This is a genomic window from Pseudomonas sp. G5001, assembly GCF_013385475.1.
Lineage (GTDB): Bacteria > Pseudomonadota > Gammaproteobacteria > Pseudomonadales > Pseudomonadaceae > Aquipseudomonas.
Genome location: NZ_JACAPZ010000032.1, coordinates 1 through 49,448, shown reverse-complemented (window position 1 = coordinate 49,448; position 49,448 = coordinate 1). Strand labels below are relative to the sequence as shown.

At 62.0% G+C, this 49,448-nt stretch carries 45 protein-coding genes and 2 riboswitches; of the genes, 22 read left to right on the top strand and 23 right to left on the bottom strand.

Annotated elements, in window-relative coordinates:
• Positions 1-120: 120 nt before the first annotated feature.
• Complete coding sequence (locus tag HX805_RS24445) at positions 121-1,047, bottom strand: carbon-nitrogen hydrolase family protein (RefSeq protein WP_008432044.1); 927 nt, start codon at positions 1,045-1,047, stop codon at positions 121-123.
• A gap of 92 nt (positions 1,048-1,139) precedes the next feature.
• On the opposite strand from HX805_RS24445, the gene HX805_RS24440 reads away from it, so the two are divergent.
• Positions 1,140-2,057, top strand: a complete 918-nt coding sequence (locus tag HX805_RS24440) for a LysR substrate-binding domain-containing protein (RefSeq protein ID WP_008432042.1) — start codon at positions 1,140-1,142, stop codon at positions 2,055-2,057.
• Here the strand turns inward: HX805_RS24440 and HX805_RS24435 are convergent.
• Complete coding sequence (locus tag HX805_RS24435; RefSeq protein WP_003217960.1) at positions 2,032-2,283, bottom strand: hypothetical protein; 252 nt, start codon at positions 2,281-2,283, stop codon at positions 2,032-2,034. The two genes, HX805_RS24440 and HX805_RS24435, sit on opposite strands and share 26 nt — an antisense overlap.
• 175 nt (positions 2,284-2,458) lie before the next feature.
• Between HX805_RS24435 and HX805_RS24430 the strand changes: the two genes are divergently transcribed.
• The gene (locus HX805_RS24430; RefSeq protein ID WP_003217958.1) at positions 2,459-2,779 is read left to right on the top strand and encodes a YqjD family protein; all 321 of its coding nucleotides are present in this window, start codon (positions 2,459-2,461) and stop codon (positions 2,777-2,779) included.
• A 40-nt stretch (positions 2,780-2,819) separates the two neighbouring features.
• On the opposite strand, the gene HX805_RS24425 is transcribed toward HX805_RS24430, so the two are convergent.
• Positions 2,820-3,857: an Ldh family oxidoreductase gene (locus HX805_RS24425; RefSeq protein WP_177009794.1), complete on the bottom strand. Its 1,038-nt coding sequence runs from the start codon at positions 3,855-3,857 to the stop codon at positions 2,820-2,822.
• Positions 3,858-4,027: 170 nt separating this feature from the next.
• Here HX805_RS24425 and HX805_RS24420 point away from each other — a divergent pair, with 170 nt between their 5' ends.
• Complete coding sequence (locus HX805_RS24420) at positions 4,028-9,142, top strand: dermonecrotic toxin domain-containing protein (RefSeq protein WP_177117357.1); 5,115 nt, start codon at positions 4,028-4,030, stop codon at positions 9,140-9,142.
• Positions 9,143-9,183: 41 nt separating this feature from the next.
• On the opposite strand, the gene HX805_RS24415 is transcribed toward HX805_RS24420, so the two are convergent.
• Positions 9,184-9,453 carry a PepSY domain-containing protein gene (locus HX805_RS24415; protein WP_003217951.1) on the bottom strand — a complete coding sequence of 90 codons (270 nt, stop codon included), beginning with the start codon at positions 9,451-9,453 and terminating at the stop codon, positions 9,184-9,186.
• A gap of 152 nt (positions 9,454-9,605) precedes the next feature.
• On the opposite strand from HX805_RS24415, the gene HX805_RS24410 reads away from it, so the two are divergent.
• The 7 genes from HX805_RS24410 (at position 9,606) to HX805_RS24380 (ending at position 15,591) form a co-directional block, all read left to right on the top strand.
• Complete coding sequence (locus HX805_RS24410; RefSeq protein ID WP_177117356.1) at positions 9,606-10,601, top strand: FecR family protein; 996 nt, start codon at positions 9,606-9,608, stop codon at positions 10,599-10,601.
• 317 nt (positions 10,602-10,918) lie between these two features.
• Positions 10,919-11,365: a hypothetical protein gene (locus HX805_RS24405; protein ID WP_003217947.1), complete on the top strand. Its 447-nt coding sequence runs from the start codon at positions 10,919-10,921 to the stop codon at positions 11,363-11,365.
• A 1-nt stretch (position 11,366) separates the two neighbouring features.
• Positions 11,367-11,924 carry a hypothetical protein gene (locus HX805_RS24400; RefSeq protein WP_003217945.1) on the top strand — a complete coding sequence of 186 codons (558 nt, stop codon included), beginning with the start codon at positions 11,367-11,369 and terminating at the stop codon, positions 11,922-11,924.
• 79 nt (positions 11,925-12,003) lie between these two features.
• Positions 12,004-12,699 (top strand): hypothetical protein, encoded by a 696-nt coding sequence (locus tag HX805_RS24395; protein ID WP_008432027.1) that lies wholly within the window; start codon positions 12,004-12,006, stop codon positions 12,697-12,699.
• A gap of 61 nt (positions 12,700-12,760) precedes the next feature.
• Positions 12,761-13,441, top strand: a complete 681-nt coding sequence (locus HX805_RS24390; RefSeq protein WP_003217941.1) for a C39 family peptidase — start codon at positions 12,761-12,763, stop codon at positions 13,439-13,441.
• A gap of 37 nt (positions 13,442-13,478) precedes the next feature.
• A complete protein-coding gene (locus tag HX805_RS24385; protein WP_177117355.1) occupies positions 13,479-14,228 on the top strand; it encodes a hypothetical protein in 750 nt (249 codons plus the stop codon).
• A gap of 49 nt (positions 14,229-14,277) precedes the next feature.
• Complete coding sequence (locus HX805_RS24380) at positions 14,278-15,591, top strand: autotransporter domain-containing protein (protein ID WP_043224814.1); 1,314 nt, start codon at positions 14,278-14,280, stop codon at positions 15,589-15,591.
• Between the two features lie 65 nt (positions 15,592-15,656).
• Here the strand turns inward: HX805_RS24380 and HX805_RS24375 are convergent, their stop codons facing one another.
• Positions 15,657-16,985, bottom strand: a complete 1,329-nt coding sequence (locus tag HX805_RS24375; protein WP_003217935.1) for a sigma-54 dependent transcriptional regulator — start codon at positions 16,983-16,985, stop codon at positions 15,657-15,659.
• Between the two features lie 342 nt (positions 16,986-17,327).
• On the opposite strand from HX805_RS24375, the gene HX805_RS24370 reads away from it, so the two are divergent.
• Positions 17,328-17,588 (top strand): hypothetical protein, encoded by a 261-nt coding sequence (locus HX805_RS24370; protein ID WP_088423840.1) that lies wholly within the window; start codon positions 17,328-17,330, stop codon positions 17,586-17,588.
• A 137-nt stretch (positions 17,589-17,725) separates the two neighbouring features.
• Here the strand turns inward: HX805_RS24370 and HX805_RS24365 are convergent, their stop codons facing one another.
• From HX805_RS24365 to gnd, 3 genes are read right to left on the bottom strand one after another with little or no spacing between them, the layout of a single operon-like run.
• Positions 17,726-18,550 carry an HAD family hydrolase gene (locus HX805_RS24365; RefSeq protein ID WP_177117354.1) on the bottom strand — a complete coding sequence of 275 codons (825 nt, stop codon included), beginning with the start codon at positions 18,548-18,550 and terminating at the stop codon, positions 17,726-17,728.
• Positions 18,547-20,070, bottom strand: a complete 1,524-nt coding sequence (gene zwf, locus HX805_RS24360; RefSeq protein ID WP_003217928.1) for a glucose-6-phosphate dehydrogenase — start codon at positions 20,068-20,070, stop codon at positions 18,547-18,549. The genes HX805_RS24365 and zwf overlap by 4 nt, the downstream gene beginning before the upstream one ends.
• Complete coding sequence (gene gnd, locus HX805_RS24355) at positions 20,067-21,074, bottom strand: phosphogluconate dehydrogenase (NAD(+)-dependent, decarboxylating) (RefSeq protein ID WP_256579633.1); 1,008 nt, start codon at positions 21,072-21,074, stop codon at positions 20,067-20,069. Before gnd ends, zwf begins: the two co-directional genes overlap by 4 nt.
• 244 nt (positions 21,075-21,318) lie before the next feature.
• Here gnd and HX805_RS24350 point away from each other — a divergent pair, with 244 nt between their 5' ends.
• The 4 genes from HX805_RS24350 to HX805_RS24335 all read left to right on the top strand — a co-directional run bounded on the left by HX805_RS24350 (position 21,319) and on the right by HX805_RS24335 (position 26,160).
• Positions 21,319-21,495, top strand: coding sequence for a DUF6026 family protein (locus tag HX805_RS24350; RefSeq protein ID WP_023658901.1), 177 nt, complete (start codon positions 21,319-21,321; stop codon positions 21,493-21,495).
• 154 nt (positions 21,496-21,649) lie between these two features.
• Entirely contained in the window at positions 21,650-23,389 is a 1,740-nt protein-coding gene (locus HX805_RS24345; RefSeq protein WP_177117353.1) for a phosphoethanolamine transferase CptA, read from the top strand.
• 155 nt (positions 23,390-23,544) lie between these two features.
• Complete coding sequence (locus HX805_RS24340; protein WP_177117352.1) at positions 23,545-25,794, top strand: TonB-dependent siderophore receptor; 2,250 nt, start codon at positions 23,545-23,547, stop codon at positions 25,792-25,794.
• A 150-nt stretch (positions 25,795-25,944) separates the two neighbouring features.
• On the top strand, positions 25,945-26,160 hold the full coding sequence (locus HX805_RS24335) for a hypothetical protein (RefSeq protein WP_003217916.1): 216 nt from the start codon (positions 25,945-25,947) through the stop codon (positions 26,158-26,160).
• Between the two features lie 99 nt (positions 26,161-26,259).
• On the opposite strand, the gene HX805_RS24330 is transcribed toward HX805_RS24335, so the two are convergent.
• The 4 genes from HX805_RS24330 to HX805_RS24315 form a co-directional block, all read right to left on the bottom strand.
• Entirely contained in the window at positions 26,260-26,751 is a 492-nt protein-coding gene (locus tag HX805_RS24330; RefSeq protein ID WP_008432012.1) for a GNAT family N-acetyltransferase, read from the bottom strand.
• 91 nt (positions 26,752-26,842) lie between these two features.
• A complete protein-coding gene (zapE, locus tag HX805_RS24325; protein WP_177117351.1) occupies positions 26,843-27,976 on the bottom strand; it encodes a cell division protein ZapE in 1,134 nt (377 codons plus the stop codon).
• Positions 27,977-27,998: 22 nt separating this feature from the next.
• The gene (locus HX805_RS24320) at positions 27,999-28,340 is read right to left on the bottom strand and encodes a nuclear transport factor 2 family protein (protein ID WP_008432007.1); all 342 of its coding nucleotides are present in this window, start codon (positions 28,338-28,340) and stop codon (positions 27,999-28,001) included.
• Between the two features lie 52 nt (positions 28,341-28,392).
• The gene (locus HX805_RS24315) at positions 28,393-29,109 is read right to left on the bottom strand and encodes a YafY family protein (protein ID WP_032898885.1); all 717 of its coding nucleotides are present in this window, start codon (positions 29,107-29,109) and stop codon (positions 28,393-28,395) included.
• A 182-nt stretch (positions 29,110-29,291) separates the two neighbouring features.
• On the opposite strand from HX805_RS24315, the gene HX805_RS24310 reads away from it, so the two are divergent.
• A complete protein-coding gene (locus HX805_RS24310; RefSeq protein WP_102369259.1) occupies positions 29,292-30,347 on the top strand; it encodes an aldo/keto reductase in 1,056 nt (351 codons plus the stop codon).
• 121 nt (positions 30,348-30,468) lie between these two features.
• On the opposite strand, the gene pepN is transcribed toward HX805_RS24310, so the two are convergent.
• The 6 genes from pepN to HX805_RS24280 are packed head-to-tail and all read right to left on the bottom strand — an operon-like array spanning position 30,469 to position 36,976.
• Positions 30,469-33,126, bottom strand: a complete 2,658-nt coding sequence (pepN, locus tag HX805_RS24305; RefSeq protein ID WP_177117350.1) for an aminopeptidase N — start codon at positions 33,124-33,126, stop codon at positions 30,469-30,471.
• Positions 33,127-33,139: 13 nt separating this feature from the next.
• Complete coding sequence (locus HX805_RS24300) at positions 33,140-33,970, bottom strand: DUF2797 domain-containing protein (RefSeq protein WP_003217902.1); 831 nt, start codon at positions 33,968-33,970, stop codon at positions 33,140-33,142.
• Positions 33,967-34,227, bottom strand: coding sequence for a YeaC family protein (locus HX805_RS24295; RefSeq protein ID WP_003217900.1), 261 nt, complete (start codon positions 34,225-34,227; stop codon positions 33,967-33,969). The genes HX805_RS24300 and HX805_RS24295 overlap by 4 nt, the downstream gene beginning before the upstream one ends.
• A 15-nt stretch (positions 34,228-34,242) precedes the next feature.
• Positions 34,243-35,118: a rhomboid family intramembrane serine protease gene (locus tag HX805_RS24290; protein ID WP_008431996.1), complete on the bottom strand. Its 876-nt coding sequence runs from the start codon at positions 35,116-35,118 to the stop codon at positions 34,243-34,245.
• Positions 35,115-36,089 (bottom strand): metallophosphoesterase, encoded by a 975-nt coding sequence (locus HX805_RS24285; protein ID WP_161635726.1) that lies wholly within the window; start codon positions 36,087-36,089, stop codon positions 35,115-35,117. Before HX805_RS24285 ends, HX805_RS24290 begins: the two co-directional genes overlap by 4 nt.
• Positions 36,086-36,976 carry an NAD(+) kinase gene (locus tag HX805_RS24280; RefSeq protein WP_003217892.1) on the bottom strand — a complete coding sequence of 297 codons (891 nt, stop codon included), beginning with the start codon at positions 36,974-36,976 and terminating at the stop codon, positions 36,086-36,088. Before HX805_RS24280 ends, HX805_RS24285 begins: the two co-directional genes overlap by 4 nt.
• A 143-nt stretch (positions 36,977-37,119) precedes the next feature.
• Here HX805_RS24280 and HX805_RS24275 point away from each other — a divergent pair, with 143 nt between their 5' ends.
• Positions 37,120-38,106, top strand: coding sequence for a DUF1853 family protein (locus HX805_RS24275; protein ID WP_177117349.1), 987 nt, complete (start codon positions 37,120-37,122; stop codon positions 38,104-38,106).
• On the opposite strand, the gene HX805_RS24270 is transcribed toward HX805_RS24275, so the two are convergent.
• The 5 genes from HX805_RS24270 to HX805_RS24250 form a co-directional block, all read right to left on the bottom strand.
• Entirely contained in the window at positions 38,063-38,665 is a 603-nt protein-coding gene (locus tag HX805_RS24270; protein WP_032898884.1) for a VWA domain-containing protein, read from the bottom strand. The two genes, HX805_RS24275 and HX805_RS24270, sit on opposite strands and share 44 nt — an antisense overlap.
• Positions 38,666-38,718: 53 nt before the next feature.
• Complete coding sequence (locus HX805_RS24265; RefSeq protein ID WP_177117348.1) at positions 38,719-39,717, bottom strand: ATP-binding protein; 999 nt, start codon at positions 39,715-39,717, stop codon at positions 38,719-38,721.
• Entirely contained in the window at positions 39,717-43,490 is a 3,774-nt protein-coding gene (cobN, locus tag HX805_RS24260) for a cobaltochelatase subunit CobN (RefSeq protein ID WP_134326792.1), read from the bottom strand. The genes HX805_RS24265 and cobN overlap by 1 nt, the downstream gene beginning before the upstream one ends.
• Before the next feature lie 3 nt (positions 43,491-43,493).
• Positions 43,494-44,555: a cobalamin biosynthesis protein CobW gene (gene cobW / locus HX805_RS24255; RefSeq protein WP_003217887.1), complete on the bottom strand. Its 1,062-nt coding sequence runs from the start codon at positions 44,553-44,555 to the stop codon at positions 43,494-43,496.
• Positions 44,556-44,647: 92 nt separating this feature from the next.
• Positions 44,648-44,850, bottom strand: a riboswitch (cobalamin riboswitch).
• Positions 44,847-45,365: a helix-turn-helix domain-containing protein gene (locus HX805_RS24250; protein ID WP_177029458.1), complete on the bottom strand. Its 519-nt coding sequence runs from the start codon at positions 45,363-45,365 to the stop codon at positions 44,847-44,849. (Overlaps the previous riboswitch by 4 nt.)
• Positions 45,366-45,478: 113 nt before the next feature.
• On the opposite strand from HX805_RS24250, the gene fabF reads away from it, so the two are divergent.
• From fabF to cobM, 5 genes are all read left to right on the top strand, one after another.
• Positions 45,479-46,747 carry a beta-ketoacyl-ACP synthase II gene (gene fabF / locus HX805_RS24245; RefSeq protein ID WP_177117347.1) on the top strand — a complete coding sequence of 423 codons (1,269 nt, stop codon included), beginning with the start codon at positions 45,479-45,481 and terminating at the stop codon, positions 46,745-46,747.
• A gap of 36 nt (positions 46,748-46,783) precedes the next feature.
• Positions 46,784-47,000: riboswitch (cobalamin riboswitch) on the top strand.
• A gap of 96 nt (positions 47,001-47,096) precedes the next feature.
• Complete coding sequence (locus HX805_RS24240) at positions 47,097-47,285, top strand: CbtB-domain containing protein (RefSeq protein ID WP_003217883.1); 189 nt, start codon at positions 47,097-47,099, stop codon at positions 47,283-47,285.
• Between the two features lie 11 nt (positions 47,286-47,296).
• Positions 47,297-47,995, top strand: a complete 699-nt coding sequence (locus HX805_RS24235) for a CbtA family protein (RefSeq protein WP_008431977.1) — start codon at positions 47,297-47,299, stop codon at positions 47,993-47,995.
• A complete protein-coding gene (locus HX805_RS24230; protein WP_003217881.1) occupies positions 47,992-48,384 on the top strand; it encodes a cobalamin biosynthesis protein in 393 nt (130 codons plus the stop codon). The genes HX805_RS24235 and HX805_RS24230 overlap by 4 nt, the downstream gene beginning before the upstream one ends.
• Before the next feature lie 83 nt (positions 48,385-48,467).
• On the top strand, positions 48,468-49,214 hold the full coding sequence (gene cobM / locus HX805_RS24225; protein WP_008431975.1) for a precorrin-4 C(11)-methyltransferase: 747 nt from the start codon (positions 48,468-48,470) through the stop codon (positions 49,212-49,214).
• Positions 49,215-49,448: the final 234 nt, after the last annotated feature.

The window sequence follows — 49,448 nt, the reverse complement described above, 5'->3', positions numbered from 1 at the left end:
GCGAGGCACCGAGTGGTGGGGCAAAGCGTTTTTTGGTTACTTTTTTAGGCGTTTGTAAAAAAGTGACCCGCTGTAAGAGCGGAACCATAAGCCGCCGTTACCGAAGAAACGGATATGTACTCAGTCAACAATAAACCGCACCCCCGCCCTAACCCGCTCATCCACGGTCAATTCGAAAATATCCGGCCGGGCATAATGCCCAACCACATCATAGTCATACCGCGCCCGCACCAAATCATCCGTATCAATCCGCGCCACCAGCAACCCCGCCCCACCGAGCAATGGCCCGGCAAGAACGTCCCCCATGGGCCCGACAATCACACTGCCCCCCGCGATCAGAGGCCGATCCACCGGCCAGTTCGCCACCTCCACACCCAACGCCTGGGGTGACGCCTGCACCTGACACGCACTCACCACAAAACACCGCCCCTCATGGGCAATATGCCGCATGCTCACCTGCCACATTTCCCGCTCATCCACCGTCGGCGCGCACCACACTTCCACACCCTTGGCGTACATCGCGGTGCGCAACAACGGCATCATGTTCTCCCAGCACACGGCGCCACCGATGCGCCCTACCGCGGCATCAACCACCGGCAACGTCGAACCATCACCCTTGCCCCAGATCAGCCGCTCAGTGCCGGTAGGCATCAATTTGCGATGCCTGGCCACCAACCCGCCCACCGGCTCGAAATACAGCACAGTGCAATACAACGTGCTGCCACTGCGCTCGATCACGCCCAACACCAGGCTCGCCCCGGTGCGCGCCGACAAGCCGGCCAGCGCTTCGGTCTCCACACCCGGCACATCAATCGCATTGGCAAAATACCGCGCAAAGGCCTCGCGCCCTTCAGGCAGGCGATACCCCAGCTGGGTGCCGAAGCCTTCACCTTTGGGATAACCCCCGAGCAACGCTTCCGGCATCACCACCAGTTGCGCACCGCTGCGCAGGATTTCGTCCTCGTAGGACAGGATCTGTTCCAGGGTCTCAGCCTTGCCACCCGGCAAGGAACCGATTTGCAGCGCAGCCACGGTAGAAACAGGCATCACGATCACTCCGTATCAATGGGGGTTGCCCATTCTCCGGCCAGCGGCAATCATGAATAAAGCCCGCTTCGCTGCTAACTGATATGAGCCATATGAATATCGCCAACGTCGATCTCAACCTGCTGAAAACCTTCGAGGCCCTGCACGACGAATCCAGTGCCAGCCGTGCCGCCCTGCGCCTTGGCGTCACGCAGTCGGCGATCAGTGCAGCCCTGCGCCGCTTGCGCGATGTGTACGGCGATCAGTTGTTCGTGCGTACCGGCCGGGGCCTGGCGCCCACCTTGCGGGCCAATCAGTTGAAGCCGGTGATCAGCGAAGCCCTGGATCGCTGCCGCCAGAGCCTGGCGATGGTGGATCCCCAGGGCAATCACTATCAGGGCCGTTCGGTGGTGGTGGGGTTATCGGATGATTTCGAAATCGCCTACGGCCGGCGGCTGATTGAAGAGATTGCCCGGCGTGCGCCAAAGCTGCGGTTGATGTTCCGCCAGACCCACAGCCAGATCGTTGCCGACGCCCTGCTCGACCGCAGCCTGGACCTGGCAATCACCGCCGGCGGGTTTGCCGAGCGCCGGTTGAGCCGGCAGGTATTGGGGGAAGGCCATTACGCGTGCCTGGTGGACCCCGACAGCCTGGCGCCGGGACAACAGGCCATCGACCTCGACGAGTTCGTCAGGCGCGAGCATGTGCTGGTGTCATCCGGCGGGTTTATCGGGATCACCGACGAGGGCCTGGCCGCGCAGGGGCTGAGCCGCCACGTAGGTGCCTCGACCACGCACTTCGCGGCGCTGCCGTTCCTGCTCAAGGGCAGCCAGGCGGTGGCGACCATCCCCGGCCATGCGGCCCAGGCCATCGCGCAGATGACCGGACTGAGGGAGCTGCCTTGCCCGCTGGCGCTGCCGCGTTACCCGGTGGAGCTGGGCTGGCGCACCCAGGCGCAACTGGATCCGTTGCTGCTCAAGGTGCGCGAGGCAATCGAGGCTTGTTTTACTTCGCCGCCATCAGGCGATTGACTTCACTGCGCACCATGTTCGAGAACTCCGGCGGTGACATGCCGTCCAGTTCTGCACGCACCCATTCGGCCCATTTGCCCTTGCGCTTGGCGCGTTCGCCAAACAGGCGGGCGGCCTCACCCTTGGCCTTGCCCAGGTTGCTTTGCCAGAGGTCGTAGAGACGGGACTTTTCATCTTCCAGCGCGGCGCGCTCGGCGAGGGGCTTGTTGGCCAGATTGAAGCTCATGTTGAATTACCTGCTGCACAAATAGGTGACATCTTACACTGTAGGTTGAAATTTCCTGGCCTGGATTTCTCCTAAGCTGACCACAGGAAAAAAACTGCAACTTTTGCCCGCTTCAAACACTCCATTCTTCATCAAGCGCATTCATTGCCACATTCACCCGCAAGGAGTTAACCCAATGGCTCGCAAATCTGCCGCCCAAGCCGTCGAAGACCAAATCAAGGACCAAGCCTTCAGTGAACTGACCGCACTGATCGAAGAATCGGACAAGCTGCTCAAAAGCAGCGCGTCACTGGTGGGGGAAGAAGGTGAAACCCTGCGTGAACAGGTCGCCATCAAGCTCAAGCAGGCGCTGGACTCGGTGTCCAATGTGCGCGAGCGCAGCAAGCCGGTGGTGGATGCCACCGAAACCTATATCGGTGGCCACCCATGGCAGACCGTGGCGATTTCCGCCGGGTTTGGCCTGGTAGTCGGCCTGTTGCTGGGCCGCCGCAACTGATCTGATGCAACGGCTGCGCCCTCCCCGGGCGCAGCTCGCTTCACGCCTGTGCCAACACCCGCAACCGACTCAATTCCTGCGTTTCGATCTCGATCCCGCCTGATAGCGACTTCGCCCGTGTGCGATGGCGCCGATCCCCCGGCAAACGCCGCAACCCTGCCGCATGCATCTGTCGCACCAATTCCTGGCTGCGCTCGGCGAAGCTCTGCCCGGCGGTCTTGCTCGGGTCGATCACGATCAGCAGTTGGCCGGTCCATGGGGTGCGAGCGCCGGGGTGATCGGACCAGTTGAACTCAAACGAGAAGTTACCGCCCGTGAGGGCCGCGGCCAGCAGCTCGACCATCATCGACAGGGCCGACCCCTTGTGCCCGCCAAACGGCAGCAGTGCGCCGCCTTCGAGGATCGCCTTGGGGTCCTGGGTCGGCTGGCCGAGGCTGTCCACGCCCATACCGGGTGGCAGGCGTTCGCCCTTGCGCGCGGCAATCTGCACGTCGCCATGGGCGATAGCGCTGGTGGCCAGGTCAAACACGATCGGCAGGCCATCGGCGCGGGGCGCGGCGAAGGCAATGGGGTTGGTGCCGAACAGCGGGCGGTCGGCGCCGTGGGGCACCACGCAGGTCATGCTGTTGACCACGCTCAAGGCCACCAGGCCTTCTTCGGCGAAGGGCTCGACATCCGGCCAAAGCGCCGCGAAGTGGTGGGAGTTATGGATCGCCAGCAAGGCAATCCCGGCACTGCGGGCCTTTTCCACCAACAACGGGCGGGCGGCTTGCAGTGCGGGCTGGGCGAAGCCGTTGCCGGCATCCACCCGCACAAATCCGCTGGCCACATCCTCGACCACCGGCACCGCCTTGCCGTTGACCCAGCCACTGGCCAGGGTCGAGACGTAACCGGGGATACGGAATACACCGTGGCTGTGGGCACCGTCGCGCTCGGCGCTGGCGCAGTTCTCGGCCAGCACCTGGGCCACATCGGCCGACGTACCGTGGCGGACAAACACCTGGCGCAGCAGGTCGGTCAATTGCGCATAACTGAGTCGCTCTGATGAAGACTCGACATCCAAAGGCGATGCAGACATCTGAAGCTCCCGTTTATTTATTGGAATGGGCAACAGCGTACAAGAATCGGTCCGTCGATTAGACAGGGTTTGCCCCATGGCTGTCGACAGGGAGCGCCAGACATATCTAGCCCCTCGTGGCGCCAGGCCTGGATAGGTTGCAGGCACGCAACTCTTCAAGGATCAGGATGATGAGCCACACCCCTCTCCCGTATTTTTTCCCCGAAGCCATGCGCGTGGGCTGGAGGGCGCTGGACCGTGAGCGCCAGCTGAACATCGACAGCAGGGACATCGAGTTTCTCGGCAAGGTGTTTTTTGCCAGCGATGCAGGCCGTCGCCAACAGTCGCCGCCAATGATCGCGCAGCGCATCTGGTTGAATAAAAGCACTGCCAATGCCGTCGAACTGGCCGGCAGCTTCATGATGAGTTCAACCAGCGCCTACCCACATGCCTGGCTCTACACCCCGTACGGCGGCCTGGAAAAATTCGACAGCCCCGCCCACTTGCTGACAGCACTGACCGAGCGCTTGAAAACCCCGGACAGCGCCACGCAACTGCTGTACTTCCTGCCCTTGCAGCAACAACCATCGCCGCTACTCGACAACCGACTGGTGCTGACACCGGAGGCCATGCTCGGCGACGTATTGGGTGAACAGGAAAAAACCCTCAGGCGCTATCAGGAGAATAATCGCCAGGCGCTGCTGGCGGCGTTGAAACAGTTGCCCGCCCTCGGCGCCCTGCTTTCAAAACTGCTCGAAAGCGTCTGCCGCCCACTGTTCCCCGGGCTCAGCCCCGGCGAAGCCCACGTGAGTTTTTTCGCCATACAACCCGTTGGGCACACGGTGCCTCGCTGGCTCGACTCGCTGCAACTCAATGACGCGGTGCTGTTGTACTACCGTGAACAAGCCTGGCCCGCCGGGCAAACCCGGGAGTTCTTCCACCCCAAGCGGCCTGCCGACGCCAAGGCCCGCGACACGCAGCGTTGGGAAACCGCGATCAAACAAGCAGCCGGCCAACTGATCCCGTTCCTGCACAGTGCACTGGAGACGTTCTGGAACAGCGAGATCGCACCGGGCGTGTCGCGTCGGGCCTGGTTCGCCCGGGCCATGGCCGCCAATGCGCAACTGGATCTGCTGTTCAAGCGCCAGCAATCCATCATCAGTCCGGAGCAAAGCCGGGCATTGGCAGCGCTGTACTCTTCCCGGGGTAACGAGGCCCCCCCGAACAGCCAGACGCTGCGCGTCGAGAACGTACAGATCTGGGAGCAGCCAAGCAACACCGTCGAGCTGGCCAGCACCTTGATGATCGGCAATTCGCAGACCTTTCTCTACACCCCCGAGAAGGGCCTGCAGGTGCTCGGGACCTACGACGATCTGATGGGCACCCTCAAGGCCATGGTCAAGGCACCAGGCTATGAAGACGACCTCTACAACCTGATGTCCCTGGAGGAGCGGGCGCTGTTTGTGGGGTTCAAGACGCCGCAGTTTTCCGGCATTCCTATCGCCGGCAATCTGTTTGAGCAGGTGCTCGAAACCATCATCGGCAAGCAGCAACAGAACCTACGCTACGCACTCGACCTGTACCGACGCACCCGCGCCGGCATTGACCCCGCGGCCTTGCTCGACTACGCGGTGGATGTGCGGTACATGATCGACAGCCACCTCCCGGGCCTGGATACCGCGGGACGCTGGACGCCTCATTCGGTACTGGCCGACCCGACTCGCCCGGTGTCGGTGGCCGCCGAACGTGCCGCCCTGCTGCAAAAGCAGATGACCGATATCCAGGACACGCTGGCAACCCAGGTGCGAGCGCAACCCACATTGGCCAACACCGTCAATCAGGCGCTCACCGCCGAGTTCAACCGCCGCGGCTTGGCTGGCCACGATCCCGGCAAGATCTACGTCAATCGCTACGCCGCCAGCGCAACCGCGACACCCGCCACTGCGCCCCTGGAAAGCCAGAGCCTGCGCAGTTACTTTCTTGCGCGCCTGATACACAAGCGCGGGCCGATTCCGCAAACGCCGCACTATGGCCTTTACGCCAGCCAGGGCGATGGGTCTGTTACACCGCTGGGCGGCCTGGACATAGCGCAAGCCAACGCGGCGCTCGATGCCGCACTGGTCAAGTTTCATCACTCCAACATTGCCGATATTCCCCGCGAATACCTGGAACAGCTCAGGGCGCCGATGGCCCATGCCATGGCGGTGGCGATCCAGGGCGAAGCCAGGCTCAGGCGCCTCAACAACAGCCTGGACGCGCGTGATGAGGCGATCGTGCAGACGGTGTTTGATCTTCAACACCCTGATCGCCGCCGGCGCCAGGGCCTGGGTGGATTCATCCCGGATGCCTATGCGTTGACCGTCGAACCCGAGGGCCTGACGCAACGGGTGCCCCTGGCGCATTGCTTGATGCTCACCGAACGCGGTGGCCTGGCCCCGTCCCACTCAGGCCGGGCCGTGCTGTGGACGCCGGCGCGCGGCCTGGAGAGTTTCGCCAATGTCAGCCAGTTGCAGACAGAACTGCAACGACGACTGGCCGCCCCGGACCTTCGCAGGCAGCTACTGGCCAATCTCGACCCGCGCTATCTCAAACCGCACCAGGCCTGCGCACTCGGTCAGTTCATGCTGATCAACGGCGCGGTCGCACAGCACTGCCAGCAGTCCTGGATTGATCATTACCGGGCACAACGGGCTCACTGCCTCACCCTGACGCTCTCAGGGGACGCCTTGCTGAAGCGTCTCGGGGGGCTGGAAAAGGCCTTGCCGGCCAACGACCTGGGCCATGCCTCACAAATCGCCCAGACCTTCATGGCACAACAATCACTGCCCGCCTGGCTGGGGATGGCGTCTGTCAGCCAACAGCGTCGCCATGTCGAAATCCTTGAGCAATACCGCCACAGCCTCACGGATGACAAGGACTACCTTGACGATTTCCTGCCGCTGCCAGCGTATCTCGGCAGCAAGCTCATCGACTTGTTGCTGCCCTATGACGTGCGCCCGCAAGACGTCTACATCCTGCCCAAGCTGGTATTGGCCGGCCAGCGGCAGAACCTGGTGGACTACGCCCTCAATCACGTCAGCCAGCAAGCTGCTGCATTCGATGTCGAGTCCACAGCCGCCGGCCTGACACCTGCTGTGGTGCGCCAGATCCTCGCGCGCCTGCCCCTCAAGCAGGACCACCAGGCTTGCCTGGTCGAAAAACTCACCCCGGGCAAGCCGGGCGCAGACGTGCGGGAGCGCCGGTTTATTCGGCAACTGCCCTGGCAACTGTTGCAAAATGCCCACGCGCTGTGGCTGCAGGAACTGTTATCACCCGCGGGCCTGAGCCTGGTCGAACAGGTCCTCGACATGCCGGACGCGCTCGCCCGCGCAGCGGTCGAGGGCGCGACCTCGACAGTGCGTCCGCTGGAGTTGATCGCCACGGCGGGGGCCCGGTCCATCAAGGCCCTTGGGGTCTACTTGATCAGTGCCGTCGAAAGCACTCCGCTGGTGATGTATGCGCCCTATGGGCCGCAACAGGCGTTCCAGGAGTTCGACAACGAGGCGGATTTGATTCGGCGGCTCAACCTGCCCGGCCCCTTGCAGGACTGGGTGATCGGTCGCCTGCCAGAGGCTGAGCAAGCCACGTATAGACACCTCTGGGCCAGCACGGTCGGGGGAACCTCGGAAATCACCCTGGGGGCCAATCCGATCAGGGGCCACGCCCTCAAGCAGTTGTACCGCGACAACATCGGATTGATCTCGAACCTGTTTGAACAGCAATCCCAGGCCAACGGCCGGTCAGCCTGGGACACCCTCAAAGCCTTGTTCAGCAGCGGACTGCAGCACGCGCAGGCGTTGCTGCCGGGCAAACTGATGGTGCCGCTGGTGATCTGGCAAAGCTACAAACTGTTCCAGGCCTCTGCCGAAGACTTGCAGCAACACCGCTGGCGCGAGGCGCTGCAAACCTTCATCGGCGGTGTCGCGCAAATGGCTTCGATCCGCGCATTGATGGATGAGCCCTCGACACCAGGCACCGCCCCCGCGCAACCCGCGCCGACGCAAACGGCCAGTGTCTGGCACGACATCGACGTCACCGCCCGGGCCCGAACCCGGCTGCAAGCGTACGAAGCCTGCGACATCAGCCTGGAGGGCCTGACGGCAGGCAACACGGGCGTCTACACAGCGACGGACAACCGGCATTACCTGCCGTGCGCAGGCAAGGTCTACCGCGCCAGGCAGGTCGAAGGCCATTGGCGGCTTTTCAGTGCACGGTCCAAAGGACCGTTTGTGCGCCTGGATGCCAACCGCAAATGGACCCTGGACCCGGGCGCATCGGTTCGCCGCCACGGCCCCGGATGGAGTGCAATGATGGACCGCCGTGAGGTGCGGACAGCCGTGGACCAGGTGATGAACGTCGAGGCCCGCGGCCTGGCCGAGATTCGGCGTGTGTCGCCCGCCAGGGCCCAGGCGATCGTCGAGGCACTGGACCTGGCAACCTTCTACCTGCACAACTGCCAGCAGAACCTGAAACTGCTCGACCACCAGTATCCGCCCGTGACCCGGGTGCATCGCTTTATCAACCGCTTCTTCGGCATCCCGATAGACGCCGACACCGGCCCGGCCAAGTTTCCGGAAGCCCTCGCGCAAAAACTCATGGACACGGTGACCGCCCTCCTCGATGAGGCGCTGGAGCCGGCACTCTACTCGCTCAACTCCCGGCGTTTCGTCTCCGGTGCGCATATTGCCGAACCGGAACGGCATTGGGCGTTTACTATCGACGGCGACCCGGATCGACGCATCTACCTCACTGAAAACTTCTTCAACCCGCCTACGGCCGATTTCGAAGGGCGCCTGATCAATCACTTCGACCAAAGAGCCCATGCCCGCGCGACCACCTTGATTCATGAGTTGACTCATATCGTGAGCAATACCGCCGACGTCGCCTACCTCAACTCCACATCGCCCTTTTACGACCTGATCGAGGTACAGACCCAGGCCGGTCGCGATCTTCAGGACTGGCTGCGCAACGTGCAGGAGAATGCGTACTCGATCAACACGCCTGTTGGGCAATTGTTCAAATCAACGGACGCGTGGGGGCCTACCGGATTCGACCTGGGGACCGACCCGGAAGATGACTACATCAAGCAGCAGATTCTTGCCACGACCGGAGGCGTGGACTTGAGCAACGCGCGGGGAATTTTCAAAACCAACCTGACGCGGCGGTTCAACACACAGATGGATAACGCCGACTCACTGACCTTGCTGATCACCACCCTGGGGCGCCAGCTGGACCCCGTGCCTTCGATTGCCGAAGCCACACCGTAACAGACAGGGTGCGGGCCGAACGCCCGCCCCCGTCAGTTCATTCAGTCTTTCTGATCGCGCAACACATTGCCCGACTCACCGTCGATGCGGAACTCATAGACCACGCCATCGGCCTTGCGCCCCTCACCTTCCCAGTAGCCATCGTTATCGGCTTCGATCTTGTAGATCTGGACGTAACCAGCCTTGGTCTTGGCGGTCTCGATGGCTTTTTCGATGGTGATCCAGCCTGCGCCCGGTTTGTCCGCCAGGGCGGCTCCAGCACTGAGCAAGGCGGTGGTTGCGACAACGGCGGCTAAGGTTTTCTTAAGCATTTTCGTGCTCCATTAGGGAATGAGTGTTACCTGTCCTGAATTTTTTAGGGCCCTGCAGACGAGAATTAGTTCCAATTGATGTGCATTCGCCATGATGGCTGTTCTCGCCGTCCTGCTGTGGAGGTTAGAATGTCGGAAATCAGGATGAGTTAATGACAGATAAGTCCCTATCAGAAGCCGAATACGACGCCATCACCGATGCCGCTGCGCACTGGTGCATGCGTCTGCACGCTGGCGATTGCACGACGGCGGAGCGTCAGGCCTTCGAGCAGTGGCACGATGCGCATCCACTGCATGCCTTCGAATACGCCGCGATGCTGGAAATCTGGGACGTTGCCGATCACTTACCCCGCAGCGAGCCCGCCCCCGTCGTGGCGCGACGACTACCTCGCAGCCGTTTGAGGAACTACGCGGTAGCGGCGGCGATATGCCTGGTGGCCTTGCCACTGGCGGCCTTTACCGGCTGGGAAGCAGGCTGGCTGCCCAGCTCGTACAACCATTACGAAGCTGAAAACAGCTTGCGCCAGGTCACCCTTGACGACGGCAGCCAGGTTGAACTGAACCTGGGCACCGAACTGGTCTACAGCAATTTCAAGGATCAGCGCCGGGTTACCCTGAAAAAAGGCGAGGCGTTTTTCAAGGTCAGCCATGACGCGCAACATCCGTTTATCGTCCACGCCGGGGACGGCCAGGTTCGAGTGACCGGCACTCAGTTCAATGTCTGGAAATACGAAGACCATGTGCGGGTCATGCTGCTGCAAGGCTCGGTGCTGGTGAGCAGCGACGACGCCCACAGCGGCCTGCGCCTGTCACCCGGGATGCAGGCCAGCTACAACCGTGGCGATGCCAGCCCCCAGGCCCAGCCAATTGCCCCGGGCGACACGGCCCTGGCCTGGCGTGAAGGCAAGCTGATCCTCGACAACCTGGCCCTGGCCGACGCGTTGCCGCTGATCAATCGCTACCTGAGCAAACCCGTGATGCTGGCCGACGCCGGCACCGGCGCGATCCGCATTGGTGGCATCTACAACATCAACGAGGTGTCCAACCTCGTCCCCTCCCTGCCCAAGGTCCTGCCGGTCTACCTGACCCAGAACCAGGACGGCAACCCTGTACTCAATTCGATTCCGCGCAAAACCCCAAAGAGCTGAGCCAGGGTCATGGGCCTGCGCCCTCCTCCCGGATGCTGCCTGCGTCAAATCGTCCATTTTTGAAACACTTGCACCGGCTGAGCTGACAGCCGGCTGCGGAGTGCCGGGTTTACGGCGCGCAGTGTTTCATCCCTGAGACACCTGCCAGGCGGGCTGGACAAAGGCCCGCTGTCTCACAGTTGAAACACATCCACTGTGCATTCTATCCCCGCGCTCATAACCCCATGAATGTCATCCCAAATTCAAAAGCGGCACAGCTCCTGCTCTCTTCCTGACAGCGCTGTTTAGGGTCAGCGCCAAGAATAAGGAATGCCGTCGTGAAGACACTTAATCCAGGCTCATTGAGCCTTCTGCTGATCAGCTGTGTACTGAGTACCAGCGTGAGCCTCCCGGTGCTCGCGGCAGGCGACGGTGTGATCGTGATTCAGCGCACCGTCCAGGGCCACATGGCTGGCCGCACCGCTGGCGTCGACCCCAACCCGGTCACCGTCAATGCCAATTCTTCTCCACAGATCCTGCGGGCCACCAGCGAGCTGAGCGACAACGACTACGCCAACATCAGCAGCGGCTCCAGCATCACTCGCGCCATCCTGCCCGGCGGCAACCTTCCCGGCTTGACCAACAACGGGGGTGGCGTAGGCCTCGGTGGCGGCGCAGCGGCCGGCCATGGTGGCGGCTCCAGCCTCTCGGGGCAGATCAATGGCTCAATCTCCCGCGGCATGGCGCCTTTGAACAATATCGGCAGCCTGATGGGAGGCCAGTGAGATGAACCATTCCTGGTTGTTCCTGGCGATCCTGGGCTGCTCGGCGGCCATGGCTGACAACAGCGCAGTGATCGACAACTCCGGCAAGCAATACAACGGCATCGTCTCGATCAACCAGGCGGCCGGCAATCAGCAACAACAGCTCAACAGCCGCGCGATTTCGGCGGGCAGCAACTCCCAGGCGGGCGGCGCCCTCAGCCAGACCATCGGCGGCGCACCGGCCGATCGCTCCCAGAACGCCAGGGTGGCGATCCAGGGCAGCTCTTTCAGCAATGGCAGCGGTGTACTGGGCGTCAACCAGTCGGCCGGGGCCAGCAACCAGATGATCAATGCGGTGCGGATCAGCGTGAATGCTGGCCCGCAAAGCATCGACGACAGCGTCATGTCGCAACAGAACGTGGCGCTGTCACCAAACTCAGGGTTCACCTCTACCACTGGCAGCCGCCAGGTCGTCACAAGCGACCAGGCCTTCACCGGCAGCCGTGGAGTGGTACAGGTGAATCAGAGTGCCGGGGTGGGGAACCGCATGGCTAACGCCCTGAACGTACAGATCCAATGATTCATTGGAGCTCGAAGCTGGACCGTACCAACACTTAACCAACTAATTAGAAGCAAGGGGAAATACCATGAAAACTACAATGGCTCTTAAACCACTGGCCTTCGCTCTCGCTGCAATCATGGCTGCCGCCGCACATGCCAACCCACCTACTCATCAGCCTACCGCTGCAGTAGCCGCCGTTTCCGATGCGCAATCGAGCAACCACAATGGCGTGCTCAACCTGGGCACCCAGAACAACGCGTCGGCCAACAACTCGTTGAACGGCAGCAGCGGCAACGCCCAGGCCAACATCGCAGCCGGTGATGGCAACCAACAAGACAACCAGACCGCCATTGCGGCCGGTGATGCAGATGCCGTGTTTGCCCAAGCTACCATTACCCAAGACAACCGCAACAACGTCTCGGTGCAAGTGGCTACCCACAACAACGCGTCGCTCAACAACTCGGCCAACGGCAGCTCCGGCAACCTGGGTGTGAGCGTTGCCGCGGGTAACTTCAACCAACAGAAAAACCAACTGGCAATTGCTTCTGCCAGTGGTGCCGCCGCCGCTGCCTCGAGCAACACCACTCAAACCAGCGTCGACAACACCTTCCTCAATACCGTGGCCACTCAGTCTGGCCCATGGGGCAGCCACACTTACCTGCCTGTCGTGAACAACGCCAGCGCCAACAACTCGCTTAATGGCTCTTCGGGCAACCTGGGCGCCAACATTGCTGCAGGCGTGGGCAATCAGCAGGGCAACACCACTGTGATTTCCTCCGGCGTACGTTTCTGATGCAACGGGGCCTTGGCGACAAGGCCCCTTTTTATTCCAGTGTCCTCCAGGCCATTCGATCATGCGGATCATCGCCCTCACCCTCCTGTTATTGCTCACCGGCCCGACTTGGGCGGGGCAAATGGCGATTGCTGCCATGCCCGGCGGTGGCGTGATCTTCAAGAAGGTCGAGAGCATCCGTGAACGCAAGTTCGCCAACCTGGTGGAACAGAAAACCGATTTCAGCTGCGGTGCCGCCGCCCTGGCCACCATCCTGCGCCAGGCCTACTGGATGGATGTGGATGAAGACCACATCATCAAGGGCATGCTGGTCAACGCCGATCAGGACCTGGTGCGTACCCAGGGCTTTTCGATGTTGGACATGAAGCGCTACCTGGAAAGCATCGGGATGCGCGCCCGGGGTTACCGGATCAATGCAGACACCCTGCTCACGGTGAAGATCCCGGTGGTGGTGTTGCTGGAGATTCGCGGCTACAAGCACTTCGTGGTGATGCAGCGCGCCGACAAGGACTGGGTGTACATCGGCGACCCGGTACTGGGCCATAAACGCTATGCCCGCGACGACTTCGTCAAAGGCTGGAATGGCATCGTCTTCGCGGTATTGGGCGAAGGTTATGACAAGACCAACGTGCTGCTCGACCCGCCCACCCCACTGACGGCGAAAAACAGAATCAATGAGTTCAGTCCGGTGCGGGACAGTGAATTGATGGACTTCGGTTTTATCCAGAGCGACTTCTTCTAGAAGCGCAATAAGGGGCAGGACGCTCCAGGAGCAAACGATGAACACTTACCGTTGGCTGACGGTCATGTGCCTGGCAGCCTCAATGCCCGCTTATGCGTCATCGGTGTTCAAGCCGATTGAAATAAAGGACTCGGAACTGGCTGACCTGCGTGGTCGCTACGTGATGCCGGGGCGGATCATCAGTTTTGGCATCGTGATGAGCAGTACCTGGACCAATGCCACCGGCGACAGCGTGACCGGCTCGGCCAGCATGAACGTCAACGCGTCGACCGTCACCCCGCAGTTTTATGTGCAGGTAACCGACAGCCCCACCAAAGTCTCGCCCAACCAGCCGAATGGCACCGGCACGGTGGTCGGTGGTGCCGGCCTGGGCAGCGGCCAGGGCGTGACCCAAAGCGTGCGCGCCGCCGGCGATGGCAACACCGCCAGCAATAACGTGAATATCAATGTGAACCAGAATGGCTTGTCGCCGGCCAATGTCGTCCAGTCCGGACAAGCCCTGGTGGCTGGCCAGTCGGTCACCGGCAGCACGGGTGCCGGCCAGGTCACGGTGTCGGCCGCCAATGGCGGGCTGCAAATGGCGATCCTGGCCAACAACAATCAGGGCAATTCGTTGCAGCAGATCGGCGCCGGGAATGTCCTGCAAGGCACGGTTTTGCAGGGTAACAGCAACTTCGTCAGCAACATGACCCAACTCAATGTGGTGCTGGGCAACAACGGTTTGAACAATTTGGGGCAGAACCTCAACCTGAATCAACTCAGGGGCCTACGCCCTAACGGTTATTGAACTACGCTGTGCCTCGACACTTGCGCATTAGAAAGGGACGGCTTATTCCATGCATCGATCGCTATCGTTACGTGCCGTAATTTGTTTAAGCACGCTCCTGCCCGCATCCATGTTGTATGCCGCGCCGGACACCGACATAGACACATTGAAAAAGGAATTGCTGGAGCTCAAGCAACGCTACGAAGTGCAGCAAAAAGCACTGGCAGTGCTGGAGCAACGGGTACGCCAGGTGGAAGAACAACCGGTGGCGCCGCCGCCCAAACGCCTGGCCAAATCCCCGGCAGACTTCCAGAAAGGCGGCACCACGGTGGCCGGCAACACGCCGGGAGTCGGCGCGGCTGCGGCCTCGGGCGGTGCAGCCGGTGGCGCGTCCTACGGCCAGTCCCTCAAGGATGATTCGGCCCCGGCGCAGAGCGTGAGCAACTTGTATAACGAGGCCAGCGGGTTCTTTGGCAACGGCAAGTTCAGCTTTGAAACCGGCGTCACCTATTCCCGCTACGATGCCCGCCAGTTGACCCTCAACGGCTTCCTGGCGCTGGACTCGATCTTCCTCGGCAACATCAACCTGGACCGGATCAAGTCGGATAACTGGACCGTCGACCTCACGGGCCGCTACAACCTCGACAACCGCTGGCAGTTCGATATAAACGTGCCGGTGGTGTACCGCGAGTCGACCTATCAGTCCGGTGGTGCCAACGGTGGCAGCGGCACCGCGACCTCGGAACAATCGGTCACGCGTGACCCGACTATCGGCGACGTCAACTTCGGGATTGCCTACAAATTCCTCGACGAGAGCGTCAACCTGCCGGATGCCGTGGTGTCGGTGCGGGTCAAGGCACCCACCGGCGAAGATCCGTTTGGGATCAAGCTGGTCCAGTCATCCAGCAACACCAACCTTTTCGTGCCGGAAAGCCTGCCCACCGGCAACGGTGTGTGGTCGATCACGCCGGGTATCTCGCTGGTCAAGACCTTCGACCCGGCGGTATTGTTCGGCTCGCTGTCGTACACCCACAACTTCGAAGACTCGTTCAGCGATATCAGCTCCCAGGTCGGCCAGAAGACCCCGGGGAAAGTGCAGTTGGGCGACAGCTTCCAGATCGGCGCTGGCGTGGCGTTTGCGCTGAACGAGAAGATGAGTATGTCGTTCTCGGTGTCCGACCTGGTGCAACGCAAGAGCAAGCTCAAGCCGGATGGCGGCGACTGGCAGTCAGTGGTTTCCAGCGATGCCAACGCGGGTTACTTCAACGTGGGCATGACGATTGCGGCAAGCGACAACCTGACCATCGTGCCGAACCTGGCCATCGGGATCACACCGGATGCGCCGTCGTTCAGCTTCAGCCTGAAGTTCCCGTATTATTTTTAAGGCATGACAACGGGAAAAGCCCCGCAACGATAAGGGTCGTTGCGGGGCTTTTCGGTTTACCCGCCCTAGCGGATCTGGTGTTTGTGCAGCAACCGGTAGAACGTCGGCCGGGAAACCCCCAGCACACGCGCCGCGACACTCAGGTTGTCGCTGTGCCGGTTGAGCACATCGCACAGTGCCTGGCGTTCGGCACGGTGCTTGTAATCCTCCAGTGTAGCCATCGGCAGCGCGATTGCCTGCTGGCTCTGCAATCCCAGATCAACGGCTTCGATTTGCCGCCCTTCCGCCAGTACCAGGCCCCGCCGCACGCGGTTGGCCAACTCGCGCACATTGCCCGGCCAACCGTGCTCGCCCATGGCCACCAGTGCGTCTTCACTGAAGCTGCGGGGACGGCGGCCGGTTTCCTGGCTGTAGAAGTGTGAAAAATGGTTGGCCAGCATCGCCACGTCACCGTGGCGCTCGCGCAACGGCGCGGTGACCACTTGCAGGACGTTGAGCCGGTAATACAAGTCTTCGCGAAAAGTACCCTTTGCCACCGCGGCCTCCAAGTCGACGTGGGTGGCCGCCAACACGCGTACATCCACCGCAATCGGCTGGCTGCCGCCGACTCGCTCGATCTGTTTTTCCTGGAGAAAACGCAGCAGGTTGGCTTGCAGCTCCATGGGCAAGTCGCCGATCTCATCGAGAAACAAGGTGCCGCCGTGCGCCGCCTCGATCCGCCCCACCTTGCGCTGATGGGCGCCGGTGAAGGCGCCCTTCTCATGGCCGAACAGTTCGGACTGGATCAGGTGTTCGGGAATCGCCCCGCAATTGATCGCCACAAACGGCTTGGCATGGCGCTGGGATTGGCGATGCAAGGTACGCGCGACCAATTCCTTGCCGGTGCCGCTGTCGCCACGGATCAACACCGGGGATTCAGTGGGCGCCAGCTTGGCGAGCAGCTTGCGCAATTCCCGGATCGGACGGCTGTCCCCCAGCAACTCGTGTTCCGGCTGGCCCGCAGGCGCGTTGTTACCCTTGCCCCGCAGGCGCGCCATGCCGAAGGCGCGGCCCAGGGTGACCTGCACCCGCGACACGTCAAACGGCAAGGTATGGAAGTCGAAGAACCACTCACAGACAAAATCGCCGACATTCTGCAGGCGCAGCACTTCCTGGTTAAGCACCGCAATCCACTCGGTGCCGCTGCGGCTGATCAGTTCCTTGACCGCTTCGGGTCGCTCCAGGTGAAACGGCTGCAGGCGCAACAAACCCACGTCACAGGAGCGCTCACCCACCGACTCGAGGGCGCAGCTGTCCACGTCCCACCCCGCTGCGCGCAAACCGGGCAATAGCCGATGGCAGTCATCACAGGGATCGACCACAAGCAGGCGGCGCGGGGCAGGTGTAACAATCATGACTATTCCTTGGCGTCAAAATCGTTAAAGTTATTTAAAAACAACTATTTGCAAAGTCTGCTGATAACCCTAGCAAGATCTTGACGCACCCTTTGTACCGATTCGCTATAAGTCGCGAACGAACCGGGTCTTTTATGTCAGTCGGGTGCGGTCAATTGCCGCGGCATAACTTTCATGAGGCTTTCAAAATAGCCCCTTACATGACTTTAATCAGGGAAAGTTAAAAATCTTCTCCTAACATGTGACCCGCACCCGGTGATCGTGCATCAGTACAAGTAACCAGTCGTTAGGCACGCCCAACCAACGGCTTCCACTTGAATGGGCATTTAGAGAGAAGACCCCATGAACGCCCCGCTCCGCATCAACGAAGCTCTTTTGATCGCAGACCGTGCTTTCCAGCCCTTTCAATGTGTGGCCTGGCACGACGGCAACGGCGCCCTGAGCCTGAGCGTCATCGACCGCACCAATACCCGTATCGGTAGCAAGCAGCTGTCTTCCAGCACTTATACCGACCCGGCACAGCTCGAGGACTTGCTGTTGCAGGCCCGTGCCGAACTCGACAAAGATGGCTACCAGTTGCAATCCTGGGCAATGCCCAAGTAACTGAAGCGTGCGTGAGACGGCACCCGAAAGTGTGCCGCCCGGCTGCGCAATATATTGACCCGCACTAACTCAAGTGGACAGTCAGCCATGCAAGTTGCAACTTTGCATAGCTGACTACTTATTAGTGTGGTTACCGATCAATAGGCCGAGAGAATAAACCGCTCGATGGCTTCCGCCGCACCGTCATCGACATTGCTGCCGGTCACGACGCTGGCCTGGCGCTTGACCACCTCTTCTGCCTGGCCCATGGCAATCGACAACCCCGCCACATGAAACATCGCCGGGTCATTGCCGCCATCACCGATGGCTGCGGTCCGTTGCAGTGGCACACCGAGGTGCGCCGCAAGGGTTCTCAATGCTTCACCCTTGTTGGCCTTCATGGCGGTGACATCCAGGAACACCGGCTGCGAACGCGACACCTGGGCCAATCCCTCGACCCTGGGCTGCAACTGCGCCTCAAGCTCCATCAGCAGCTGGGTATTGGTACTGGCCGCAACAATCTTGTCGACCCGATCCAGATACGGCTCGAAGCTCTCCACCACGATCGCCCCATAGCCCAGGCCGTGCTCCTCGCGAACCGCCATCGGTCCGCCGGGATCGCGACGCAGCCAGTCACCGTCGGCAAACAGCCAGACTTCAACGTCCGGCTGCGGCGTAAACAAGGCCAACGCCACCAGCGCCGCTTCTGCCGGCAAGTGATGCGCCACCAGAATACTGCCGTCGGGATTGACCAGCGTGCCGCCGTTGAAGCCGGCAATCGGCACATCGATGCCCAGTGCTTCGACCTGCTGACGCATGGCCTTGGGAGGTCGCCCGCTGGCCAGGCTGAAAAACACCCCGGCCGCGCGCAAGGCGCGAACCGTATCAATGGTGCGCTGGCTGAGGCTGTGATCCGGATGCAGCAACGTGCCATCCATATCACTCAACACAAAACGGATGGGTTGACTCGGCAAGTCACTCATCCGAGGCTGTGCCAGGTACGGCCATCGCGGGCCAGCAACGCATCAGCCGCCGCCGGGCCGTCCTCACCCGCCTTGTAGGCCTGGATGCCGTCGTCCTGCTTCCACGCATCGAGAAAAGGCTGCACCGCACGCCAGCCGTTCTCGATGTTGTCGGCGCGCTGGAACAAGGTCTGGTCGCCGGTCATGCAGTCGTAGATCAGGGTTTCGTAACCTGTCGACGGCTGCATCTCGAAGAAGTCCTTGTAGGCAAACCCCAGTTCCACGTTGGCCATGTCCAGGGTCGGCCCGGGCTTTTTCGCCAGCAGGTCGAACCACATGCCTTCATTCGGCTGGATCTGGATCTTCAAGTACGTCGGCTTGAGTTCATCGACCTCGGTATCACGGAACTGCGCGTAAGGCGCCGGCTTGAAGCAGATGATGATCTCGGTGTCGCGGATGCTCATGCGCTTGCCGGTGCGCAGGTAAAACGGCACACCCACCCAACGCCAGTTGTCGATCAACACCTTGAGGGCAACGAAGGTCTCGGTGCTGCTGTCGGGCGCAACATTGGCCTCTTCGCGGTAACCCGGCAACTGCTTGCCGCCGACTTCACCCGAGGTGTACTGGCCACGCACCGAGTTGGCCCGTGCGTCTTCCAGCGACCAGGGCCGGATGGCCCCGATCACCTTGGCCTTCTCGCCCCGCACTGCGTCGGCACCAAAGGCAGCCGGCGGTTCCATGGCGACCATCGCCAGCAACTGGAACAGGTGATTGGGCACCATGTCCCGCAGGGTGCCGGTGTGTTCGAAGAAACTGCCACGGGTTTCCACGCCGACGGTTTCGGCGGCGGTGATTTGTACGTGGTCAATGTAGTGGTTGTTCCAGAACGCCTCGAACAGCACATTGGAAAAACGGCTGATGAGGATGTTCTGGACGGTTTCCTTGCCCAGGTAATGGTCGATGCGGTAGATCTGCTTTTCGCTCATCACCTTGAGCAGGCAGGCGTTCAGCGCTTCGGCAGTGGCGAGGTCGGAGCCGAACGGCTTTTCGATCACCACCCGGCGGAACGCCTCCGGAGTTTCTTCCAGCAAGCCGGCCGCGCCGAGGCGCTGCACCACTTCGGCGAAGAAACGCGGCGCAGTGGCGAGGTAAAACACCGCATTGCCAGTACCGCTGTCGGCAATCTTCTTGCCGATATCGGCGTAGGTGCCGTCGTCGAGGAAATCACCCTCGACGTAGCTGATGCCTTTGGCCAACTGTTCCCACAATGCAGGGTCCAGGGCGTTCTCGGCATTGCCCTTGACCTTGCTGGCGGCCTCGGTGCGAATGAAGTCCTCGAGCTTCTTGGCGAAATCGGCGTCGCTGATGGCGTTGTGATCAACGCCGACAATGCGCAAGCCATCGCCCAGCAGCCCGTCGCGGCTGAGGTTGTACAGCGCCGGCATCAGCAGGCGCTTGACCAGGTCACCGTGGGCACCAAACAGAAACAGTGTGGTGGGCGGAGCGGGTTCGGCCTTGGGTTTCTTGCCGTTGGCGGTCATTTTTTGGGAGTCTCCACATGGCCGCCAAAGCCGAAGCGCATGGCAGAAAGCATTTTGTCACCGTAGGTACTTTGCTGGCGGGAGCGGAAGCGCGCGAACAGCGAGTTCGACAGCACCGGAACCGGTACCGATTGTTCCATGGCGGCCTCGATGGTCCAGCGGCCTTCGCCACTGTCGGCGACCGAGCCGGAATACCCGTCGAGCTTCGGATCGGTGGCCAGGGCGTCGGCGGTCAGGTCCAGCAGCCAGGACGACACCACGCTGCCGCGGCGCCAGACTTCGGCGATATCGGCAACATTCAGGTCGAAGCGCTGGTCTTGCGGCAGGTTCTCCGAATTCTTGGTCTTGAGGATGTCGAAACCTTCGGCGAAGGCCTGCATCATCCCGTACTCGATGCCGTTGTGGATCATCTTGACGAAGTGCCCGGAACCGGCAGGCCCTGCGTGGATATAGCCGCGCTCGGCACGGCTGTCCGCTGCGGCGGAACGGTCCTTGGTACGCGGGATGGTGCCCAGGCCCGGTGCCAGGCTTTCGAAGATCGGGTCCAGCAGCTTAACGGTCTCGGCGTCGCCGCCGATCATCATGCAGTAGCCGCGCTCCAGGCCCCAGACGCCGCCGGAGGTGCCGACGTCAACATAGTGCAGGCCTTTTTCCGACAGGGCCTTGGCCCGACGGATGTCATCCTTATAGAAGGTGTTGCCGCCGTCGATGATCACATCACCGTCTTCAAGCAGTTGGCTCAGTTCTTCAATGGTGTTCTCGGTCGGGTCGCCTGCCGGCAGCATCACCCAGATCGCCCGGGGCTTTTGCAGCCCGGCCACCAGGCCTGCCAGGTCAGCAACGCCCGTGGCGCCCTCGCCTGCCAGACCTTTTACGAATGCTTCATTGCGGTCGTAAACCACGGTGGTATGCCCATTGAGCATCAGGCGCCGCGCAATGTTGCCACCCATGCGGCCTAGTCCAATAATCCCCAGTTGCATGTGCTGATGCTCCTTACTACGAATAAATGTGTGTCACAGTTTATAGCGCAATGAGGCTAATGAGGGTTAGTCCAGAGCGGATTGGCATAGTTTCATGACAAAAAGTGGCCATCCTTTCGCCTTCAGTGGGTTAAAAGTCACAACGACCATCAAAAATAAAAAAGTTCCCTTCATTAAAAAAAGAATTCAGAATTGCCCCGACTGTTGCCGAGAGCCTCGATTCAAGCGCTCTGGCACCGCGATAGACCGGCTATTTGCGAGGTAAGCAATGAGCACTGCACACATGACCCGTCCGCCACAGACCCTCTACGTCACCATTCGCCGCGATGAATTGCGCCAGTTGAAAAACGAGCGCGACCAACTGCAGCAGGAAGTCATGCGTCTGCGCTCGCACCTGCAGGGCCAGCTCAATCAGCCGTCCGGCACCCAGCCCGCACTTTGCTGAACGTGGGCTGAACGAACCGTTCAGGAATAACTCACGAAGTTTTCACATCCCCCTCCCGATACTCCCGCCGAATAGGGCCGCGCTACGCGCGCAGGCCCTCTGTTTGCGTGCGTCCCTGCGCGTTGACACTGAAATTATCGGGTTGGAGCGCTGGATGGCGATGTTCAAACGCAGCACTGCGTCTGCGAAAGGTTTTGATTGGGCCGGCCTCGGCTGGATGTTTCTGTTCTTCTGGTATTTCTCGGGCATTACCCAACTGCTGATCCAACTGACCGGCACCTCCGGCTTCAGTGGTTTCCGCCAGGCATTCTTCATGAGCGCCCTGTGGCTGGCGCCGATGCTGTTGTTCCCGCGTCGCGCGCGCCTGGTGGCGGGGTTGATTGGCGTGGTGCTGTGGGCCTGTTCCATGGCCAGCCTGGGTTATTTCTTCATCTACCAGCAGGAATTCTCTCAAAGCGTCATCTTCATCATGTTCGAGTCGAACATCTCTGAAGCCGGCGAATACGCCACCCAATACTTTGCCTGGTGGATCGTGCTGGCGTTTATTGCCCACACCGCCATGGCCGTTTTCCTGTGGACCCGCGTGCGCCCGGTGTACCTGCCACGTGGCCAGGCCATGCTGGCGGCTGCCGCAATCGTGATTGCCATCGTCGGCTACCCGCTGGTCAAGCAGATCGCCAAGAGCGAGACCATGGAACTGGCCATCGACCGCTTCGAAACCCGTATAGAGCCGGCAGTGCCATGGCAGATGATCGTGGCCTACCGCCGCTACACCGAACAACTGGATAACATGCAAGGCATGCTGACCAGCGCCAGCAAGATCCCGCCCCTGACCAACCTCAAGGACAGCATGGCCGGCCAGCCGTCGACCCTGGTGCTGGTGATCGGCGAGTCCACCAACCGCCAGCGCATGAGCCTGTATGGCTACCCGCGCAACACCACGCCGGAACTGGACAAGCTGCGGGACCAACTGGCGGTGTTCGACAACGTCATTACCCCGCGCCCGTACACCATCGAGGCGCTGCAACAGGTGCTGACCTTCGCCGACGAAGAAAACCCGGACCTGTACCTCAAGACCCCGTCCATCGTCAGCGTGATGAAGCAGGCCGGCTACAAGACCTTCTGGATCACCAACCAGCAGACCATGACCAAGCGCAACACCATGCTCACGACCTTCTCCGAACAGGCCGACGAGCAGGTGTACCTGAACAACAACCGCAACCAGAATGCGCGCCAGTATGACGGCGACGTGCTGGAGCCGTTTGCCAAGGCCATGTCCGACACCGCCGAACGCAAATTCATCGTGGTGCACCTGCTGGGTACCCACATGAGCTACCAGTACCGCTACCCGCCGACCTTCGACAAGTTCACCGACCGCCAGGGCGTGCCTGAGGGGGTCAGCGACGCACAGTTGCCGACCTACAACAGCTACGACAATGCGGTGCTTTACAACGATTTCGTGGTGTCGAGCCTGATCAAGGACTACGCCAAGACCGATCCGAACGGTTTCCTGCTGTACCTTTCCGACCACGGCGAAGACGTGTTCGATTCGGCCGGCCACAACACCCTGGGCCGCAACGAAGGCAAGCCGACGGCACCGATGTACACCATTCCGTTCATGGCCTACGCATCACCCAAGTGGCGTGAAAGCCATGACTGGAGTTTTGCCGGTGACTTGCAGCGCCCTTACACCAGCTCGCAGCTGATCCATACCTGGGCCGACATGGCCGGGTTGAGCTTCGACGAACTAGACCACAGCAAGAGCCTGGTCAGTGACAGCTTCAAGCCTCGGCCACGGCTGATTGGCGACCCGTATGCACGCCAGCAAAAACCGCTGATTGATTTCAGCCTGATCAAGCCGAAGCCAGACGCCGCCAACGTGGTCGTCAAGTAGCTTGAATCGCCCGGGTTTCATCCGCGCAATGCGGTGAAACCCGATTTGGCTGCAACGTTAAGATAATAATTATTCTCGTTTAGCGCTAAAGTTCCCCGCCTCCTTTCGTCTTTGAGCCAATGGCATTTTTCATAGACGACAAGGAGTTCGCCGCGATGTTCGCGCCTATTACCCGTTCCATGACCTTGACCCTGGGCCTCTTCAGCGTGGTGCTGAGCCCGGACCTGCTGGCCGAAAACGACCCCGACCAGGAATCCCAAGCGCCGGCCAAAGCCCTGGAACTGGGCAGCACCAGCATCACCGCCGAAGGCCTTGGCGCCAACACCGAACACACCGGTGCCTACACCACAGGCTCAATGGGCACCGCCACCCGGCTGAACCTGTCCATCAAGGAAACCCCGCAGTCGGTCTCGGTGATCACCCGCCAGCAGATGGACGACTTCAACCTCAACACCCTGACCGAAGTGATGCGCCAGACCACCGGCGTGGTGGTGCAGCACCTGGACTCCGACCGGGTCGGCTATTCCTCGCGCGGCTACGGCATCACCAACTTCCAGATTGACGGCATGCTCAACACCTTCGGCCGCATGAAGTCCGATGCCGACACCATCATCTACGACCGGGTCGAAGTGGTCCGCGGCGCCACCGGCCTGACCACCGGCGCCGGCGACCCCTCGGCCACGGTCAATATGGTGCGCAAACGTCCGACTGCCCAATGGCAGGCAAAGACGGGCATCAGTGGCGGCTCCGATGACAATTACTACAGCTACCTGGATGTCGGCGGCCCCTTGGCGTTTGATGGGCGCCTGCGCGGCCGCACGGTGCTCGCCTACCGTGACACCCAGTCCTACCGCGACAACTACGCGCTGCAACGGGAAGTCGGCTACGGCATCCTCGAAGGCGACCTGACCGACGACACGGTGCTGGCGGTGGGCTTCGATTACCAGAACAAGCATGTGCAGGGCACCGCGTGGGGCACCTTGCCCTACTGGAACAGCGACGGCAGCAAAGCCAGGCTGCCCCGCTCCGCCAACATCGCGGCCCACTGGAGTTCCTGGCCGCTGAAAGATGAAACCACCTTCGCTACCCTCGACCACCGCCTGGCGGGTGACTGGCACCTGAAGGCCGCCTATACCCACCGTGAAAGCGACACCGACGGCAAGGTCTATTACGGCGGCTCAGGCTTCCCGAATGCCGACCGCAGCGGCATGACCGCCTGGACCAGCCACATGCTCGGCACCTCAAAAATGGACGTGGTCGACTTGAACCTGTCCGGGTCCTATGCCCTGCTGGGTCGTGAGCACGAATTGATGGTGGGTTACGGCGAGTCCGAGCAGCGTGACGCTTCGCCACACCTGCGCAGCGGTACGGTGCCGAAGGACTACACCAGCATCGACGATTGGAAACACATGGGCGGGATCGGCAAATTCCCCGACACCAACACCGGCCTCAAGGGCGAACAAGGCAGCACCCGCCAAAAGGCCGGCTACCTGGCCACCCGCCTGAGCCTGACCGATCGCCTGCATGCGGTATTGGGCAGCCGCTACGGCAGCTGGGAGATCGAGAGCACCACCTACAACTACAACAGGGACACTGACCAGTTCCTCGGTACGTCAAAATCCAGCCAGACCCACAACGACATGTGGACACCCTACGCCGGCCTGCTCTACGACCTGACCCCGGAGTACACCGTCTACGCCAGCTACACCGATATCTTCAACCCGCAGGAAGAACGCACCGCCAGCAAGCAATACCTGGAGCCGGTGGTAGGCAGCAACTATGAAGTGGGCATCAAGGGCAGCCTGCTGGAAGAGCGCCTGAACCTGGCGGCCGCGTACTTCTGGAGCAAACAGGACAACGTCGCGGAACTGGACAGTTTGACCCCACCGGATCCGAAGACCGGTGAGCAGTTCTTCACATCCGGCGGCAAAGGCAACAAGGTTCAGGGTTTCGAGGTAGAGGTGTCCGGAGAGGTGCGCCCCGACTGGAACCTGACCGCCGGATACACCTACACCCACTCCCTGAACGGGGACAAGCAGCGCAATAACACCCACCTGCCGCTGAACCTGCTGCGCGTGTCCACGGCCTACCGCCTGCCCGGCGAATGGCACGCGCTGACGGTCGGCGGCGCGGTGAATTGGCAAAGCGACTTCTACGACTTCGCCTATCGCCCGGTTGGCCGGGACACCAATGGAGCCCTGATCAGGGAGCGCACCCGGATCACCCAGCAGGCCTATACCGTGGTCAACCTGATGTCGCGCTATGAGTTCGATGACCACTTGTCGGCGTCACTTAATATCAACAACCTATTTGATAAAAAATATTACGAGCGCGTCGGCTTCTATAACGGCGTGTATTGGGGAGACCCGCGCTCTATCAGCGTTGCACTGGACTGGAAGCTCTGAATTCATCGCTGCTAAAGATTGGAAGTTAACGAAATCGTTAACTTTCGGTCAGCGCGAGGTTAACCCTTACTTAATATCATTGGCCCACAGTCTCCCCATCCCGCCGCAGATGACAACGCGCGGACCCAACACACTTACTGAGACACTGCCATGAAATTTTCGACTGTTATCCTTGCCGGCCTGATGACCATGACTTCCGTAGCCGCCTTTGCAGAGGGCGGATCAGAGCGCTCGAAGGAGTTCTACAACAACTTCACCTTCGTTCAGGAACAGACTCACGGTGCTGCCCAGCAAACCGCAATGGCTGACGGCAAGACCGAAAAGCCGGCAACGGCCGACCAAACTACCAACACACCGAACAGCTGATTTACCCGCAGTACCTGTGCTATTCCGCTCTGATAGCCAAGGTCAATTTGGCGCCACTTGCTGGCGCCTTTTTTTTGCCTTTAATTAAATAAACATTAATTAAAGCGGTTTGCTCCAGAACAACATCCGGCCATGTTGCGGATCAAATACCGAATCATCAAACCCAAACTTTCGATACGCCGACTGCGCCACGGCGTTGCCTTCAAGCACCTCGAGGGTGATCTTGCAGCAACCGCGCTGGCGAGCAATTTCCTCGACCTTTTGCAGCATCTTCTGACTCAGCCCCAGGCCACGGAATTGATCCATCACCACCACGTCGTGCACGTTGACCAGCGGGCGGCAGGCAAAGGTGGAAAACCCTTCAAAGCAGTTCACCAGGCCGGCCGGCGTACCGCCGACAAAGGCCAGCACACTGAACGCGTGGGCACGCTTGGCCAGCTCTGCCGGCAGTTGCTGCAAGCGGTCGGCCGGCAGGCTGTGGCCACCGCCCATGGGGTCTTCGGCGTAATGATTGAGCACCAGGCCAATGGCCTCGGCGTGTACCGGATTGGTGTAGCTGGCTTGCAGCACCAGGATGTCTGCGCTGTCCATTTCCTTCCTCGTTGACGGTGCGACAGGGACTCGGTCCCCATAAAAGGGCTCGATTGTAAGCGTGGTGCAGGCATTAGATGAAGGAGATTAACTACATTTGCCCGCGTGAAAGCGCGCCAGGCTCGCCAAACCGTGCCAGTTGCATCTCCTGCAGGCGGCTCAGGGTGCGGCGGAATGGAAACTCCAGGTAACCCTCGGTGTAGAGGCTTTCCAGCGGCACCCGGGCCTCGATGTACAGCGGCACCTTGCGGTCGTAGCACTCGTCCACCAGCGCGATGAAACGCCGGACGCTGTCGTCATGCACCGACAGTTCCGGCAGTTCCCGGTCCCCGGCGTCCACCCGTTCGGCAGCGTCTTCGGTGCCCCGGGCGATTCGTCCCGGGCGCTTTTGCGCGCTGAGGTTGGGCACCTCGCCGAGCAAAATGGCCTTGAACCGATCACACAGCAGCATGAAATCCATCGCCGCCAACGGCTGCTCACACAGGTCGGCGTAGCGACACCACAGCACGGTTTCACTGTACTGCACTGCCACGATGGAGCGGTAGCCGACCGCAACCGGGGCGCTGCTCACTGCCTGCCCGGCGCTTAACTGGCGAAACACCTCGGCCAACGCGTCGGGCTGGTCGACCCAGTAACGCTGCAGTGCGGTGCCCGGGTGCAGACGATGATCCTCCCCGCCATCGACTGCCACCACCCGCATATGCTGTTTGATCGCTTCGATTCCCGGCAGGAAACGATCCCGGTTGAAACCGTCGGCGTACAGCTGGTCCGGTGGCTGGTTGGACGTGCAGACCATCACCACGCCTTCCTCGAACATCACCTGGAACAGCCGTCCGAGGATAATGGCGTCACCAATGTCGTTGACAAACAACTCATCGAAACACAGCACCCGCACTTCCCGGCTCAGTTCGCGGGCCAGGGCCTGCAAGGGATCGTGGGTGCCCGTTAGCTGGAATGAACGCTGGTGCACCCAGCCCATGAAGTGATGAAAATGCTGGCGCCGCGCTGGCACTCGCAGGCTTTGGTAGAACTGGTCCATCAGCCAGGTCTTGCCCCGGCCGACCGGGCCCCACAGGTACACCCCGGTGATGGGCCCATGGCCGTGGTGCAAGGCCTGATGGCAGTCCTGCAGGGCTTGCACCGCCTCGCGCTGGGCGTCGTCGGGGACAAAACCCTGTTCGGTGATGGCGTGCTGATAGGCGGCAAGTGGCGAGTCGAAAGTCATGCCCGGCAGTATGCCATGACGGCTACAGGGAAATATCCAATCGGGCAATCTTGCCGTGTTCATTGAGGCGGAAGGTATAGCGCAGCTCCAGCGGGCTGCCGGGAAAGCTGCCGGTGATCAGGTTGCTGACCAGCACCTTGCCCGTGCGGTGCTGCACATTCAGCACCTGGACCCTGGGCTGGTAACGACGCCCGGTGTCTTCCATCCAGCGGGCGATGGCGGCGGTACCGACCCGGTGCTCGCCTTCGTCGAACACGTTGGCATCTTCGGCGAAACAGTCGGCCACCAGCGAGGTGTCGCCGGCATTCGCCGCGGCAATGTAGGTTGCAATAGCCGGGGCCAGTTCAGGGGTGGGTTGGGACATGGTGACAGCTCCTTTTTAGTGATTTATGGAGCCATCCTAAAGCAGCGTTGTGTCAGTTCTTGTCAGGAGTGAACGGCCCGGATTCGTTCTGTTCCATCAGCTTGCGCCAGCCCCGCAGCCAATCGCTGCGGCGCCCCGGATACCGTTCACCTTGCAGGCGCGCGGCGGCCACTCGGTCGGTGCGGAAGGTGCGATAGGCCCCACGCAATTCACACCACGCGACGATCACCCGCACTTCGTTGAGAAAGCCCAGGGCCAGGGGCCAGATCAGGCGCTGGCTGGCGGTCTGGCTGGCATCGGCGTAGTCGATGTGCAGCTTGGCCTGGCCGCGAATGGCCTCGCGGAACACATTCAACGGCACGCGATTTTCCGGGTAGCCGAAGCCTGGCGGGCCCGGCAGCACCGTCGGATTGCGCAAGGCTTCCTGGGCAGCCGGGTCAAGCACGTCGGCGATCTTTGCAAGCGCATTGGCCGCCGCCTGGCTCAGTACGTCATCACCGCGCTGGTCGACATACCGCAAGCCCAGCACGATGGCTTCGGTCTCGTCGGCATTGAGCATCAGCGGCGGCAGAAACAGGCCCGCACGCAGCACATAGCCCACGCCCGCCTCGCCGTAGATCGGTGCGCCCAACGCGGTCAGTTCGGCGATATCGCGGTACAGCGTGCGCTCGGAAATCTCCAGTTCTGCCGCCAGCACGGCGGCCGTCACCGGGCGCTTTTTGCCCCGCAGGACTTGCAACAAGGTCAACAGACGACTGGTACGCGACACGTTGATCATGCTCGAAAAAGAAAGGTGGCGCAGCTTAGCAGAGGCCTCCGTCAGAAAGTGTCAGGAGCAGGCACCCTTCCCTTCAGCCGCCAAAAAAGCCCCTTGACGAAATATATGACTCGCATCATATTTAATAGATGTTGCGAAACATTTAAACCAACCACAGCGTCAGGAGTTTCGGTATGCGCAATAAAGTCTTTGGCCGTCGCAGCGGCCTGCGGGTTTCAGAGCTGGCCCTGGGTACCGCCAATTTCGGCACAGGCTGGGGCCACGGCGCCGAGCGCGAAGAGTCCAAGCGAATCTACGACGGCTATCTGGAGGCCGGCGGAAACTTCCTCGATACCGCCAACGGCTACCAGTTCGGCCAATCGGAAGTACTGCTCGGCGAGTTCATTGCCTCGGAACGCGACCGCCTGGTGATCGCCAGCAAATACACCCTGCGCACCCAGCCTCAAGACGAAGGCACCCTCAAGCTTGGCAACAACCGCAAGAACATGGTGCGCGCCGTCGAAGAAAGCCTGAAACGCTTGAACACCGACCACATCGACCTGTTCTGGGCGCATATCAGCGACAACGTCACGCCGATGGAAGAGATCCTGCGGGGTTTTGATGACCTGGTGCGTGCCGGCAAGATCCACTACGCCGGGCTGTCCAACTTCCCCGCCTGGCGCATTGCCCGCGCCGACCTGCTCGCTGAAGTGCGCGGCTTTGCACCCCTGGTAGCGATCCAGACCGAATACAGCCTGGCCGAACGCACCGCTGACCGCGAGCTGCTGCCCATGGCCGAGGCCCTGGGCCTGGCCGCGACTTTATGGTCACCGCTGGGGGGTGGTTTTCTGACCGGGAAGTACCGCAACAGCCAGGACGATACCCGCGCCAGCAAGCTGGGGATTTTGGTCCACGCTGAAAAAAGCGCACGGGAAACCGCAGTGCTCGACACCCTGCTGGCGGTTGCCGGTGAACTGGACGCCACGCCGACTCACATCGCCATCGCCTGGCTGCGGGAAAAGGCCCGTCGTTCTACCACCGCGCTGATCCCGATCCTGGGGCCGCGTACCCGCGAACAACTGGACGGCACCCTGGGTGCGTTGAGTGTGCAACTCTCGGCTGAGCAAGTGGCCCGCCTGGATGCTGCCAGCGCGATACCGCTGGGCGTGCCCCACGAGATGATCGCGGAACGCTTCCCACGTTATACGGACGATGATGCACAAGACCTGCGCTGGCCGCCGGTTATCTAAGACCCGTTGTGGCGAGGGAGCTTGCTCCCGCTGGGCTGCGTAGCGGCCCCAAAATCTTGGGAGCGCTGCGCACTCCAGCGGGAGCAAGCTCCCTCGCCACAGATGCAGTACTCAGCCTCAGTTAAGCGAGGCTTTTGCTCACCACTTCAAACACATCGCTGGACAGCTCGCCCGAAGCGCGAATCCGCTCCAGCTCGCCTTTCATCAGCGCCTGCCGCGCGCTGTCGTACTTGCGCCAGCGGGTCAACGGTGCCAATTGCCGCGAAGCAATCTGGGGGTTGAAGCCATTCAACTGGATCACCAGGTCCGCCAGGAACCGATAACCCGAACCATCCGCCGCGTGGAAGTTGATCAGGTTCTGCCCGGCAAACGCGCCCACCAGTGCCCGCACCTTGTTCGGGTTCTTGATGTTGAACGCAGGGTGCTGCATCAACGTCTTGACCCGCTCCAGCGCGCCCGGCAAACCACTGCCCGCCTGCACGCTGAACCACTGGTCCATGACCAGCGGGTTGTCCTTGAAGTTCTCGGCAAACACCGCCAGCGCCTTGGCTTTCTCTTCTTCGAACGGCGAGTTGACCAGCACCGCCAGGGCCGTCAGGCGCTCGGTCATGTTGTCGCACGCGTCGAACTGTTCAAGGGTCGCCGCCAGCACTTCCGGCTTGCCGCTGAGCATCAGGTACGACAGCGCAATGTTCTGCAAGGCGCGACGGGCAAAGTGTTCCGCCTCGGCCACGTACGGGGTTTTCTTCGACAGGTCGCGATTGGCCTGGTAACGCAGCCACAGGCCCTCGAACAGGTTGTCGGCCAACTGCTTGCGAGCAAACTCTCGGGCCGCGTGGATGGCGTCGACATCCGCCACTTCGCTGATTTCAGTCAGGTAGGCTTCGCTCGGCAGCGAGAGCATCTCGGCGACCATCGCCTGGTCCAGGCTTTCGTCGCTCAATACGCTGCGCAGTGCAGTGATCAGGCGTTGATCCAGCACCAGCGCCTTGCCCTGCTGATGTTGGGCGATCAGCTCCTGCAACACCTGCACCGACAGCTGCTGGCCGGCGTCCCAGCGATTGAAGCCATCGCTGTCGTGCTGCATCAGGAACATCAGTTGGTCGCGGTTATACGGGAAGCTCAGCTTCACCGGCGCCGAGAAGCCGCGCAGCAGCGACGGCAGCGGGTGCTCGGCGATGTCGACAAAGGTGAAGGTCTGTTCGGCTTCGGTCACCGAGATCACGCGGGACGTGGCGCCGGCAGCGGTTTCACCGGCCAGGCGCAAGGCGATGCCCGCGCCCTTCCCGTCCAGCAGGCCCAGCTCAACCGGAATCACGAACGGCAGTTTTTCCACCTTGTCCGGGGTTTCCGGGCAGCTTTGACGGAAGGTCAGGCTGTAGGTTTTAGCCACCGCGTCGTAGGACTCGCTCACCGCCAGGCGTGGCGTACCGGCCTGGCTGTACCAGCGCTTGAACTGGGTCAGGTCAGCGCCGTTGGCGTCTTCCATGGCCTTGATGAAGTCATCGCAGGTCACAGCCTGGCCGTCGTGGCGTTCGAAGTACAGGTCGCTGCCTTTGCGGAACCCTTCGGCGCCGAGCAAGGTTTGGATCATACGGACGACTTCCGAGCCCTTTTCGTACACGGTCAGGGTGTAGAAGTTGGAGATCTCGATAAAGCCGTCCGGACGCACGGCGTGGGCCATGGGGCCGGCATCTTCGGCGAACTGGTGAGTGCGCAGATAAGCCACGTCCTGGATGCGCTTGACGGTGGCCGAATTCATGTCGGCAGAGAACTGCGAATCACGGAACACCGTGAAGCCTTCCTTCAGCGACAGCTGGAACCAGTCGCGGCAGGTCACGCGGTTGCCCGACCAGTTGTGGAAGTATTCGTGGGCAACAATCGCCTCGACTCGCTGGTGCGCGGCGTCGGTGGCGGTTTCGGCACGGGCCAGCACGGCGCTGGAGTTGAAGATGTTGAGGCCCTTGTTTTCCATGGCGCCCATGTTGAAGTCGTTGACCGCGACGATCATGAAGATGTCGAGGTCGTACTCACGGCCATAGACTTCCTCGTCCCAGCGCATGGATTTCTTCAGGCTGTTCATGGCGTGCTGGCACTTGTCGATGTTTTCCGGCTCGACATAGATACGCAGCGCCACGGTGCGCTCGGTCATGGTGGTGAAGGTGTCTTCGACACACCACAAATCACCGGCCACCAGTGCAAACAGGTACGCCGGCTTCTTGAACGGATCTTCCCAGGTCGCCCAGTGCCGGCCGTCTTCGCCAGGGCCGGAAGCAATCGGGTTGCCGTTGGACAGCAACACCGGGTAGCTGTGTTGCTCGGCGATCACCGTGGTGGTGAACACGCTCATCACGTCCGGACGGTCGAGGTAATAGGTGATCTTGCGGAAACCCTCGGCCTCGCACTGGGTGCAGAACATGCCGCCGGATTTGTACAGGCCTTCCAGGGCGGTATTGGTTTCCGGGTGGATCTTCACCGTGGTGTCGAGGGTGAAGGTCGCGCTGGTGGGGTGCACGGTCAGGTGGCTGTCGCTCAACTGGTAGTCAGCGTCGGTCAGTTCCTGGTCGGCCAGGTTCACCGACAGCAGCTCCAGCTGCTGCCCGTCCAGCACCAGCGGCGGCAAGCCGGCGCCGCGCTCGGGGTTGCGGCGCATCACCAACTGCGCGTGGACCAGGCTATGGTCCTCGAACAACTCGAAGGTCAGGTGCGTCTCGTCGATCAGGTAATCCGGCGCCTGATAGTCCTTCAGGTAAATCATCTTCGGCTGTTCGGTGCGCATGTCTGTCGTCCTTCTACTGATGCACGGCGAGCTGGTAGGCCGTGTATTTACGAATATTGATCACGCCGGTATCGAAGATCAGGTATTGGCCCTTGATCCCCATCAGCGTGCCTTCGGCAATCGGGTTCTTGTCCAGGTTGAAGCTGACGATCTTGGTCGGATACTGCTCGATCGGGTAGCGAATTTCGATCGGTTCGATGTCGGTCACCGGTTGGATGGCCTGCAGGCCAAAGCGTTCCTGCAAACCAAGCATGCCTTCGGCACAGCTGGCGAAAAGTTCGTCGCGCACCTGCGCAAGGTCGACGGCCTGGGCATCGCCCTTGAGCAGCGCGCGCCAGTTGGTCTTGTCGGCCACCTGGCTGCGGAACAGGTCTTCGACGAAGCCCGACTGCTGGCGCGTGGCAACGCGCATGATCGGCAGCGCCTGGCTGGCGCCCTGGTCGAGCCAGCGGGTCGGCAGCTGGCTGGCGCGGGTGATGCCGACCTTGATCCCCGACGAGTTCGCCAGGTACACCACGTGGTCGGTCATGCAGAATTTTTCACCCCAGGCCGGATCGCGGCAGGTGCCGGCGTCGTAATGGCAGCGCTCGGGGCTCATGATGCACAGGTCGCACTGGGCCAGTTTGGTCATGCACGGGTAGCAGTAACCCTGGCTGAAACTGGTCTTGGTCTTGCGACCGCAATGGGTGCAATGGATCGCACCGAGGTATTCCAGGCGCACGGTAGTGCCGATCAATGGATTGACCGGCACCTCGGTGTCGCCCAGGCGAAACGCGTATTGAACGGTCGGCTCACCCAACTGCGCCGACATCTTGCTGACTGCACCACGGCCAATCTCAATCAATGGATGGCATCCGACTTGAACAGGATGTTCGGCACCGGCGCCGACTTGGAGGCGCATTCCTGCGGGCCCATGTAGCCGGTGCGCTGGTCTTCCGGCAGGTTCTGCAGTTCCCAGGCGATCACCGCCTGCAACGACAATTCACGCTGCTCGGCGGTGAGCTTGCGGCCATCGGACCATTTGCCGATTTCCACGGCGAGCTTGAGGCTCTCGTAGATGTCCGGGGTGATGTTTTCGATCATTTCGACAAAAGAGGACATAAGACTCTTCCTTAACTAAATAGGAGACATTTTGCGGCGGCTGTACAAGCCACCCAACAAACCGGTCAGGCAGCCCATCACCAGGCCACCCACGTGGGCCGCGTTGGCGATTTCGCCGAAGCCGATCATCGAGACCAGGCCCGACAGGCACAGCACCAGCCACACCAGCATCATCACCAAAACCCCGCGAGGCAGGCGATACACCGGATTCGGCGACACCCACTGATAGATCCAGCAATGCCCGAGCAAGCCATACAGCACGCCGGACAACCCGCCAAACAGGCCGGGACCACCAAAATAGTATTGAGCGTAGTTCGACACCAGGCTGAACAGCAGGGTCAGGCCCAGCAGGTTGATGCTGCCCTGGCGCAACTCGATGCGCCGCCCCAGTTCCCAGTACCACATGCCGTTCATGGCCAGGTGCAGGATGCCGAAGTGGATCAACATCGGCGTGACCAGGCGCCACCACTGTCCCGACGCCAGGCTGTCGGTCAATGGCGTGAAACGGATGTACTCGCCTGCCACGCTGAACGGCAGGAACGTCAGCCAGCTCATGGCTTGCAGGTTATCCCCCAGCAACGTAACGGCGCCGACGATGATGCTCAGCAGCAACACCAACGCGGTCACCGGGCTGTGGCGAAGCTGCTGGGCAAACCCGGGACGCCTGGTCGACGTCGCCTGCTCGGGAATGTCCAGTTGCTGGTCCGGGTCACCGGCCGGAAAGCGCTGGTACAGGACCTTCACGTCTTCACTGATGGAGTCAGGCACCCACAGCACCTGCTCCCCGGCTTCTTCGCTGACGCGATGGGGCACTTGCATGCGTTGCAGAAGCTTGACGAAACCACTCAAATCCACCGCCAGCGGCAGGCGTAATACAGCAACGGTACTCATGAAATAACCTCAGGGCGCTCGACATCGACCCAAACAAATTTACGCGGGTCCAGGCGGGTTTCCTGATCCAGCCGGTACGCCACCAACTTGCCGTACAGCACCGCGCTGTAGTCCAGGCAGGCCAGGTTCGGGCGGATCGGCGCCGGTTTGCCGCTGCGCCAGTAGTGGCCGACGAACAGCAATGGCTCGTCGACGCCGTAGCGCAGCAGGGAATTCTTTTCAGTGGACGACAGCGGCGTGGCGGCCACCGGTTCCGGCAGCGCATCGGGCTGGAACACGATATCGCCGTAGGTCTTCGGGTCGTCTTCCCAGAACTTGGTACGGAAGAACGAGCGCGTCAGGCCGTCGCCGCCGGTGAGGGTCAAGCCGTCCGGCAGGCGCATGTCGGTGCCGCGCAACAGGCGGTCGAAGGCATTGCTGGCGAAACTGCCGGGCACGGCGGCGGCTTGCAGGAAGTGTTCGTCGATGCAGCCGTCCGGGAAATGCGCGCGCAGGGGCTCGATAAAGCCGTTGTCCCAGCAAGCGTGCACTACGCGGAATCGCCCGGCGTCGACAAACAGCGGCATGTCATAGAACCAGCCGAGGAAATCGTGCCAGTCTGCCGGGTGCTGTTCGAACTGGGTCAGGGTCTCGTGGATCAACCGCGCGTGGCGTGGCGTGTGCTCGCGCACAAACTGCTTGCCGCTGCCTGGGGCGGCGGGCGTGCTCCAGCCCAGCGCGTTGAACTCATGGTTGCCCATGATGCACAGTGCCTGGCCGGCCTCGGTCATGTCGTGGACGATATGCAGCGCCTCGCGAATGCGCGGGCCACGGTCGATGATATCGCCGAGGAACACGGCCATTCGCGACGGATGCCGCCAGGTACCGCCCTGCTTGTGGTAACCCAATCGGTCGAGCAAGTGCTCAAGGGTATGAGCGCAACCGTGCACGTCACCAATCAGGTCGTAGCTACGCGCGGGATCGAGCATCAGTCGCCTCCACCCCCCAAGCGGCTGCCCCAGCCCAGCTTGGTCCGGCACACTTCGTAGTAGTTGTGGTCCAGCGGGTGGATCAACCGCAACTTCTGTGCCTTTTTGCTCACGGTGATGGTGTCACCGGGGGCGCAGGTGAAATGGTTCTGCCCGTCGCAGGAGACTTGCGGGTAGATCTGCATGTCTTTTGACACCACGATTTTCAGCTCACTGTTGCCATCGACCACGATAGGCCTGCTGGACAACATATGGGGATACATCGGCACGATCACAATGGCATCCAGCTTGGGATGCATGATCGGCCCACCGGCCGACAGCGCGTAGGCCGTGGACCCGGTCGGCGTGGCGACGATCAGGCCGTCGGCCTTCTGGCTGCACACGAACTGGCCGTCGATGTACAACTCGAACTCGATCATCCGCGTCGACTTGCCGGGGTGCAGCACCACATCGTTGAGGGCGTCGCCCTGGCCGATGGCTTCGCCGTGGCGGCGCACTTCGGCTTGCAGCAGGAAGCGGTTTTCCACCAGGTAATGGCCGTCCAGCACCTTGGCCACTTCGACTTCCAGCTCGTCGGGGCGAATATCGGTGAGGAACCCCAGGCTTCCGCGGTTGATCCCCAGCACCGGCACGTTATGCCGCGCCAGCGCCCGGGCGGCGCCCAGCAGGCTGCCGTCGCCGCCCACCACGATCACCATGTCGCAGACTTCACCGAGCATCTTGCGCGACGAGGTCTGCAGGCCATGGCCCGGGAGGATTTCAGCGATGGTGTCTTCGAGGATCACGTGCAGGTGGCGCTCGAGCAGAAACTTTTTCAGTCGGCGGACGGTGTCCAGCACCTGGGTACTGCCCAGGCGACCGATAATGCCGATATTGCGAAATTGCTCCATGGGGCTCCTGCGGGGTTCGGGTTCTGCAAAAAAGAACGATTATGGGCGAAAGCCGGCGTTACACAAAATCCTTTGTCGCCGCAAACCCCAGACGACAACGGTTCTCAGCCCCCTTCCCGGCTGTAAAAGGCTATGCTCGGACCATGACTCTGTTCCCTGATTTGCAGCACCTGCCCCGCCAACTGCGTCACCCCGAGGTGCGCGATCTCGCGTGGGTGATGCTCGCCCCGCCGATGCTCGCGCAAACGCCGTGGCCACAACGCCACCCGCTGACCGGCAGCGACTGGGTGCAGGCCCCGCATTTGCTGGAGCAGTGGCTGCGCCAGCTGGACCAGGACAGCAGTGCCTTGCTGCATTGGCTGAGCCAGGCACGCACCCGCCGGCTGGGGTTGTATTACGAACGGCTGTGGCAATTCGCCGTGCAGCATGCGCCGGGCGTGGAGCTGCTGGCGGCCAACCTGCCGATCCGCCAGGCCGGGCATACCCTGGGCGAACTGGACATGCTGCTGCGCGACCGTGACGGTGTGCATCATCTGGAACTGGCGATCAAACTCTACCTCGGGCCCCAGGACGGTGATGGCCGGGACACCGCGCAATGGCTCGGCCCCGGCTGTCATGACCGGCTCGACCGCAAGCTGGCCCACCTGGCCCAGCACCAACTGCCGATTTCCGCCCGGCCGGAGAGCCGCGAAGTCCTGGCCGCGCTGGATATCCAGGCCTTTGATGCCCATCTGTGGCTGGGCGGGTATCTGCTCTACCCATGGCCGGGCATGGCGCAGGCGCCGCAGGGCGCGCATCCCCAACACCTGAATGGCCGCTGGCTGCATCAGCGCGATTGGTCGAGGTTTATCGAGCAAAGCCCGGCAGGACGCTGGCAACCGCTGCCCCGCCATGCATGGCTGGCACCGGCGCACTACCCGGCGGACGAAGCCTGGGACGCGGCCCGGATGCAGCACTGGCTAACCGAACTGGACCCCATGGCGCCCGCGCAGTTGCTGGTGCGCCTGGTGGAAAACAGCGAAGGCGAATGGGAAGAAGCCGAACGGTTGTTTCTGGTGGCGGATCTGTGGCCGAACGTGCCGGCGCTTACAGGTTATCGATATGCCGATAGTCAATCTGTAACCCCATAGCCAGCTGCTTTGAACGACCCAACCGAATCGGGCCGCGCTCGATGTCCACCAGCAAACCCGGGCAGTCCAGCGGCGGCAAACCCGCCACATCCTTCAGCCGCCCATCGGTGATCACCAGCAACCGCTGCTGCTCCACCGGGTAACGCTTGCGACGAGCCGCCAACCAGTGCCCCGCTTCGTTCAGCGCTGCCAACAATGGCGTGCCACCGCCTGCACCGAGGCCATCAAGCCAATGACCAAGCCCTTTTGCCGCCTTTAATCCCTGCACCTGCCACTTTGGCGATTGCCCGCTCGCGGTGAGCAACGCCATGCGCGCCCGCTGTCGATAGGCATCGTCGAACAGTTGGGCCAGTAATCCCTTGGCATCGCTAAGCGCCTGATGCCGCCGGGTGGACGCCGAAGCATCGACAATCACCAGCCACAGTTCATGGGGCGTACGGCTACGCAGTTGATACAGCAAATCTTCGCGGCGTTGCGGCCGCCCGCCGAGCAAGGTGCCCGGCCAGTTGATCGAACCTTCGGCCGCGCTGCGCGCCTGGCCACGCCGGCCCTTGTTCAGTCGACCCGCCTTGGGCCGTGCATCCGCCCCCGCGTCAGGTTTGGGGCGGATGCCTAGGGCTTTTTTGGCCAGGTGGGCACATCACGGCGAGCGCCTATCGGCAAGGCGGGTGCGGGCATGTCGCCCCATTGGCCCTGGCCTTCAGGTGCATCATTGGGCTTGGGTGATTGACCGCCAGCGGGCGGCGTTGCAGGCGGGGATTGCTCCTGACGACGATGGCGCAGGGCAAATTCCGCGACCGCTTCGATATCTTCTTCGCTGATAGCCGTCGCGCCCCGCCAGGCCGCATGGGCACGTGCGCCACGCAGCCAGACCAGGTCGGCGCGCAAGCCATCGACGCCGGCGGCAAAGCAGCGCTCGGTAATCTGCGCCAGCGCCTGGTCATCCAACGGGATGCTATCCAGCAATGCGCGGGCCCGGGTGCAACGCTCACACAACGCGGCCTGCCGGTCGGCCCATTGCCCGCAGAAACCCTGAGGGTCGCTGTCGAAATCCAGGCGGCGACGGATGATCTGCCCGCGTTCGGCCGGCTGGGTGTGCCCGCTCAGCGCCACGTTGAAACCAAACCGGTCGAGCAATTGCGGGCGCAGCTCGCCCTCTTCCGGGTTCATGGTGCCGATCAGTACAAAACGCGCCGAATGCCGGTGGGAAATCCCGTCGCGCTCGATCAGGTTGGTGCCGCTGGCGGCCACGTCCAGCAGCAGGTCCACCAGGTGGTCGGGCAGCAGGTTGACTTCATCGACATAGAGCACGCCGCCGTCGGCCTTGGCCAGCACGCCAGGGGAAAACTGTGCGCGGCCCTCACTGAGTGCCGCGTCCAGATCGAGTGTGCCCACCAGCCGCTCCTCGGTGGCGCCCAACGGCAGCGTGACGAACTGGCCGCTGGCGAGCAGGTCCGCCAGGCCACGGGCCAGGGTGGACTTGGCCATGCCCCGCGGGCCTTCAATCAGCACGCCACCGATCTTCGGGTCGATGGCCGTCAGGCACAGGGCCAGTTTCAAGTCGTCGGCGCCGACCACGGCGGACAGCGGGAAATGTGGAATGTCGGTCATCAACTGCCTTCTTCTATATCCAACAACAGGTTTTCCAACGCCTCGCGGTACGCCCCAGGCTCCTGCCACATGCCGCGTTGCTGGGCTTCAAGCATGCGTTCGGTCATGTCCCGCAGGGCATCCGGGTTGTGCTGCTGCACAAAGGCGCGGGTGTCCGGGTCCAGCAAGTAGGCATCCGCCAGCAACGCGTATTGATGATCGTCGATCAACGCCGTCGTAGCGTCGAACGCGAACAGATTATCCACGGTGGCCGCCATCTCGAACGCGCCTTTATAGCCGTGGCGCTTCACCCCTTCGATCCACTTCGGGTTGGCCGCCCGGGCACGAATCACCCGGTTCAACTCTTCCTTCAACGTGCGGACTTTCGGCAAGTCCGGCTGGCTGTGGTCACCATGATAGCTGGCGGCCTTGTCGCCGCTCAGGGTTTCCACGGCGGCGAGCATGCCGCCCTGGAATTGGTAGTAATCATTGGAGTCGAGCAGGTCATGCTCGCGGTTGTCCTGGTTCTGCAACACCGCCTGCACCTGGCTCAAACGCTGGGCAAACTGTTCGCGGGCGGCGGTGCCTTCGTCGGAGCCGCCATAGGCGTAGCCGCCCCAGTTCAGGTAAACCTCGGCCAGGTCTTCGCGGCTCTGCCACAAGCGCCCATCAATCGCGCCCTGCACGCCGGCACCATAGGCACCGGGCTTGGCACCGAAGATCCGCCAACCAGCCTGCTTCGCCGCCGCGTCCTCGTCCAGGCCCGACAGGCGCAAGGCCTCTCGCTCACTGCGCACCTTGGCCGCCAGCGGGTTCAGGTCATCCGGTTCGTCCAGCGCAGCCACGGCTTGCACCGCCGCGTCGAACAGGCGGATCAGGTTGGCGAATGCATCGCGGAAGAAGCCCGACACGCGCAAGGTCACATCCACCCGTGGCCGGTCCAGCAGACTGATCGGCAGGATTTCAAAGTCATCCACCCGCTGGCTGCCCGTGGCCCATACCGGGCGCACGCCCATCAGCGCCATGGCCTGGGCAATGTCGTCGCCGCCGGTGCGCATGGTGGCAGTGCCCCACACCGACAGGCCGAGTTGGCGCAAGTGGTCGCCATGGTCTTGCAGGTGACGCTCAAGGATCAGGTTCGCCGACTGGAAGCCGATGCGCCAGGCAGTGGTGGTGGGCAGGTTGCGCACATCCACCGAGAAAAAGTTGCGACCGGTGGGCAACACGTCCAGGCGGCCCCGGCTCGGCGCGCCGCTGGGCCCGGCCGGGACGAAGCGCCCGTTCAAGGCATCCAGCAACCCGCGCATTTCCGCCGGGCCGCAGGCATCCAGGCGTGGCGCGACGACGATGCGCAAGCTCTCGATCACCGCCTTGACGTCTTCCCAGCCGGGCTCTTCAAGCTGCTCCACGGCACCTTCCAGCGCCTGCTCGATCAAGCGCGCGGCATACAGCTCCAGGCGTTCACGGGTGTCGCCGGCGGTGCGCCACAACTGCGTGTCGATCTTCTGCAACACCACTGGCCGGCGCCCCGTCCACGGCTCGGCCAGGGCGCAGTCCAGCGGATCGAAGCCCAGGTCGAAGGCCTTGGCCAATACCCGCAGCAGGCTCGATTGCGGCCCGCGCCCATCGCCACGCGGAATACGCAACAACGCCAGCAAGGTGTCGATGCGCAAGCGGCCCTCGGGTGACTCGCCGAAAATGTGCAGGCCATCGCGAATCTGCGACTCCTTCAAGTCACACAGGTAGGTGTCCAGGCGCGGCAGCCAGATCGCCGCATCGGCGTCGCTGTCGAGGTTTTCGTCCAGGGCCAGTTCCTGGTCGATGCGGGTTTCGCGCACCAGCTTGAGGATGTCCTTTTGCAGCTCGCGGGCACGCCGTGGGTCGAGCAGTTGTGCCTCGTAATACTCGTCGGCCAGCAACTCCAGGTCGCGCAGCGGCCCATAGGTTTCGGCGCGGGTCAGCGGCGGCATCAGGTGGTCGATGATCACGGCCTGGGTGCGGCGCTTGGCCTGGGCGCCCTCGCCCGGGTCATTGACGATAAACGGGTAGATATTCGGCAGCGGCCCCAGTAGTGCGTCGGGCCAGCAGTTCTCGGAAAGCCCGACGCCCTTGCCCGGCAGCCATTCCAAGTTGCCGTGCTTGCCAACGTGGATCACGCCGTGGGCGCCGTAGGTGTGGCGCAACCAGAAGTAGAACGCCAGGTAGCCATGGGGCGGCACCAGGTCCGGGTCGTGATAGACCGCACTCGCGTCCACCTGGTAACCCCGGGCCGGCTGGATGCCGACGAAGGTCAGGCCCAAACGCAGGCCCGCGATCATCATGCGGCCGTCACGGAACATCGGATCGCTATGAGGTGTACCCCAGCGTGCCAACACGGCCTGGCGATTGGACTCGGGCAAGCGGTTGAACATCGCCTCGTAGTCATCCAGCGCCAGGCTCTGATGACACGGACGCAAGTCGAGGCTGTCCAGGTCGTTGCTGACGCCGCCCAAGAGCGCCTGGATCAGTGCCGTTCCGCTTTCCGGCAGCTCGTCCGGCAGCGGATAACCTTGGATTTTCAGTGCCCGCAGGATATTCAGCGCGGCGGCTGGGGTGTCGAGACCCACGCCGTTGCCGATACGTCCGTCCCGGGTCGGGTAGTTGGCGAGGATCAGCGCGATACGCTTTTCGCCATTCGGCACCCGCGCCAGTTCGACCCAGCGCCGCGCCAGTTCGGCGACAAAGTCCATGCGCTCCGGCTGTGCGCGATAGCACACCACATCCGACTGGCTGCGCTCACTGCGCCAGGCCAGGTCCTTGAAGCTGATGGGCCGGCTGATGATGCGCCCGTCCAGTTCCGGCAACGCGATGTGCATCGCCAGGTCACGTGGGCCGAGGCCTTGCTCGCTGGCCTGCCAGCCGGGCTCGTTGTCCTGGGCGCAAATCGCCTGGATCACCGGGATATTGCGGCGAAACGGCCGCAGGTGCGGCGCTTCGGGGCTGGACTGGGCAAAACCGGTGGTGTTCAGAATCACCGAGGCGTGCACCTCGTCCAGCAAATCCTCGACCACGGTCAGGCAACCGGGCTCTTTCAAACTGGCCACCGCCATCGGCAGCGGGTTGAGACCCGCGGCCTGCAAGCGCTGGCAAAAAACATCGATAAAGCCGGTGTTGGCCGCCTGCAAATGGGAGCGGTAGAACAGCACCGCCGCCACGGGAAAATCAGCTTGCCAGTCAGCCTGCCAATCGTTGAGACGGGCATTGGCTTTATGCGGGTGATAAATCGCCGTGCGCGGCAGGGTTTGCGGCTCGCTCCAGGCGTAATCGCGGCCAAGGTAGCCGGCGGCCAGGCAACGATAGAAATCCAGCGCATTCCCCAAACCACCCTGGCGCAGGAAGTGCCAGAGCCGGTCACGTTCCTCGGCGCCCACGGTGCTGAGGCCACTGAGTTCCGGGTCCGGGCGATCATCCCCCGGCACCAGGATCAGCTGCACGCCGCGTTCGGCCAACTCCACCAGGCGCTCGATACCGTAGCGCCAATAACCGATGCCGCCGTGCAGCGAAATCAGGATGACCTTGGCGTGGCGCAGCACCTCATCGACATACAGGTCGACCGAAGCATGGTTCTGCACCTGCATCGGGTTCGCCAGGCGCAGGCTCGGGTAATCCTCGGGCAACTGCTGGGCCGCTTCGGCCAGCAGCGCCAGGCTGGAATCACCGCTGCACAGGATCACCAGCTCGGCGGGGGTTTGCCCAAGGTCGGCGATGTTGTCATCCGAAACGAAACCGCCGGGCTGGGTCCTGAGCAGATGCATGGTTTAAACGCTGAGGGCAGCGCGCAGTTGCGCTTCGAGCAACGCGGCGTCGAGTTCCTGGCCGATCAGCACCAGGTGCGTGGCGCGCGGCTCATCGGCGCGCCAGGCGCGGTCGAAGTGCTTGTCGAAACGCGTGCCCACGCCCTGGATCAGCAGGCGCATCGGCTTGTTCGGGATCGCCGCGAAGCCCTTGACCCGCAGGATGCCGTGCTTGACCACCAGTTGGGTCAGGGCGTCCAGCAGCAGGCTTTCGTCGGCCTGGGGCAGTTCGATGGAGATGGAGTCGAAGGCATCGTGGTCGTGGTCGTCCTCACCTTCGTGATGATGATCGTGATGGCTGTGGCGGCCGTCGATGTGTTCTTCCGAGCCCGCGCCCAGGCCGATCAATACGTCCAGCGGCAGGCGACCGCTGCTGGCTTCGATGATTTTTACCGCCGGCGGCAGTTCTTCTGCCACTTCCAGGCGCACACGGGCCAGGTCTTCAGGGCTGATCAGGTCGGACTTGTTGAGGATCACCAGGTCGGCGCTGGCCAGTTGGTCGGCGAACAGCTCGTGCAGGGGGGATTCGTGGTCCAGGTTCGGGTCGAGCTTGCGCTGGGCGTCAACCTGGTCCGGGAAGGCGGCGAACGTGCCGGCGGCCACGGCTGGGCTGTCGACCACGGTGATCACGGCGTCAACGGTGCAGGCGCTGCGGATTTCCGGCCACTGGAACGCCTGGACCAAGGGTTTTGGCAGGGCCAGGCCCGAGGTTTCGATGAGGATATGGTCGAGGTCGCCGCGACGGGCCACCAGTTCGCGCATCACCGGGAAGAACTCTTCCTGGACCGTGCAGCACAGGCAGCCATTGGCCAATTCGTAGACGCGGCCGTTCGCCTCTTCTTCGGTACAGCCGATGGAGCATTGCTTGAGGATTTCACCGTCAATGCCCAGCTCGCCGAACTCGTTGACGATCACCGCGATGCGGCGCCCCTGGGCGTTATCCAGCATGTGGCGCAGCAAGGTGGTCTTGCCCGAGCCGAGGAAGCCGGTAACGATGGTGACGGGGAGTTTGGCCAGTGTTTTCATCGGATGCCCTTTGGGGCGGGCATACGGGACGAGTGGCCCTGCGCGGGTGCGCAGGAGCAGAATTCGCCACCGGATCACCCCGCCCGGTTGAAGTAGAAAATCGGTTGCGAGGCAGGTCTCCTGGCTTGGGGCTTGCCGGCGGTGATGCCGGCGCTGGCTGCGCCTTCCCGCCTTGTTCAGGCAGTGGCGTGGCAGTCAGATAAACCCTTTACAGTTGCGGGGGCAGCCGCGGCATTGACCGCGTTCCCTTCTTAGCTTCGGCCTGGGCCGAAGAACCTCGAAGGTGCAAGGCTACGCAGTGCGCGGGGACGGGTCAATGTCCGAGCGTTTGGCGCGAAGCAGCGCCAGGCGCTCCAGCATGCCCTCGCTGGCAGCAGGCCCGGCTTGAACGCTGCATTGCTCGACGGACACGCGCACACCGTCGGCGTCCACCACCGCCACTTCCACCGGGCGCCGGGTTTCCCGGTCAACCAATTGCAGGCTTTCACCTTCGTTGGCGAAATGGCGGTTGCCCCAGCCGATGAACGCCATGATCACCACCCGGAAATCCTCGCCAACCGGCGTCGGTACGTACTCGAAACGGGGCGGCCGCTCGCTGTATTGCCGGCGCTCCAGCAGCCCCGCCTCGACCAGGCTGTTGAGCCGGCGGGTGAGCATATTCGGAGCGATTCCCAGGCTCTGGGAAAACTCGTCAAAACGCCGCAAACCTTGCAGCGCGTCGCGCATGATCAGGATGCTCCACCACTCGCCTACCCGTTCCACTCCACGGGCTACCGGGCATTCGGCATTCACCAGCGACTTACGTTGCATTGCAGTTCCTCTGTGGGGCGGCTACGGAAATTTCAGCTATCGGATGTTACTTTCATAATGATAGTTTCGTCCATGCATTGCTACCAACCTGAAATTTGCGGAGCTAAGCGATCATGAGTAAGCGAATTGTTGTGACCGGCATGGGTGCAGTGACACCGCTGGCAACCGGCGTGGAACAGACCTGGAAGCGCCTGCTGGCCGGTGAATCCGGGATTCGCAGGCTACCCGAGGCATTGATCGGCGACCTGGCAATCAGCATCGGCGGCCAAGTGTTGGACCGCATCCAGGACCCTGAAGCCGGCTTTGACCCGGACACTGTCATCCCGGCCAAGGAACAACGCAAGATGGACCGGTTCATCGTGTTTGCCCTGGCAGCCGCGCAAGAGGCCCTGGCCCAGGCAGGCTGGAGTCCGCAGACGCCATCGCAGCAGGAACGTACGGCGACAATCATCGCCTCCGGCGTGGGTGGTTTTCCCGCGATTGCCGAGGCCGTTCGTACGGCTGACAGCAAAGGGCCTCGCCGCCTGTCGCCGTTCACGATCCCGTCATTCCTCGGCAACATGGCGGCCGGGCACGTGTCGATCCAGCATCAACTGAAAGGCCCGCTGGGCTCCCCCGTCACTGCCTGCGCCGCCGGCGTACAGGCGATTGGTGATGCCGCGCGAATGATCCGTGCCGGCGAAATCGACATCGCCGTGTGTGGCGGCGCCGAAGCCTGTATCCACCGAGTCAGCCTCGGCGGTTTTGCTGCGGCGCGTGCGCTGTCCAGCGATTACAACGACACGCCGGCATTGGCTTCCCGCCCGTTCGATCAAGGCCGCGACGGGTTTGTGATGGGCGAAGGTGCCGGGCTGTTGGTGATCGAGGAACTGGAGCATGCATTGGCTCGCGGGGCGACGCCTATCGCAGAGCTGGTGGGCTACGGCACCAGCGCCGACGCCTATCACATGACCTCGGGCCCGGAAGATGGCTCGGGTGCACGCAGGGCAATGGAACTGGCGATCGCGCAGGCCGGAATCAGCGCCGCACAGATCCAGCACTTGAACGCCCACGCCACGTCGACCCCCGTAGGTGACAACGGCGAGCTGGCGGCGATCAATACGCTGTTCGGTGCAAATGCCAGCGTCGCGATCAGCGCCACCAAGTCGGCGACCGGCCATCTGTTGGGCGCAGCGGGCGGGATCGAGGCGATCTTCACTGTGCTCGCGCTGCGCGACCAGATTGCCCCGGCCACCCTCAACCTGGACAACCCGGACCCCGCTGCCGAAGGGCTGGATATGGTCCGGGGCCAAGCCCGGCCGTTGCCGATTGAATACGCGATTTCCAATGGATTTGGCTTTGGTGGCGTGAATGCCAGTGTGTTGTTCAAACGCTGGGGTTAACGCGGCGATTTGACGCCCATCGCCCGCCCATGCTCTCCTACACATCTTGTTTCGGGTGCCCTTCACAGGGTGAAACGGGAAACCGGTGAGTCATGTTCCTTTACTCAAGGGCGTGACGAGTCCGGTGCTGCCCCCGCAACGGTAAGCGAGTGAAGCATCAAAACCACTGTGCCTCCAGGGCATGGGAAGGTGATGCTTTCAAGGCCCAGGCCCCTCGCAAGCCCGGAGACCGGCCCGAAAAAATCAGATAACAAACCCGCGGTGGGCGGGCGCTGTTCAGAACCCTGCGTGCCTGGCTCGCGGGGTTTTCATGCGCTCGTGTCACCCTGAAACCCTGAAGGGACGCGCCATGTCGATCATCAGCAGCACCGCCTCTACCGCCAGCACCACCGCCACCCTGAGCCAACGCCTGACTGCTGCCATCGGCGCGTCGATCCTCGGCGCGTGCCTGGTGTATTTCGCCGGTTTCTCGCACATCGAAGCGGTGCACAACGCCGCCCACGATACCCGCCACAGCGCTGCGTTCCCGTGCCACTGAGACCTGCCGACATGATCAAGCGTATTGCCCAAACCGCAGGTTTCACCGGCCTCCTGGCCGCCTTGCTGCTGACCTTGCTGCAAAGCTTCTGGGTTGCCCCGCTGATCCTGCAGGCGGAAACCTTCGAAAACGCCCCGGCCGCGACCGAAGTGCATGAACATGCCGAAGCCACGGCCCACACCCACGACGCTGAAGCCTGGGAGCCGGAAGATGGCTGGCAGCGTGTGCTGTCGACTACGGGCGGTAACCTGGTGGTCGCCGTAGGTTTTGCCCTGATGCTTGCCGGCCTGTACACCCTGCGTGCACCGACCCGTACGGCCCAAGGCCTGCTATGGGGCCTGGCCGGTTACGCCACCTTTGTGTTGGCGCCGACCCTGGGCTTGCCGCCTGAATTGCCGGGGACTGCGGCGGCAGACCTGGCGCAACGGCAAATCTGGTGGATCGGCACTGCCGCCTCTACCGCTGCCGGTATCGCGCTGATCGTGTTCGGTCGTAACTGGCTGCTGAAAATCCTGGGCGTGGCGATCCTGGCTGTGCCCCATGTGATTGGCGCACCACAGCCGGAAGTCCACTCGATGTTGGCACCGGAGGCTCTGGAAGCTCAATTCAAGATCGCTTCGCAGTTGACCAACGTTGCCTTCTGGCTGGCGCTGGGCTTGATCAGTGCCTGGCTGTTTCGCCGTAACCGTGATGGTCAGTATTCGGCATGATCCTGGCGGTTGGCCTGGGGTGTCAGCGGGGTTGTTCTGTCGACATCCTGCGTGAACTGTTCAACGCCGCCCTCGCCGAGGGTGGCATTGAGCGTCAGCGCATCACTGCGTTGGCCAGTCTTGATCGCAAGCGGGATGAGCCGGGGTTGCTGGCACTGGCTCAGGTTCTGGATTTGCCGTTGGTATTTTTCAGTGCGGAGCAATTGGCGCCCTATGAAGATCGACTGAGCCATAAGTCCGAGACGGTTTTTGCTCATACCGGCTGCTACGGCATTGCTGAAAGTGCCGCCCTGGCCCTGGCAGAACAGCTGTCTCAAAGCCCTGCCACCCTGCTGATCACCCGCAAAAAAACCGCCCAGGCCACCTTTGCATTGGCTTGCGCCGGCTGAATTCCCGATAATCGTCAGCTTTGATCATGAGCAATCTTCATCTGGAAGGCTGCTCGCGTGCTTTTTTTCACAGGAATGAATCCATGACTGTCTTTTTCATCGGCGCAGGCCCAGGCGATCCGGAATTGATCACGGTCAAGGGGCAGCGGCTGATTCGCAGTTGCCCGGTGATTATCTATGCCGGTTCGCTGGTGCCGGCGGCGGTGCTTGAGGGGCATCAGGCGGAGTTGGTGGTCAACAGTGCGGAGCTGCATCTGGAGCAGATCATTGGGCTGATCAAGACGGCCCATGAGAAAGGCCAGGATGTGGCGCGGGTGCATTCCGGGGATCCGAGTTTGTACGGGGCGATTGGGGAGCAGATTCGGCTTTTGCGGGAGCTTGGGATTGGGTTTCAGATCATTCCCGGAGTGACGGCGGTGGCGGCTTGTGCGGCGTTGTTGGAGGCTGAGCTGACGTTGCCGGACATTGCGCAGAGTGTGATTTTGACGCGGTATGCGGATAAGACGGCGATGCCTGAGGGTGAGGTGTTCAGTAGCCTGGCGCAGCATGGGACGACCATGGCGATTCACCTGGGGGTGAATCATCTGGAGAAGATCGTGGCTGAGTTGGTGCCTCACTATGGGGAGGATTGTCCGATTGCGGTGGTGCATCGGGCGACCTGGCCGGATCAGGATTGGGCCATTGGTACGCTGGCGGATATTGCCGGGAAGGTGGCAGCCAAGGGGTTTCGGCGTACGGCGTTGATTCTGGTGGGCCGGGTTTTGGCCAGTGACAGTTTTGGTGAGTCGTCGTTGTATCGTGCGGGGCATGCGCATTTGTATCGACCCTGAGGGTGGTGGCGGTGGTGATGGTGTACATATCCGTTATTTAGGTAACGGCGACTATTGGTTCCGCTCTTACAGCGGCTCACTTTTGAAGAGCGCAAAAGTAAGCAAAACGCTCTTGCCCCACCACTCGGCTCCTCGCCTAGGCTCGGAGTGCCCTCACTCCGGCTTTGGACCGTGGGCCGCCGTCATGGGCCATCCCTGGCCCAGGACGGCTAACCCGGCGTCCTGCCGGGTTAC

What these genes read in the sequence shown, in the direction of transcription:
- HX805_RS24445 (WP_008432044.1), bottom strand. Translation starts at nt 1,047, where the DNA reads ATGCCTGTTTCTACCGTGGCTGCGCTGCAAATCGGTTCCTTGCCGGGT.
- HX805_RS24440 (WP_008432042.1), top strand. Translation starts at nt 1,140, where the DNA reads ATGAATATCGCCAACGTCGATCTCAACCTGCTGAAAACCTTCGAGGCC.
- HX805_RS24435 (WP_003217960.1), bottom strand. Translation starts at nt 2,283, where the DNA reads ATGAGCTTCAATCTGGCCAACAAGCCCCTCGCCGAGCGCGCCGCGCTG.
- HX805_RS24430 (WP_003217958.1), top strand. Translation starts at nt 2,459, where the DNA reads ATGGCTCGCAAATCTGCCGCCCAAGCCGTCGAAGACCAAATCAAGGAC.
- HX805_RS24425 (WP_177009794.1), bottom strand. Translation starts at nt 3,857, where the DNA reads ATGTCTGCATCGCCTTTGGATGTCGAGTCTTCATCAGAGCGACTCAGT.
- HX805_RS24420 (WP_177117357.1), top strand. Translation starts at nt 4,028, where the DNA reads ATGAGCCACACCCCTCTCCCGTATTTTTTCCCCGAAGCCATGCGCGTG.
- HX805_RS24415 (WP_003217951.1), bottom strand. Translation starts at nt 9,453, where the DNA reads ATGCTTAAGAAAACCTTAGCCGCCGTTGTCGCAACCACCGCCTTGCTC.
- HX805_RS24410 (WP_177117356.1), top strand. Translation starts at nt 9,606, where the DNA reads ATGACAGATAAGTCCCTATCAGAAGCCGAATACGACGCCATCACCGAT.
- HX805_RS24400 (WP_003217945.1), top strand. Translation starts at nt 11,367, where the DNA reads ATGAACCATTCCTGGTTGTTCCTGGCGATCCTGGGCTGCTCGGCGGCC.
- HX805_RS24395 (WP_008432027.1), top strand. Translation starts at nt 12,004, where the DNA reads ATGGCTCTTAAACCACTGGCCTTCGCTCTCGCTGCAATCATGGCTGCC.
- HX805_RS24390 (WP_003217941.1), top strand. Translation starts at nt 12,761, where the DNA reads ATGCGGATCATCGCCCTCACCCTCCTGTTATTGCTCACCGGCCCGACT.
- HX805_RS24385 (WP_177117355.1), top strand. Translation starts at nt 13,479, where the DNA reads ATGAACACTTACCGTTGGCTGACGGTCATGTGCCTGGCAGCCTCAATG.
- HX805_RS24380 (WP_043224814.1), top strand. Translation starts at nt 14,278, where the DNA reads ATGCATCGATCGCTATCGTTACGTGCCGTAATTTGTTTAAGCACGCTC.
- HX805_RS24375 (WP_003217935.1), bottom strand. Translation starts at nt 16,985, where the DNA reads ATGATTGTTACACCTGCCCCGCGCCGCCTGCTTGTGGTCGATCCCTGT.
- HX805_RS24370 (WP_088423840.1), top strand. Translation starts at nt 17,328, where the DNA reads ATGAACGCCCCGCTCCGCATCAACGAAGCTCTTTTGATCGCAGACCGT.
- HX805_RS24365 (WP_177117354.1), bottom strand. Translation starts at nt 18,550, where the DNA reads ATGAGTGACTTGCCGAGTCAACCCATCCGTTTTGTGTTGAGTGATATG.
- zwf (WP_003217928.1), bottom strand. Translation starts at nt 20,070, where the DNA reads ATGACCGCCAACGGCAAGAAACCCAAGGCCGAACCCGCTCCGCCCACC.
- HX805_RS24350 (WP_023658901.1), top strand. Translation starts at nt 21,319, where the DNA reads ATGAGCACTGCACACATGACCCGTCCGCCACAGACCCTCTACGTCACC.
- HX805_RS24345 (WP_177117353.1), top strand. Translation starts at nt 21,650, where the DNA reads ATGGCGATGTTCAAACGCAGCACTGCGTCTGCGAAAGGTTTTGATTGG.
- HX805_RS24340 (WP_177117352.1), top strand. Translation starts at nt 23,545, where the DNA reads ATGTTCGCGCCTATTACCCGTTCCATGACCTTGACCCTGGGCCTCTTC.
- HX805_RS24335 (WP_003217916.1), top strand. Translation starts at nt 25,945, where the DNA reads ATGAAATTTTCGACTGTTATCCTTGCCGGCCTGATGACCATGACTTCC.
- HX805_RS24330 (WP_008432012.1), bottom strand. Translation starts at nt 26,751, where the DNA reads ATGGACAGCGCAGACATCCTGGTGCTGCAAGCCAGCTACACCAATCCG.
- zapE (WP_177117351.1), bottom strand. Translation starts at nt 27,976, where the DNA reads ATGACTTTCGACTCGCCACTTGCCGCCTATCAGCACGCCATCACCGAA.
- HX805_RS24320 (WP_008432007.1), bottom strand. Translation starts at nt 28,340, where the DNA reads ATGTCCCAACCCACCCCTGAACTGGCCCCGGCTATTGCAACCTACATT.
- HX805_RS24310 (WP_102369259.1), top strand. Translation starts at nt 29,292, where the DNA reads ATGCGCAATAAAGTCTTTGGCCGTCGCAGCGGCCTGCGGGTTTCAGAG.
- pepN (WP_177117350.1), bottom strand. Translation starts at nt 33,126, where the DNA reads ATGCGCACCGAACAGCCGAAGATGATTTACCTGAAGGACTATCAGGCG.
- HX805_RS24295 (WP_003217900.1), bottom strand. Translation starts at nt 34,227, where the DNA reads ATGTCCTCTTTTGTCGAAATGATCGAAAACATCACCCCGGACATCTAC.
- HX805_RS24290 (WP_008431996.1), bottom strand. Translation starts at nt 35,118, where the DNA reads ATGAGTACCGTTGCTGTATTACGCCTGCCGCTGGCGGTGGATTTGAGT.
- HX805_RS24280 (WP_003217892.1), bottom strand. Translation starts at nt 36,976, where the DNA reads ATGGAGCAATTTCGCAATATCGGCATTATCGGTCGCCTGGGCAGTACC.
- HX805_RS24275 (WP_177117349.1), top strand. Translation starts at nt 37,120, where the DNA reads ATGACTCTGTTCCCTGATTTGCAGCACCTGCCCCGCCAACTGCGTCAC.
- HX805_RS24265 (WP_177117348.1), bottom strand. Translation starts at nt 39,717, where the DNA reads ATGACCGACATTCCACATTTCCCGCTGTCCGCCGTGGTCGGCGCCGAC.
- cobN (WP_134326792.1), bottom strand. Translation starts at nt 43,490, where the DNA reads ATGCATCTGCTCAGGACCCAGCCCGGCGGTTTCGTTTCGGATGACAAC.
- cobW (WP_003217887.1), bottom strand. Translation starts at nt 44,555, where the DNA reads ATGAAAACACTGGCCAAACTCCCCGTCACCATCGTTACCGGCTTCCTC.
- HX805_RS24250 (WP_177029458.1), bottom strand. Translation starts at nt 45,365, where the DNA reads ATGCAACGTAAGTCGCTGGTGAATGCCGAATGCCCGGTAGCCCGTGGA.
- fabF (WP_177117347.1), top strand. Translation starts at nt 45,479, where the DNA reads ATGAGTAAGCGAATTGTTGTGACCGGCATGGGTGCAGTGACACCGCTG.
- HX805_RS24240 (WP_003217883.1), top strand. Translation starts at nt 47,097, where the DNA reads ATGTCGATCATCAGCAGCACCGCCTCTACCGCCAGCACCACCGCCACC.
- HX805_RS24235 (WP_008431977.1), top strand. Translation starts at nt 47,297, where the DNA reads ATGATCAAGCGTATTGCCCAAACCGCAGGTTTCACCGGCCTCCTGGCC.
- HX805_RS24230 (WP_003217881.1), top strand. Translation starts at nt 47,992, where the DNA reads ATGATCCTGGCGGTTGGCCTGGGGTGTCAGCGGGGTTGTTCTGTCGAC.
- cobM (WP_008431975.1), top strand. Translation starts at nt 48,468, where the DNA reads ATGACTGTCTTTTTCATCGGCGCAGGCCCAGGCGATCCGGAATTGATC.